This is a genomic window from Pseudomonas viridiflava (assembly GCF_003702045.1).
GTDB classification, from domain to species: Bacteria; Pseudomonadota; Gammaproteobacteria; order Pseudomonadales; family Pseudomonadaceae; genus Aquipseudomonas; species Aquipseudomonas viridiflava_C.
The window spans coordinates 57,672-113,984 of the sequence record NZ_RBTP01000003.1; the positions used below are offsets into that span (position 1 = coordinate 57,672).

General features: G+C 59.1%; 59 protein-coding genes (1 of these 59 cut by a window edge). 20 read left to right on the forward strand and 39 right to left on the reverse strand.

The features are described from left to right. The 7 genes from ALP40_RS00735 to rplM all read right to left on the reverse strand — a co-directional run. Positions 1-230 carry the 5' portion of a ClpXP protease specificity-enhancing factor gene (locus ALP40_RS00735; RefSeq protein WP_122206412.1) on the reverse strand. The gene continues 187 nt to the left of window position 1, outside the view, so only the first 230 of its 417 coding nucleotides appear in the window; it begins with the start codon at positions 228-230; its stop codon lies beyond the left edge, outside the window. 17 nt (positions 231-247) lie between these two features. Then, positions 248-865, reverse strand: coding sequence for a glutathione S-transferase N-terminal domain-containing protein (locus tag ALP40_RS00740; RefSeq protein ID WP_122206413.1), 618 nt, complete (start codon positions 863-865; stop codon positions 248-250). Between the two features lie 222 nt (positions 866-1,087). Continuing rightward, positions 1,088-1,867 (reverse strand): cytochrome c1, encoded by a 780-nt coding sequence (locus ALP40_RS00745; RefSeq protein ID WP_122206414.1) that lies wholly within the window; start codon positions 1,865-1,867, stop codon positions 1,088-1,090. Next, a complete protein-coding gene (locus tag ALP40_RS00750; protein ID WP_122206415.1) occupies positions 1,867-3,078 on the reverse strand; it encodes a cytochrome bc complex cytochrome b subunit in 1,212 nt (403 codons plus the stop codon). The genes ALP40_RS00745 and ALP40_RS00750 overlap by 1 nt, the downstream gene beginning before the upstream one ends. After that, positions 3,079-3,672, reverse strand: a complete 594-nt coding sequence (gene petA / locus ALP40_RS00755; protein ID WP_122206416.1) for a ubiquinol-cytochrome c reductase iron-sulfur subunit — start codon at positions 3,670-3,672, stop codon at positions 3,079-3,081. A 240-nt stretch (positions 3,673-3,912) separates the two neighbouring features. Next, positions 3,913-4,305 (reverse strand): 30S ribosomal protein S9, encoded by a 393-nt coding sequence (gene rpsI / locus ALP40_RS00760; protein ID WP_024687149.1) that lies wholly within the window; start codon positions 4,303-4,305, stop codon positions 3,913-3,915. A 14-nt stretch (positions 4,306-4,319) separates the two neighbouring features. Further along, positions 4,320-4,748 carry a 50S ribosomal protein L13 gene (gene rplM, locus ALP40_RS00765; protein WP_004881525.1) on the reverse strand — a complete coding sequence of 143 codons (429 nt, stop codon included), beginning with the start codon at positions 4,746-4,748 and terminating at the stop codon, positions 4,320-4,322. Between the two features lie 492 nt (positions 4,749-5,240). Here rplM and ALP40_RS00770 point away from each other — a divergent pair, with 492 nt between their 5' ends. Continuing rightward, on the forward strand, positions 5,241-6,137 hold the full coding sequence (locus ALP40_RS00770; RefSeq protein ID WP_181114265.1) for a GlxA family transcriptional regulator: 897 nt from the start codon (positions 5,241-5,243) through the stop codon (positions 6,135-6,137). Positions 6,138-6,212: 75 nt separating this feature from the next. On the opposite strand, the gene zapE is transcribed toward ALP40_RS00770, so the two are convergent. The 3 genes from zapE to ALP40_RS00785 all read right to left on the reverse strand — a co-directional run bounded on the left by zapE (position 6,213) and on the right by ALP40_RS00785 (position 9,375). Further along, positions 6,213-7,307, reverse strand: coding sequence for a cell division protein ZapE (gene zapE / locus ALP40_RS00775; protein ID WP_122206418.1), 1,095 nt, complete (start codon positions 7,305-7,307; stop codon positions 6,213-6,215). A 61-nt stretch (positions 7,308-7,368) separates the two neighbouring features. Beyond that, positions 7,369-8,718 (reverse strand): tryptophan--tRNA ligase, encoded by a 1,350-nt coding sequence (locus ALP40_RS00780; protein WP_122206419.1) that lies wholly within the window; start codon positions 8,716-8,718, stop codon positions 7,369-7,371. Between the two features lie 27 nt (positions 8,719-8,745). Then, positions 8,746-9,375 carry an alpha/beta hydrolase gene (locus ALP40_RS00785; RefSeq protein ID WP_122206420.1) on the reverse strand — a complete coding sequence of 210 codons (630 nt, stop codon included), beginning with the start codon at positions 9,373-9,375 and terminating at the stop codon, positions 8,746-8,748. A gap of 144 nt (positions 9,376-9,519) precedes the next feature. Here ALP40_RS00785 and ALP40_RS00790 point away from each other — a divergent pair, with 144 nt between their 5' ends. Then, entirely contained in the window at positions 9,520-9,954 is a 435-nt protein-coding gene (locus ALP40_RS00790) for a YhcB family protein (protein ID WP_122206421.1), read from the forward strand. 150 nt (positions 9,955-10,104) lie between these two features. Here the strand turns inward: ALP40_RS00790 and cysN are convergent, their stop codons facing one another. From cysN to ALP40_RS00805, 3 genes are all read right to left on the reverse strand, one after another. Continuing rightward, the gene (cysN, locus tag ALP40_RS00795) at positions 10,105-12,003 is read right to left on the reverse strand and encodes a sulfate adenylyltransferase subunit CysN (RefSeq protein ID WP_122206422.1); all 1,899 of its coding nucleotides are present in this window, start codon (positions 12,001-12,003) and stop codon (positions 10,105-10,107) included. 12 nt (positions 12,004-12,015) lie between these two features. Then, complete coding sequence (gene cysD / locus ALP40_RS00800) at positions 12,016-12,933, reverse strand: sulfate adenylyltransferase subunit CysD (protein ID WP_004881532.1); 918 nt, start codon at positions 12,931-12,933, stop codon at positions 12,016-12,018. A gap of 151 nt (positions 12,934-13,084) precedes the next feature. Further along, the gene (locus ALP40_RS00805; protein ID WP_122206423.1) at positions 13,085-13,843 is read right to left on the reverse strand and encodes a Nif3-like dinuclear metal center hexameric protein; all 759 of its coding nucleotides are present in this window, start codon (positions 13,841-13,843) and stop codon (positions 13,085-13,087) included. 110 nt (positions 13,844-13,953) lie between these two features. Here ALP40_RS00805 and algW point away from each other — a divergent pair, with 110 nt between their 5' ends. Then, positions 13,954-15,114 carry a Do family serine endopeptidase AlgW gene (algW, locus tag ALP40_RS00810; RefSeq protein ID WP_122206424.1) on the forward strand — a complete coding sequence of 387 codons (1,161 nt, stop codon included), beginning with the start codon at positions 13,954-13,956 and terminating at the stop codon, positions 15,112-15,114. 123 nt (positions 15,115-15,237) lie between these two features. Here algW and hisC read toward each other — a convergent pair whose 3' ends face one another. From hisC to ALP40_RS00860, 10 genes are all read right to left on the reverse strand, one after another. Beyond that, entirely contained in the window at positions 15,238-16,290 is a 1,053-nt protein-coding gene (hisC, locus tag ALP40_RS00815; protein ID WP_122206425.1) for a histidinol-phosphate transaminase, read from the reverse strand. Next, entirely contained in the window at positions 16,290-17,636 is a 1,347-nt protein-coding gene (gene hisD, locus ALP40_RS00820; protein ID WP_122206426.1) for a histidinol dehydrogenase, read from the reverse strand. The genes hisC and hisD overlap by 1 nt, the downstream gene beginning before the upstream one ends. A gap of 124 nt (positions 17,637-17,760) precedes the next feature. After that, the gene (hisG, locus tag ALP40_RS00825; RefSeq protein WP_004881537.1) at positions 17,761-18,396 is read right to left on the reverse strand and encodes an ATP phosphoribosyltransferase; all 636 of its coding nucleotides are present in this window, start codon (positions 18,394-18,396) and stop codon (positions 17,761-17,763) included. 156 nt (positions 18,397-18,552) lie between these two features. After that, entirely contained in the window at positions 18,553-19,818 is a 1,266-nt protein-coding gene (murA, locus tag ALP40_RS00830) for a UDP-N-acetylglucosamine 1-carboxyvinyltransferase (RefSeq protein WP_122206427.1), read from the reverse strand. A gap of 22 nt (positions 19,819-19,840) precedes the next feature. Next, complete coding sequence (locus ALP40_RS00835) at positions 19,841-20,080, reverse strand: BolA family protein (RefSeq protein WP_099226326.1); 240 nt, start codon at positions 20,078-20,080, stop codon at positions 19,841-19,843. 113 nt (positions 20,081-20,193) lie between these two features. Beyond that, complete coding sequence (locus ALP40_RS00840; protein WP_122206428.1) at positions 20,194-20,499, reverse strand: lipid asymmetry maintenance protein MlaB; 306 nt, start codon at positions 20,497-20,499, stop codon at positions 20,194-20,196. Further along, positions 20,496-21,149, reverse strand: coding sequence for a phospholipid-binding protein MlaC (locus ALP40_RS00845; protein ID WP_122206429.1), 654 nt, complete (start codon positions 21,147-21,149; stop codon positions 20,496-20,498). The genes ALP40_RS00840 and ALP40_RS00845 overlap by 4 nt, the downstream gene beginning before the upstream one ends. Positions 21,150-21,159: 10 nt before the next feature. Next, positions 21,160-21,627 (reverse strand): outer membrane lipid asymmetry maintenance protein MlaD, encoded by a 468-nt coding sequence (mlaD, locus tag ALP40_RS00850; protein ID WP_122206430.1) that lies wholly within the window; start codon positions 21,625-21,627, stop codon positions 21,160-21,162. Beyond that, positions 21,627-22,424 (reverse strand): lipid asymmetry maintenance ABC transporter permease subunit MlaE, encoded by a 798-nt coding sequence (mlaE, locus tag ALP40_RS00855; protein WP_122206431.1) that lies wholly within the window; start codon positions 22,422-22,424, stop codon positions 21,627-21,629. Before mlaE ends, mlaD begins: the two co-directional genes overlap by 1 nt. Further along, complete coding sequence (locus tag ALP40_RS00860) at positions 22,424-23,233, reverse strand: ATP-binding cassette domain-containing protein (RefSeq protein ID WP_122206432.1); 810 nt, start codon at positions 23,231-23,233, stop codon at positions 22,424-22,426. The genes mlaE and ALP40_RS00860 overlap by 1 nt, the downstream gene beginning before the upstream one ends. 331 nt (positions 23,234-23,564) lie before the next feature. Between ALP40_RS00860 and ALP40_RS00865 the strand changes: the two genes are divergently transcribed. The 10 genes from ALP40_RS00865 (at position 23,565) to ALP40_RS00910 (ending at position 30,619) form a co-directional block, all read left to right on the forward strand. Next, on the forward strand, positions 23,565-24,539 hold the full coding sequence (locus tag ALP40_RS00865; protein WP_122206433.1) for a KpsF/GutQ family sugar-phosphate isomerase: 975 nt from the start codon (positions 23,565-23,567) through the stop codon (positions 24,537-24,539). Further along, positions 24,539-25,078 carry an HAD family hydrolase gene (locus tag ALP40_RS00870; RefSeq protein ID WP_122206434.1) on the forward strand — a complete coding sequence of 180 codons (540 nt, stop codon included), beginning with the start codon at positions 24,539-24,541 and terminating at the stop codon, positions 25,076-25,078. The genes ALP40_RS00865 and ALP40_RS00870 overlap by 1 nt, the downstream gene beginning before the upstream one ends. 9 nt (positions 25,079-25,087) lie before the next feature. Further along, complete coding sequence (gene lptC / locus ALP40_RS00875) at positions 25,088-25,660, forward strand: LPS export ABC transporter periplasmic protein LptC (RefSeq protein WP_122206435.1); 573 nt, start codon at positions 25,088-25,090, stop codon at positions 25,658-25,660. Then, positions 25,647-26,195, forward strand: coding sequence for a lipopolysaccharide transport periplasmic protein LptA (gene lptA / locus ALP40_RS00880; RefSeq protein ID WP_122206436.1), 549 nt, complete (start codon positions 25,647-25,649; stop codon positions 26,193-26,195). Before lptC ends, lptA begins: the two co-directional genes overlap by 14 nt. Continuing rightward, positions 26,195-26,920, forward strand: coding sequence for an LPS export ABC transporter ATP-binding protein (gene lptB / locus ALP40_RS00885; RefSeq protein ID WP_122206437.1), 726 nt, complete (start codon positions 26,195-26,197; stop codon positions 26,918-26,920). The genes lptA and lptB overlap by 1 nt, the downstream gene beginning before the upstream one ends. A gap of 195 nt (positions 26,921-27,115) precedes the next feature. Beyond that, positions 27,116-28,609, forward strand: a complete 1,494-nt coding sequence (locus ALP40_RS00890; protein ID WP_122206438.1) for an RNA polymerase factor sigma-54 — start codon at positions 27,116-27,118, stop codon at positions 28,607-28,609. A gap of 75 nt (positions 28,610-28,684) precedes the next feature. Next, positions 28,685-28,993 (forward strand): ribosome hibernation-promoting factor, HPF/YfiA family, encoded by a 309-nt coding sequence (gene hpf, locus ALP40_RS00895; RefSeq protein WP_004881551.1) that lies wholly within the window; start codon positions 28,685-28,687, stop codon positions 28,991-28,993. Between the two features lie 12 nt (positions 28,994-29,005). Further along, entirely contained in the window at positions 29,006-29,470 is a 465-nt protein-coding gene (gene ptsN / locus ALP40_RS00900) for a PTS IIA-like nitrogen regulatory protein PtsN (protein ID WP_122206439.1), read from the forward strand. A gap of 2 nt (positions 29,471-29,472) precedes the next feature. Beyond that, entirely contained in the window at positions 29,473-30,330 is an 858-nt protein-coding gene (gene rapZ, locus ALP40_RS00905) for an RNase adapter RapZ (RefSeq protein WP_122206440.1), read from the forward strand. 16 nt (positions 30,331-30,346) lie between these two features. Continuing rightward, entirely contained in the window at positions 30,347-30,619 is a 273-nt protein-coding gene (locus ALP40_RS00910) for an HPr family phosphocarrier protein (RefSeq protein WP_122206441.1), read from the forward strand. A gap of 26 nt (positions 30,620-30,645) precedes the next feature. Here ALP40_RS00910 and ALP40_RS00915 read toward each other — a convergent pair whose 3' ends face one another. The 6 genes from ALP40_RS00915 to pmbA form a co-directional block, all read right to left on the reverse strand. Then, positions 30,646-31,533 (reverse strand): ZIP family metal transporter, encoded by an 888-nt coding sequence (locus ALP40_RS00915; RefSeq protein ID WP_122206442.1) that lies wholly within the window; start codon positions 31,531-31,533, stop codon positions 30,646-30,648. Between the two features lie 28 nt (positions 31,534-31,561). Continuing rightward, positions 31,562-32,173, reverse strand: a complete 612-nt coding sequence (locus ALP40_RS00920; RefSeq protein WP_122206443.1) for a superoxide dismutase — start codon at positions 32,171-32,173, stop codon at positions 31,562-31,564. 1 nt (position 32,174) lies between these two features. Beyond that, entirely contained in the window at positions 32,175-32,636 is a 462-nt protein-coding gene (locus tag ALP40_RS00925) for a tetratricopeptide repeat protein (protein WP_122206444.1), read from the reverse strand. 32 nt (positions 32,637-32,668) lie between these two features. Beyond that, entirely contained in the window at positions 32,669-34,045 is a 1,377-nt protein-coding gene (locus tag ALP40_RS00930; RefSeq protein ID WP_122206445.1) for a lyase family protein, read from the reverse strand. Further along, entirely contained in the window at positions 34,038-34,433 is a 396-nt protein-coding gene (locus tag ALP40_RS00935) for a FagA protein (protein WP_122206446.1), read from the reverse strand. The genes ALP40_RS00930 and ALP40_RS00935 overlap by 8 nt, the downstream gene beginning before the upstream one ends. 330 nt (positions 34,434-34,763) lie before the next feature. Further along, a complete protein-coding gene (gene pmbA / locus ALP40_RS00940) occupies positions 34,764-36,110 on the reverse strand; it encodes a metalloprotease PmbA (RefSeq protein WP_122206447.1) in 1,347 nt (448 codons plus the stop codon). A 107-nt stretch (positions 36,111-36,217) separates the two neighbouring features. On the opposite strand from pmbA, the gene yjgA reads away from it, so the two are divergent. After that, the gene (gene yjgA / locus ALP40_RS00945; RefSeq protein ID WP_122206448.1) at positions 36,218-36,739 is read left to right on the forward strand and encodes a ribosome biogenesis factor YjgA; all 522 of its coding nucleotides are present in this window, start codon (positions 36,218-36,220) and stop codon (positions 36,737-36,739) included. Between the two features lie 42 nt (positions 36,740-36,781). Here the strand turns inward: yjgA and tldD are convergent, their stop codons facing one another. The 8 genes from tldD to mreB form a co-directional block, all read right to left on the reverse strand. Continuing rightward, on the reverse strand, positions 36,782-38,221 hold the full coding sequence (gene tldD, locus ALP40_RS00950) for a metalloprotease TldD (protein WP_122206449.1): 1,440 nt from the start codon (positions 38,219-38,221) through the stop codon (positions 36,782-36,784). A 2-nt stretch (positions 38,222-38,223) separates the two neighbouring features. After that, positions 38,224-39,069, reverse strand: coding sequence for a carbon-nitrogen hydrolase family protein (locus tag ALP40_RS00955; protein ID WP_122206450.1), 846 nt, complete (start codon positions 39,067-39,069; stop codon positions 38,224-38,226). A 48-nt stretch (positions 39,070-39,117) separates the two neighbouring features. Beyond that, positions 39,118-42,933, reverse strand: a complete 3,816-nt coding sequence (locus tag ALP40_RS00960; RefSeq protein ID WP_122206451.1) for a YhdP family protein — start codon at positions 42,931-42,933, stop codon at positions 39,118-39,120. Positions 42,934-43,098: 165 nt separating this feature from the next. Next, positions 43,099-44,556 (reverse strand): ribonuclease G, encoded by a 1,458-nt coding sequence (gene rng / locus ALP40_RS00965; RefSeq protein ID WP_122206452.1) that lies wholly within the window; start codon positions 44,554-44,556, stop codon positions 43,099-43,101. Next, on the reverse strand, positions 44,553-45,155 hold the full coding sequence (locus ALP40_RS00970; protein WP_122206453.1) for a nucleoside triphosphate pyrophosphatase: 603 nt from the start codon (positions 45,153-45,155) through the stop codon (positions 44,553-44,555). Before ALP40_RS00970 ends, rng begins: the two co-directional genes overlap by 4 nt. A gap of 61 nt (positions 45,156-45,216) precedes the next feature. Beyond that, a complete protein-coding gene (mreD, locus tag ALP40_RS00975; protein ID WP_122206454.1) occupies positions 45,217-45,708 on the reverse strand; it encodes a rod shape-determining protein MreD in 492 nt (163 codons plus the stop codon). Then, positions 45,701-46,813, reverse strand: a complete 1,113-nt coding sequence (mreC, locus tag ALP40_RS00980) for a rod shape-determining protein MreC (protein ID WP_122206501.1) — start codon at positions 46,811-46,813, stop codon at positions 45,701-45,703. The genes mreD and mreC overlap by 8 nt, the downstream gene beginning before the upstream one ends. A 178-nt stretch (positions 46,814-46,991) precedes the next feature. Then, positions 46,992-48,029 (reverse strand): rod shape-determining protein MreB, encoded by a 1,038-nt coding sequence (gene mreB / locus ALP40_RS00985; protein ID WP_122206455.1) that lies wholly within the window; start codon positions 48,027-48,029, stop codon positions 46,992-46,994. A gap of 206 nt (positions 48,030-48,235) precedes the next feature. Between mreB and gatC the strand changes: the two genes are divergently transcribed. The 6 genes from gatC to ALP40_RS01015 all read left to right on the forward strand — a co-directional run bounded on the left by gatC (position 48,236) and on the right by ALP40_RS01015 (position 53,588). Next, positions 48,236-48,523, forward strand: a complete 288-nt coding sequence (gatC, locus tag ALP40_RS00990) for an Asp-tRNA(Asn)/Glu-tRNA(Gln) amidotransferase subunit GatC (RefSeq protein WP_122206456.1) — start codon at positions 48,236-48,238, stop codon at positions 48,521-48,523. Positions 48,524-48,537: 14 nt separating this feature from the next. Continuing rightward, complete coding sequence (gatA, locus tag ALP40_RS00995) at positions 48,538-49,989, forward strand: Asp-tRNA(Asn)/Glu-tRNA(Gln) amidotransferase subunit GatA (RefSeq protein ID WP_122206457.1); 1,452 nt, start codon at positions 48,538-48,540, stop codon at positions 49,987-49,989. 10 nt (positions 49,990-49,999) lie between these two features. Then, positions 50,000-51,445 (forward strand): Asp-tRNA(Asn)/Glu-tRNA(Gln) amidotransferase subunit GatB, encoded by a 1,446-nt coding sequence (gene gatB, locus ALP40_RS01000; RefSeq protein ID WP_122206458.1) that lies wholly within the window; start codon positions 50,000-50,002, stop codon positions 51,443-51,445. A gap of 245 nt (positions 51,446-51,690) precedes the next feature. Then, entirely contained in the window at positions 51,691-52,062 is a 372-nt protein-coding gene (locus tag ALP40_RS01005; RefSeq protein ID WP_122206459.1) for a septal ring lytic transglycosylase RlpA family protein, read from the forward strand. Positions 52,063-52,115: 53 nt separating this feature from the next. After that, a complete protein-coding gene (locus ALP40_RS01010; RefSeq protein ID WP_122206460.1) occupies positions 52,116-53,147 on the forward strand; it encodes a calcium/sodium antiporter in 1,032 nt (343 codons plus the stop codon). 39 nt (positions 53,148-53,186) lie between these two features. Further along, positions 53,187-53,588 (forward strand): carboxymuconolactone decarboxylase family protein, encoded by a 402-nt coding sequence (locus tag ALP40_RS01015; protein WP_122206461.1) that lies wholly within the window; start codon positions 53,187-53,189, stop codon positions 53,586-53,588. Here ALP40_RS01015 and ALP40_RS01020 read toward each other — a convergent pair. Together ALP40_RS01020 and ALP40_RS01025 are read right to left on the reverse strand one after the other, a co-directional pair. Next, a complete protein-coding gene (locus tag ALP40_RS01020) occupies positions 53,585-54,526 on the reverse strand; it encodes an AEC family transporter (protein WP_122206462.1) in 942 nt (313 codons plus the stop codon). The two genes, ALP40_RS01015 and ALP40_RS01020, sit on opposite strands and share 4 nt — an antisense overlap. A gap of 105 nt (positions 54,527-54,631) precedes the next feature. Further along, a complete protein-coding gene (locus tag ALP40_RS01025; RefSeq protein ID WP_122206463.1) occupies positions 54,632-56,206 on the reverse strand; it encodes an alkaline phosphatase in 1,575 nt (524 codons plus the stop codon). Positions 56,207-56,313: the final 107 nt, after the last annotated feature.

Sequence of the window (56,313 nt, forward strand, 5' to 3'; positions counted from 1 at the left end):
GTATGCGGCACACCGCCGAAGCGGCCTTCAAAACTGACTGCTTCGTTGTCCATGTGCAGGTGACGCACTGCACTTGGCGAAACGTTCAGGACAATCTGTCCATCGTTGGCAAACCCCTGAGGGACCTGCACGGACGGGTACTCCGCATTGACCAGCACATGCGGGGTGCAATCGTTATCGACGATCCACTCATAAAGAGCACGAACCAGATAAGGGCGACTGGAGTTCATCAACGGCTCCTTAAGCCTTAGCGCATTTCACGTTCGGCAGCAGACAGACTTGCCTGAAAAGCCTCACGCGCAAATTGGCGCTCCATGTAATCAAGCAGCGGCTTGGCAGGCCGCGGCAATTCGATACCCAGAATCGGCAGACGCCAGAGTATGGGCAGTAGACAGCAATCGACAAGACTTTGCTCGTCACTCAGAAAAAAAGCTTTTTCCGCAAACAACGGCGAAACGCCAGTCAGGCTTTCACGCAATTCCTTGCGCGCTTGCACGCGGGCCGCCTCCTTGCTACGTGTATCCAGAATCAGATCCACCAGTGCGCACCAGTCCCGCTGTATCCGATGGATCAACAAACGACTGTTGGCACGCGCTACCGGATAGACAGGCAACAAGGGCGGATGCGGATAGCGCTCGTCCAGATACTCCATCACGACCGTGGACTCGTATAACGCCAGGTCGCGGTCGACCAGCGTCGGGACGCTGCCGTACGGGTTCACTTCAATCAGTTGCGGCGGAAGACGTCCCGCGACAACATCAATGATCTCAGCGCTGACACTTTTCTCGGCGAGCACGATGCGCACACGATGGGAATAGTGGTCGGCGGGGTCGGAGTAACAGGCCAACCGGTTGGTCACGCCCATGGCGATCCTCCTCGCTTGTTAAAAATGATCGGACAGACAAACGATGCACCCAAGGGGCGCCTCAGCAGCGAGCGCGACGGGGCAGGCGTTCGCTGCGGGCGACACGATAGCTCATTTACGCCCACTAAATTCTGTAATCTTGCGCCGCTAAGCTGTTCGCCGCGCATTTGACCGACATGGCGGCCGCAATGGCGCATTTTTGTAATGCTGGCATGACAACGCCTAATGAACGTCCTTCCAATATTCGCGCTTGAGCAGGTAGACAAAGATCAGCAGGAAAGCCAGGTACAGCAATACATAGGTGCCGATGCGCTGATGACGTAGCTTGACCGGATTGGCGGAATAGTCGAGGAACGTCACCAGATTCCTGATTTTTTCATCGAACTGCTCAGGGGTCAGGCTGCCTGAGCGGGGGACGATGGTCAGTTGATCGCACGCCTCGCGAGTGAGCGGCGTTCCGGTTAACGGATCGAAACGCTTCTTGCCGCCCTCCTCGACCTGCACCTGCTTGCAGCCGAGCACCTGACGCCCTTGCAAGCTTACGAGCACATTCGGCATGCCTACATTGGGGAAGACCTTGTTATTAACGCCCCAGGGCCTCGACGGATCCTCGTAGAATGAACGCAGGTAGCCATAGAGCCAATCGTTACCCCGCACCCGCGCCACGAGGGTCAGGTCAGGCGGCGCAGTGCCAAACCAGGCTTTTGCGTCCGCAGGGCGCATACCGGTCTCCATGTGATCCCCGATCTTGGCGCCCGTAAATACCAGCTTTTCAAGCATCACATCGTGGGGGATCCCAAGGTCATCGGCTACGCGTTCGTAACGCTGATACTTGGCGCTGTGACAGCCCATGCAGTAATTGACGAATGTGCGCGCACCGTCCTGCAACGCAGCCTTGTCGGAAACGTCGATATCCACACGCTCAAGCGATGATCCGCCCTCTGCCCCGAACACGAGCGTCGGCAGCGCCACGAGCATCAACACAGTTAGAAGCTTTCTCATCACCCCGTCACTCTCTCCGGAACCGGCCGCGTGCGTTCCAGCCGGGTATAGAACGGCATCAGCAGGAAATACGCGAAGTACAGACAGGCACCTATCCTCGCCACTACCGTACCGCCCGGCGTTGGAGGCTGAACACCCAGGTAGCCGAGCGTCACGAATGACACGCAGAACAGAATCAGCGCCACCCGACTGATCCAGCCCTTGTAACGCATGGACCTGACCGGGCTGCGATCCAGCCACGGCAGCACGAACAACACCGCGATGGCCGCGCCCATCGCCATGACACCCATCAGCTTGTCCGGCACCGCGCGCAAGATTGCGTAGAACGGCGTGAAGTACCAGACAGGCGCAATGTGCTCGGGCGTCTTGAACGGGTTGGCTGGCTCAAAATTCGGCTTTTCCAGAAAGTAGCCGCCCATCTCGGGGAAAAAGAACACGACGGTGCAAAAAACGAACAGAAACACCACAACCCCCACCAGATCCTTGAGGGTGAAGTACGGATGGAAAGGAATGCCATCCAGAGGCTTGCCGTTTTCATCCTTATGTTTCTTGATATCAATGCCGTCAGGATTGTTCGAGCCCACCTCATGCAGCGCGAGAATATGCAGCACCACCAACCCGAGAATTACGATGGGCAACGCCACTACATGCAGGGCAAAGAAGCGGTTAAGCGTGATGCCGGATACCAGGTAATCGCCACGAATCCACTGAGTCAGGTCTTCGCCGATCACAGGAATCGCCCCGAATAGCGAGATGATGACCTGCGCCCCCCAATAGGACATTTGCCCCCAGGGCAGCAGATAACCCATGAACGCTTCCGCCATCAAACTCAGGTAGATCAACATGCCGAAGATCCAGACCAGCTCCCGCGGCTTTTGGTAAGACCCGTAGAGCAAGCCGCGAAACATGTGCATATACACCACGATGAAGAAGGCTGAAGCGCCTGTCGAATGCAGCAGCCGCAGGATGGCCCCGTACTCGACGTCGCGCATGATGTATTCGATCGAAGCGAACGCACCTTCTGCCGTCGGCGTGTAACTCATCGTCAGCCAGATGCCGGTCAATATCTGATTGACCAGTACCAGCAGGGCCAACGAGCCAAAGAAGTAGAGAAAATTGAAATTGCGCGGGACGTAATATTTGCTGAGGTGGTCTTCCCACATGCGTGTGGCGGGAAAGCGTGCATCTATCCAGTCCATCAGCCTGCCCATCTATGCACCCTCCTGATCGACGCCAATGACAATGACCGTGTCCGACTCGTAGGAATACGGAGGTACAGGCAGATTCAGCGGGGCAGGTTGCGATGCATATACCCGACCGGCCAGATCGTAATGAGAGCCGTGACAAGGACAGAAATAGCCGCCCACCCAATCTTTTCCAAGGTCGGCGGGAGCCACTTCAGGACGAAAGGTCGGTGAACAACCCAGGTGCGTACAGATACCGACCAGCAGCACGATATCCGGTTTGATCGAGCGCAGCGCCCGATCCACATAGCCTGGCTGAACGGAGGCCCTGGATTCAGGGTCGGACAGCTTCCCGGTCAGCCTGGAAAGCTTGTCGAGAATCTCCGGACCACGCCTGAGAATGAACACCGGCTGACCGCGCCACTCGGCGACCATCTGCTGACCCGGCTCGATCTTGCCGATATTGACCTTGACCGGCGCACCCGCCGCCCTGGCCTTGGCACTGGGCGACCACGACCCTACGAATGGGACAGCCGCCCCCACCGCGCCCGCCGCAGCGACCACAGACGTTGCCGTCACCAGAAAGCGACGCCGGCCAGCATTCACGCCGTCATTGCTCATCCCCGCCTTCTCCCATCAGCTATCGTCCTGCCGAATCAGACGCTCGCCTGATAAAAATTAGCCGTTAAAAGGGCTCTCGGAGGGTAAATAATCCCCCTTGACGCCACATGGTCAATCATCAGTGAAGCTCTTGTAAACCGTGCCTTACAGCCGCGCCTTACCCTGCAAAAAAACTGACGCCCATAAAAAAACGCCCAACTCGATAAACGAGGTGGGCGTTCTTTTTGAACGAAGTGCGAATTAACGCTTCGAGTACTGCGGACGCTTACGCGCTTTACGCAGACCGACTTTCTTACGTTCAACTTCACGAGCATCGCGAGTCACGAAGCCTGCTTTACGCAGCGCGCCACGCAGAGTTTCGTCGTACTGCATCAGGGCGCGAGTGATACCGTGGCGGATTGCGCCAGCTTGACCACTTACACCGCCACCGATAACGGTGACATAGATGTCGAACTTTTCAACTGTCTCGGTCAGTTCCAGCGGCTGACGAACTACCATGCGGGCAGTTTCGCGACCGAAGAACGAGTCCAGAGTGCGGTTGTTGATCGAGATGTTACCAGTGCCCGGACGCAGGAAAACGCGTGCGGTTGCGGTCTTGCGACGGCCAGTGCCGTAATTTTGAGTCGCCGACATAATGAACTATTCCGTTAAAACTTCAGTTCTTGGGGCTGCTGAGCAGTATGAGGGTGTACAGCGCCCGCATAGACTTTCAGCTTACGATACATGTCGCGACCCAACGGGTTCTTAGGCAGCATGCCTTTAACCGCGGTCTCGATCACGCGCTCAGGAGCTTTGTCGATCAGCTTTTCGAAGTTGATCGACTTGATCCCGCCCGGAAAACCGGAGTGTGAGTAGTAGATCTTGTCGGTAGTCTTGGCACCGGTAACGCGGATCTGCTCGGCATTGATGACGACGATGTAGTCGCCGGTATCAACGTGCGGAGTGTATTCCGGCTTGTGCTTGCCACGCAGACGGCTCGCGATTTCGGTGGCCAGACGACCCAGGGTCTGACCAGCAGCGTCGACGACGAACCAGTCGCGCTTAACTGTTTCCGGTTTAGCAGTAAAAGTTTTCATTCTTTATAGCCTCAGGGGCCGCCCTGAAAATGAGACGGCGGATCTTACTGAATAGTGCGTACTTTGACAAGTCAAAGGCAGCCGGAAACAGACGCTATCGGGGGCTCGGGTCAGCGCGTCCGTTATACGGCAAGATTCTTCGGCAGACGGCGCATCACTTCCACTGCAAAGAGCTGGCGGATTATACAGGCTCGAAAAATAACCTCAACCGGATTTTTCGTTCACGTTCTGTTTATTGCCCCCGACCGCTGCGATGGAGGATATTTGCGTCCGCAATTGCAGCGTCTCAAGGGGCGCAACCCTGACAGCGGCGACGCCTGACTGGACATGCCCGAGAAAAAATAAGACGATCCAGCCGTTGATTGACCATTTACCCATATAAGAATAAAGATTATGCCAACCCAACATTCCGCCCCGCTGCGGCGCGTCAGCATTCTGGCCACCGATAAAGTCTTCGCATCGACCCTGATGCAGGCCAAGGATTTTTTCCATCTGGCCAGCCTCAGGTACAGCAAGCAGCTGGGGCACGGTCTGATCCCCGCTTTCGAAATACGCCTGGTCAGCCCGGACGGACAGCCGGTCGGCAGCTTCAGCGACGTCACCCTGCCGGTAGACGGTGGTCTGTGTCAGAGCGACATCATCGTGATTCCAGCTTTCTGGGACGACTTCGACGCCCTCTGCCAACGCTATCCACAGGTCCTGCCGTGGCTGCGCGAACAGCACGCACAAGGCGCAGTTCTGTGCGCAGAGGCCACGGGCGTGTTCTGGCTGGCCGAGGCAGGACTGCTCGACGGCAAGGAGGCAACCACCTACTGGCGATTCTTTAACCAGTTTGCCGAACGCTACCCGAACGTGTTGCTCAATCATGAAAAACACCTGACCGACGCCGACAACCTTTATTGCGCAGGCGGCACGACGTCTGCCTGCGATCTGTACATTTACCTGATCGAACGGTTTTGCGGGGCGAACGTCGCACAGGGCGTAGCCCGCGACATCCTTTATGAGGTGCGTCGCACCTACTCGCCGGGACGGATCGGCTTTGGCGGACAAAAGCTGCATCAGGACGTGATCATCCTGCAGATCCAGCACTGGCTGGAGGAGCACTTTGCGGACAAATTCCGCTTTGAAGACGTCGCCCGGGAACACGGTATGAGCATTCGCAATTTCATGCGCCGCTTTCAGACTGCAACCGGCGACAAGCCGCTGCATTACCTGCAACGGCTACGCATCGAAACCGCCAAGGGGCTGCTCTCCGGCTCGCGAAAAAGCATCAAGACCATCAGTTACGAGGTCGGTTACGACGACGCCAGTTTCTTTGCACGCCTGTTTCGCCAGCACACCGAGCTTTCGCCGAACCAGTATCGCCAGCAGTTTCAGCAGGCCGCCTGACCGGTTCAAACAGACCGTACGCAAAACGAAAAAGGCCTGCAATGCAGGCCTTTTTCAATTTCATTTAATGCGCCATCAGGGCTTGTGCGCCCGCGATAGAAACTCGTGGGACTGCATTTCCAACAGACGGCTCAGGGTGCGCTGGAATTCGAACATCAGTCGGCCGCCGGTGTACAAATCCTTCAACTCGACTTCTGCCGAGATGATCAGCTTGACGTTGCGATCATAGAATTCATCGACCATGTTGATGAAGCGACGAGCGATGTCGTCCGTCGAAACATCCATCTGCTCGACACCGCTGAGCAGCACGGCGTGGAAAATCTTGCCCAGTTCGATGTAATCGTTCTGGCTGCGCGGGCCGTCGCACAGTTCGCGGAAATCGAACCATGCCACATCGTCGCAGGTGCGTAGAGCGCGAATCTCGCGATTCTCGATCGTCAGCACATCGTTTTCGATGGTCTCGGCACACTCTGGCGTCAGCGCCTTGAAGCTCTTGCGCATGCTGTCTTGCGCCGCCTCATTGAGCGGGAAGTGGAACAGCTCGGCCTGCTCAAGGTGACGCAGGCGATAATCGACGCCACTGTCGACGTTGACGATGTCGGTGTTCTGCTTGATCAGCGCAATGGCTGGCAGGAAGCGGGCCCGTTGCAGACCATCTTTGTACAAACCGTCCGGAACGATGTTCGACGTGGCGACCAGGGTCACGCCGTTCTTGAACAGCTCCTCCATCAACGTGCCGAGAATCATCGCATCCGTAATGTCGGAAACGAAAAACTCGTCGAAGCAGATCACACGGGCCTCATCGGAAAAACGCTTGGCGATGATCGTCAGCGGGTTTTTCTCGCCCTTGAGGGTTTTCATCTCTTCGTGCACGCGCTTCATGAAGCGGTGGAAGTGAGTACGCACCTTGTCCTTGAATGGTAGGGCGTCGAAGAAGGTATCCACCAGATAGGTCTTGCCGCGCCCTACTCCGCCCCAGAAATAGAGGCCTTTGACCAGGGTCGGTTCTTTCTTGCCAAACAGCTTGCCGAACAGGCCGGGCTTGCTGTCATGAGAGGCGACCAAATCGTCGTACAGGCGCTGCAAATGACGCACAGCATTCTCCTGCGCGGCATCGTGGAAAAAGTCCGGGCGCTTCAGATCAGCTTGATATCGTTCTAGGGGCGTCATATTCGTTAGCAAGGCAACAAAAACGGGTCGTCACTGTAACGACGACCCCGGGGAATGGCAATCAGTCCTGCTGGGGAGCAAGTGCCGACTTGAGGGTTTCGATGGCGCTATCGCGCGCTTGCTCGTCTGCGAACACCGGGCTGTCAGCAACGCACGCGCCATCCAGCCAGAGGGTGAAACGGTCGACTTCGGTACGCAGATCGAGTTCGCCGCCTTGCTGCAACTGCTTGCTGACAGCGCCTGCTGCCTTGCCGTCGGCGAAGGTACGCGATAACAGCAACTGTTCACCGTCGGCCGCCAGCAGACGGAAGCGGAAGCTACCGTCGTCTTCACGGAAGCTGACGAAGCGCGCACCCTTGGCGGCTTTTTTCTTGCCCGTATCAGCACCCTGCACCACGGCGCGGAATGAGCGCAGACCAACCGCTTCACGCAGCTCACCCAGGAACGGCGTGGCGACGCGACGGGCCTTCTCGGCACCGCTCAGCAGAATGTCTTCAAGATCGGCCGGACGCTCGATCAGGCTCAAATACGTGTCACGCTTCTCGGCCAACTCGGCGTCCAGCAACGTGAACAGACGATTCTTTGCTTCACCCCAACCCAAGCCATCAAGCAGCTCGCCGCGGAACCCGGCGCATTGCTCGGCGGTGGCGAATGCCTGATACAGCGTGAACAGATGGGAGGTGTCCGGGTCTTTCGCTTCACCCGGCGCTCGCGAGTCGGTGACGATGCGCGAAATGGCATCCTTCATCTCTTTCGCGCTGCTGAACAACGGAATGGTGTTGTCGTAGCTCTTGGACATCTTGCGACCGTCCAGGCCCGGCAAGGTCGCCACGCTCTCTTCGATCAGCGCCTCGGGCATGACAAAGAACTCCTTGCCCTTGCCGAACAGGTGGTTGAAGCGCTGACCAATATCACGCGCCATTTCGACGTGTTGAATCTGGTCGCGCCCCACCGGAACCTGGTGCGCGTTGAACATCAGAATATCCGCTGCCATCAGCACCGGATAGCTGTACAGGCCCATCGTGATGCCGGAATCCGGGTCCTCGCCCCCTTCGACGTTCTTGTCCACCGACGCCTTGTAGGCATGCGCACGATTGAGCAGGCCCTTGGCGGCCACGCAGGTCAGAAGCCAGGTCAGCTCGGGAATCTCGGGAATATCGGACTGGCGATAGAAGGTCACGCGATCGACGTCCAGACCGGCGGCAAGCCAGGTCGCGGCGATTTCCAGACGCGAGCGCTGAATGCGCAGCGGGTCATCGCATTTGATCAGGGCGTGGTAATCGGCCAGAAAATAGAACGAATCGAAACCGCTCTGACGGCTGGCGACGATAGCCGGGCGAATCGCGCCCGCGTAGTTGCCCAGATGGGGGGTGCCGGTGGTCGTGATACCGGTCAGGATACGAGTGGTCATGGCAGGTCGCTTATCTATGGGCTGCAATCAATTGGAGAGGCGCGGCAGGATCAATTCTTTGAGATCGGTCAGCTTGCCGTGAAAAAAGTGTCCGCATTCTGCCACTTTCAGCAGCTCATGGGGACGTTGCAGCGCAGCCGACCAGGCGTAGACCGTTTCCGGGTCGATCACTTCATCGGTTTCCGGCTGAATCACCGTCAGCGGACAGTTTTGCGGCAGCACACGCTGATCGGTCAACCTCGACGCAGCGGCGGCCACCAAAAACAGATGCTTCAGCGTTTCGCCTTGCGCTTCAAGCCGGCCACCCAGGTTTGCAGCGACGTAGCCGCCGAAGGAGAAGCCGAACAGCGTCATGGGCAGATCGGGGTGTTTTTCACGCAGCCACGTCGCTGCGGCCTGCGCGTCGTCGATCTCCCCAGGTCCTGCCACCGACGTACCGGCACTGGCACCGACTCCGCGATAATTGAAACGCAGGGTGATCAAACCTTCGTCCCGTGCGGTACGCTGCAACGTAGAGACGACTTTATTGAGCATCGTTCCGCCCTGGATCGGGTTAGGATGACAGATCAGTGCGACGCCTCTGGCATCGGATACGTCCTGATACAGTGCTTCGAGCTGGCCCTCGGGGCCATCAATGAACAGTGGGGTTTCGCGCATGAGCAAAAAGAACTCCGTGACCCCAAAATGGGTCGACTCGTCTAGCTGATTGTCTGTGGCTGGCATATCAACGACACGTCGCGGGTATACAGCGCAGGTTCGAGCCGTTAACGTAAAGCAAAGCCGTTTATAGAGGAAGGACTCGTGGAACACTCGCTCTTAGTTTGGTTGTTGCCGACTCTCGCCCTGGTTGCCGGTGTCGTCATTGGCTTCCTGGTCGCACGTCTGCTGCCCAACACCGTTCCGAATAGCACCCAGCGCCAGCTGGATGATATTCAGGAACGTTTCGATACCTATCAGAACGAGGTGGTCACTCACTTCAACAGTACGGCTAACCTGGTCCAGAAGCTTTCGCAAAGCTACAACGATGTACAGGAGCACCTTGCCGAGGGTGCCAATCGTCTGACCCTTGACGAACTGACTCGCCAACGTCTGCTGGCCGCACTGCACCCGGAGGCCAACCAGACTCCCCGCGACCGTCTGACACCGCCACGCGACACCGAAGCCCCGAAGGATTACGCGCCCAAATCGCCTAACTCACCGGGCATGCTGGATGAGCATTACGGCTTGAAGAAGTAATACGCCGTCAGTCACACCAGAAGCCCGCCGCTGAGGCCATCAGCAGCGGGCTTTTTTATGGGCCCCGAATGAGTGCTTTAGCGGCAGACTCCAGGCCCCACAAACAAAAAACCCGCCATCATTGGCGGGTTTTCTGTAACAGGCTGAAACTCAGATCGCGCCGCGGCTGCGCAACATATCCAACACCTGCTTCACGCCCTCGTCAACGGTCAGCGTCTGGGTGTCGATCACCAGATCCGCATCCAGAGGCACGTCATACGGGAAGGACTCGCCCGGAATGTTGTCACCATCGGCCGCGTACAGGCCCTGCGGATCGCGCTCACGGCACACTGCAGGAGACGCCTGGACGTAGACCGTCACGAGACGATCTTTGCCGATCAGCGCTTTCACACGCTCGCGTCCTTCGGCATCCGGTGCCACGAAGGCCGCCAGGGTCAACAGGCCGGCCTCGTTGAACTGACGCGCCACGTGGGCGGCACGGCTCCAGTTCTCGGTACGACCGGCACGGTTCTGCGGCAGACCTTTGTTCAGGTCCTGACGCAGGTTCTGGCCATCCAGCACGTATACAGCGCGCCCCATGTCGAACAGCTTGCGCTCGACGGCATAAGCCAATGTGCTTTTGCCCGCGCCCGACAAGCCGCTGAACAGCACGGTGGCTGGCTGCTGGCCGAAGCGCTGCGCACGCTCCTGAGTGGTCACGTGCGCCGACTCGCCATGATGCGTCGAGCCACCGACGTTGACCGGCTTGGCGATGATCATGCCCGCCGCCACAGTGCCGTTGGTCAAGCGATCAATGACGATGAACGCGCCTGTCGTACGGTTGCTGTCGTAGCCATCCAGCGCAATTGGCGCATCGAGGCTGATCTTGACGCGGCCGATCTCGTTCAGTTGCAGCGAGCTGGCAGGCCCTTCGACCAGCGTGTTCACATCAACGCGGTGAGTGATGCTGGCAATCGAGCCAGGCACGTAGCTGGTGGCGCGCTTGATGTCGTATTTCTTGCCCGGCAGCATCGGCTCTTCAGCCATCCACACCAGCATGGCGTCGAACGCGTCGCTGACTTGCGGCACGTTGTCGGCATGCACCAGCAGGTCGCCACGGGAGATGTCGATCTCGTCTTCCATCGTCAGCGTCACGGCCTGGCCTGGGCCTGCCTGTTCCAGCTCGCCCTCAAAGGTGACGATCGACTTCACGCGACTGCTCTTGCCTGACGGCAGCACGACGATCTCATCGCCCTTGTGCACGATGCCGCTGGCCAGAGTACCGGCAAAACCACGGAAATTGAGGTTGGGACGATTGACGTACTGCACCGGGAAACGCAGGTCGGTGTAGTTGCGGTCACTGGCGATCTCGACGGTTTCGAGAATTTCCATCAGCGACTGACCGGTGTACCACGGCGAACGCTCGCTGCGGTTAACCACATTGTCGCCCTTGAGCGCCGACATCGGCACAAAGGCCATCGTGGTCGGTTTGAACGCAATGCCTTCGGCAAACTTCAGATAATCGGCCTTGATCGACTCGAACACACCCTCATCGAAACCGTTGAGGTCCATCTTGTTGATGGCGACGACGATGTGTTTGATGCCCAGCAGGGACGCGATGTAGCTGTGGCGACGGGTCTGGGTCTGCACGCCGTAACGCGCATCCACCAGAATGATCGCCAGGTCGCACGTCGATGCGCCGGTGGCCATGTTGCGGGTGTACTGCTCGTGGCCCGGTGTATCGGCAATGATGAACTTGCGTTTGGCCGTGGAGAAATAGCGGTACGCGACGTCAATGGTGATGCCCTGCTCGCGCTCGGCCTGCAGACCGTCCACCAGCAGCGCCAGGTCGACATCGTCGCCTGTGGTGCCGGACTTCTTGGAATCACGCGTGATGGCTTCCAGGTGATCTTCGTAGATCATTTTGGAATCGTGCAGCAGACGGCCGATCAGCGTGCTTTTGCCGTCGTCGACATTGCCACAGGTAAGAAAGCGCAGCATTTCCTTGCGTTCGTGCTGGCCCAGATAAGCGAGGATGTCCTCGCTGATCAAATCAGATTGATGCGACATGTGACACCCCTCTTAGAAATAACCCTGACGTTTCTTTTCTTCCATCGAGCCTGCGCCATCATGGTCGATGACCCGGCCCTGACGTTCGGAAGTTCGCGTCAGCAGCATTTCCTGAATGATGTCAGTCAGGCTGGTGGCTTCGGACTCGACAGCGCCGGTCAACGGGTAGCAGCCGAGCGTGCGGAAGCGCACTTTCTTTTTGACGATGCGCGCCTTTTCCTCATCGGTGAGGTGTTCAAGGATGCGATCGTCGTCGATCATGATCAGCGTGCCGTTCTTTTCGATCACGTCACGCTCGGCCGCGAAATACAGCGGCACGATCGGGATACCTTCCAGGTAGATGTACTGCCAGATGTCCAGCTCGGTCCAGTTGGACAGCGGGAACACGCGAATCGACTCGCCCTTGTTGACGTTGCCGTTGTACACGTTCCACAGCTCGGGACGCTGGTTCTTCGGGTCCCAGCGGTGCTTGCTGTCGCGGAAGGAATACACGCGCTCTTTCGCACGGGACTTTTCTTCGTCACGGCGTGCTCCACCGAAGGCTGCGTCGAAACCATGCTTGTCCAGCGCCTGCTTGAGGCCCTCCGTCTTCATGATATCGGTGTGCTTGGCACTGCCGTGGGTGAACGGGTTGATGCCCTGCGCCACACCATCGGGGTTGATGTGAGTGATCAGGTCCAGGCCCATCTCCTCGACCATCTTGTCGCGGAAGCGATACATCTCCTGGAATTTCCAGCGCGTATCGACGTGCATGACCGGAAACGGCAGCTTGCCTGGAAAGAAAGCCTTGCGCGCCAGATGGAGCATCACGGCCGAATCCTTGCCGATCGAGTACAGCATCACCGGGTTATCGAACTCGGCGGCGACCTCGCGGATGATGTGGATGCTTTCCGCCTCCAGCTGTTTCAGATGCGTCAGTTTATCAACCATGGTTACTCACGGATTGCGTTCGTTGGACCGGGAAAACCCGGGGCGGCCTGCGGGCCGTATTCGAGCCGCGCACTTTATCATGCGTGATATTGCTAATCAGCGCGGCGGCTAGATCGAAACGATCTATGCATATGCCCCGCCGTTTGAACGATCAGATCGGGTTTGGGCAGTCGATGAACAGGTGTTCGACCGCAAAGCGTCGTGCCAGGTAATCCCCCAGCGCCTGAACGCCGTAACGCTCGGTGGCGTGGTGCCCGGCGGCGATGAAGCTGATGTCGTTTTCCCGCGCACTGTGAAAGGTCTGCTCCGACGCCTCGCCGCTCAGGAACAGATCGACGCCCTCAAGCACCGCCTGGTCGATGTAACCCTGACCGCCTCCCGTACACCAGCCGACACGACGAATCATCTGGCTGCCTTCGATCAGCAACGGTTCGCGACCCAGCGCCTCCTGCACGCGACGGGCGAAATCACGCGCAGTCACGGCTTCGGACAAGGAACCGACCAGACCGATCACTTTGGGGTTTTCCGGATCGAGTGGCCCCTCCACGGTGATGTCCAACTGACGCGCCAATTGCACGTTGTTGCCCACATCGGGGTGTACATCGAGCGGCAAGTGATAGGCCAGCAGGCTGATGTCGTGCTTGAGCAACGTTTTCAGACGGCGCTGCTTCATGCCCACGACACAGGGGTTCTCGCCCTTCCAGAAATAACCGTGATGCACAAGAATCAGGTCAGCCTGCGCTTCGACCGCAGCATCCAGCAATGCCTGACTTGCCGTCACGCCGCTGACGATCCGCATCACTTGCGGACGCCCCTCGACCTGCAGGCCGTTGGGGCAGTAATCCTGAATACGAGCGCTGTTCAGATAGCGGTCGGCTTCTTCGACCAGGGTGCTCAAGGCAACAGCCATAAAAGACTCCTAAATATGCAGTTCAGAGCTGCTTTGTACTCGTATAATGCCCGCCATTATGGCGCACCCGTGGCAAAAATTTCTGCGCCGAAACCATCAGGACTTGTTCAATGCTCAAGGCACTGCGCTTTTTCGGCTGGCCACTGCTAGTCGGTGTGCTTATCGCCATGCTGATCATCCAGCGTTATCCACAATGGGTCGGATTGCCCAGCCTGGATGTCAATCTGCAACAGGCGCCGCAGACCACCAACATCATTCAGGGCCCTACCTCTTACGCAGACGCCGTCAGTGCGGCCGCGCCGGCGGTGGTAAACCTCTATACCACCAAGATGGTGAACAAGGGCGCCAACCCGCTGTTCGAAGATCCACAATTTCGTCGGTTTTTTGGGGACAACACGCCCAAGCAGAAGCGCATGGAATCCAGCCTGGGCTCTGGCGTGATCATGAGCCCGGAAGGCTATCTGCTGACCAATAACCACGTGACGATTGGCGCAGACCAGATTGTCGTGGCGCTCAAGGACGGACGTGAAACCATCGCCCGCGTGATCGGCAACGACCCGGAAACCGATCTGGCGGTCCTCAAGATCGATCTGAAAAACCTGCCGTCCATCACCATTGCGCGCTCGGACGGCATTCGCATCGGCGACGTGGCACTGGCCATCGGCAACCCATTCGGGGTCGGCCAAACCGTGACAATGGGCATCATCAGCGCCACCGGCCGTAATCAGTTGGGCCTCAACACTTACGAAGACTTCATTCAGACCGACGCGGCCATCAACCCAGGCAACTCGGGCGGCGCGTTGGTGGATGCCAGCGGCAATCTCACAGGCATCAACACTGCGATCTTTTCCAAATCCGGTGGCTCGCAAGGCATCGGCTTTGCCATTCCGACCAAGCTGGCGATGGACGTGATGAAGTCCATCATCGAACACGGTCAGGTCATTCGTGGATGGCTGGGTATCGAGGTGCAACCGCTGACTCAGGAACTGGCCGAGTCGTTTGGCTTGAAAGACCGTCCGGGCATCGTGGTCGCCGGTATCTTCCGCGACGGACCGGCGCAGAAGGCCGGCTTGCAGTTGGGTGACGTAATTCTGAGCATCAATGGTGAACCGGCTGGCGATGGCCGCCGCTCGATGAATCAGGTGGCGCGCACCAAACCCAAGGACAAGATCGCGATCGACGTGATGCGTAACGGCAAGGAATTGCGACTCAGCGCCGAAGTCGGTCTGCGCCCGCCTCCTGCTCCGACGCCTGCGGCGAATCCTGAGTAATTCACTGGCTAAACCGGACGCCCTGTGGGAGCGAGCTTGCTCGCGAGCAAGCTCACTCCCACAGCGTATAACGTCGGCAAGCTGCCGCTGTTTTATCCGTAACGCTTACGCGTCACAGCGGCCTCAGATATCGCTCAGCCCTTCCAGCAATGCTTGATGCTGCTCCGGCGTACCAATGCTGATGCGCAGGAACTGGGCGATGCGCTGCTGTTTGAAGTGACGCACGATCACGCCTTGCTCGCGCAGTTTTGCAGCCAGTCCGGCAGCGTCATGCTGCGGGTGGCGGACAAAGATGAAGTTCGCGGCAGAAGGCAAGACCTCAAAGCCTTTGGCCTGCAACTGCTCAACCAGCGCTTCACGGCTTTCGATGACCTTGTTGCGCGTCAGCTCGAAGTGCTCACGATCATCGAACGCTGCCGCGCCGCCCACATTGGCCATGCGATCCAGCGGGTAGGAATTGAAACTGTTCTTGACCCGCTCCAGCGCCTCGATGAGGTCAGGGTGCCCGACCGCCAGGCCGACCCGCAGGCCCGCCAGCGAACGCGACTTGGACAGGGTCTGCGTTACCAGCAGGTTCGGATAGCGATTGATCAGCGTGATCGCCGTCTCGCCGCCGAAGTCGATATACGCCTCATCCACGACCACCACCGAATCCGGGCTGGCCTTGATGATCTGCTCGACAGCATCCAGCGCCAACAGGCAGCCAGTCGGCGCGTTCGGATTAGGGAAAATGATTCCGGCATTCGGACGCGCATAATCCTCGGCACGAATCTGGAACTGCTCGTTCAGCGCTACCGTTTCGTAATCAATGCCGTACAGACCGCAGTAGACCGGGTAGAAGCTGTAGCTGATGTCCGGAAACAGCAGCGGCGCATCGTGCTTGAACAGCCCGTAGAAGATATGCGCCAGCACCTCATCTGAACCGTTGCCCAAAAACACCTGATTGGTTTCGACGCTGTAGTAGTTGGCCACCGCCTGCTTGAGCAGGTCACTGTTGGGGTCAGGGTACAGACGCAAATCGTCGGTGAGCGCGGCACGCATGGCCTCAAGCGCCTTGGGCGACGGGCCGTACGGGTTTTCATTGGTGTTGAGCTTGACCAGCCGGGTCAGTTTCGGCTGCTCGCCCGGCACGTAGGGCACCAGGTCGCGAACGAAGGGACTCCAGAACTTACTCATTACTTGCCTTCCTCTGTGCCGCCAGCTTTCCAGCTTGGGTCGGTGATTCGGTATTCGGCGCTGCGAGCGTGGCCGCTCAGCGATTCGCCACGGGCCAGCACGGAAGCGGTCTTGCCCAACTCTGAAGCCCCTTGCGGCGAGCAATAGATGATCGAAGAACGCTTCTGGAAATCGTAAACGCCCAGCGGCGACGAGAAACGCGCCGTGCCGGAGGTCGGCAGTACGTGGTTGGGACCTGCGCAGTAATCGCCAAGAGCCTCGGAGGTGTGGCGCCCCATGAAGATCGCACCCGCGTGGCGAATGTGCGGCAGCCAGGCTTCAGGTTCGGCCACCGACAGCTCCAGGTGTTCAGGGGCAATACGGTTGGCGACGTCAATCGCCTGTGCCATGTCGGCCACCTTGATCAGCGCACCACGGCCGTTGATGGACGTTTCGACGATGGCCGCACGCTCCATTGTGGGCAGCAAACGGGTGATACTCGCCGCCACCTTGTCGAGGAATTCGGCATCCGGGCTGACCAGAATCGCCTGCGCGTCTTCGTCGTGCTCGGCCTGGGAAAACAGATCCATCGCGATCCAGTCAGGATCGGTCTGACCGTCGCACACCACCAGAATCTCGGACGGCCCGGCGATCATGTCGATCCCGACCTGCCCGAATACATGGCGCTTGGCTGTCGCCACATAGATATTGCCCGGCCCGACGACCTTGTCGACCTTGGGCACGCTTTCAGTGCCATAGGCCAGTGCCGCAACCGCCTGCGCGCCGCCGATGGTGAACACACGGTCGACGCCAGCAATGCAGGCCGCCGCCAGGACCAGTTCGTTGATTTCGCCACGCGGCGTGGGCACAACCATGACCACTTCGGTCACGCCCGCCACCTTGGCAGGAATGGCATTCATCAGTACCGAGGACGGGTATGACGCCTTGCCGCCCGGCACATACAGACCCGCGCGATCCAGCGGCGTGACCTTCTGGCCCAGCACCGTGCCATCGGCTTCGGTATAGCTCCAGGAATCCTGCTTCTGCTTTTCGTGGTAGCTGCGCACACGCTCGGCAGCCTTCTCGAGTGCCTGGCGCTGGACCGGCGTAATGCGGGTCAACGCCAGTTCGAGACGCTCGCGAGGCAGAATCAGATCAGCCATCGAGGTGACTTGCAGGCCGTCGAAACGCTCGGTGAATTCAACCAGCGCCGCGTCGCCCCGCTCACGTACCGCCTTGATGATGTCGAGTACACGCTGATTGACCGAGTCGTCAGACACACTTTCCCAGCTCAGCAGATGATCCAGATGTCGGGCGAAATCCGGATCGGCAGCATCGAGTCGACGAATGGCGGTGGAAGTGGTCATGGCGAGGGCCTCAATAATTGGCGGATGCTCAGGAGCCTAAAGCTACCAAGCTATCCGCGCAGGCACCTGAGAAATTTGGCTATGACACGGATAGCTGGACGCAACTCAACGTTGCGTGGTCGGGTCAGCCGCGGTGTCGCGACTCCACTGCTTTGCGCAGGGTGTCGATGAGCGCCTGAATGCGCGCGTGCTGCATTTTCATGGAAGCCTTGTTGACCACCAGACGTGAGCTGATAGTGGCAATCAGTTCTTGCGGCTCAAGACCGTTGGCACGCAAGGTGTTGCCCGTATCGACCACGTCGATGATCTTGTCCGCCAGGCCGATCAGCGGAGCGAGTTCCATCGAGCCATACAGCTTGATGATGTCGACCTGACGACCCTGCTCGGCGTAATAACGCTTGGCGACGTTCACAAACTTGGTGGCCACGCGCAGACGGCCCTTGGGCTCGACAGCGCCGATGGCACCGGCGGTCATCAGCTTGCACTTGGCAATCTGCAGATCGAGCGGCTCGTACAGGCCCTGGCCGGTGTATTCCATCAGCACATCCTTGCCCGCAACACCCAGATCGGCTGCGCCATGCTCGACGTAGGTTGGCACGTCAGTGGCGCGCACGATCAGCAGACGTACGTCAGGCTGGGTCGTGGGGATGATGAGCTTGCGGCTCTTGTCCGGATTCTCGGTCGGCACGATGCCCGCTTCAGCGAGAAGCGGCAGGGTGTCGTCAAGGATGCGGCCCTTGGACAGTGCGATGGTCAACATGGGAAACGTAAGTCCTTATCAGGAAACTTTTGGCATGACGCAAACGGCGCATGACAACCCTCAGACATGGGAAGCCTGAGGTGGAACGAATCAGAAAATCACACCTGCTGTCGAACGGCAACCCTGGCGCACGAAAGGCGCCAGGGTCACGTACAACTAGCCCGGAACGCGACGGATCTTGGCGCCCAGCATTTGCAGTTTTTCTTCGATGCACTCATACCCACGGTCTATGTGGTAAATGCGGTCGATCAGCGTATCGCCTTCGGCTACCAGCGCCGAAATCACCAGGCTGGCCGACGCACGCAGGTCGGTCGCCATTACAGGCGCGCCCTTGAGGGCTGGCATGCCGGTCACGATGGCCGTGTTACCTTCGACCTGGATATGTGCGCCCATACGGTGCATTTCGTACACGTGCATGAAGCGGTTTTCGAAGATGGTTTCGATCACTGCACCCGTGCCTTCGGCAATCGCGTTGAGCGAAATGAACTGCGCCTGCATGTCGGTCGGGAACGCCGGGTATGGCGCGGTCCGCACATTGACGGCCTTGGGCCGCTTGCCGTGCATGTTCAGCTCGATCCAGTCGTTGCCGGTGGTGATTTCAGCACCTGCTTCCTGAAGCTTGAGCAGAACGGCTTCCAGGATGGTTGGATCGGTGTCCTTGACCTTCACACGGCCGCCGGTCACGGCGGCTGCAACCAGATACGTACCGGTTTCGATACGGTCAGGCATGACCTTGTAGGTCGCAGAGCCCAGACGCTTCACGCCATCGATGGTGATGGTGTCGGTGCCTGCGCCTTGGATTTTTGCACCCATTGCGATCAGGAAGTTGGCCAGATCGACCACTTCAGGCTCGCGCGCCGCGTTCTGCAGCACGCTGCGACCGTTTGCCAGGCTCGCGGCCATCATGATGTTTTCGGTACCGGTCACACTGACGGTGTCGAAGAAGAAGTTGGCACCGCGCAGGCCGCCCTCAGGCGCCTTGGCCTTGATGTAGCCGCCTTCGACGTCGATGATCGCGCCCATCGCCTCAAGACCGCGGATGTGCAGATCGACTGGACGCGAACCGATGGCGCAACCGCCAGGCAGTGCAACTTCCGCTTCGCCGAAACGCGCAACCATCGGGCCGAGTACGAGAATCGACGCACGCATGGTCTTGACCAGCTCGTACGGCGCGACCAGGGTCTTGATGGTGCGAGGATCGATTTCCACACTGAGCTTTTCATCGATCACAGGCTCGATGCCCATGCGACCGAACAACTCGATCATGGTGGTGATGTCGTGCAGGTGCGGCAGGTTCTGGACGGTAACCGGCCCATCGGCCAGCAGCGTTGCAGCCAGGATCGGCAAGGCAGCGTTCTTTGCCCCGGAAATGCGGATTTCGCCATCAAGACGAATGCCACCGGTAATAATCAATTTATCCATTAGAATCTCGACACCAATTGGCTCAGGTGCGCTCGGCCCAGGCAGCGCGGCTGAAAAATTTCATCGTCACCGCGTGGATACTGCCATCGGCAATCCAAGGGTTCAGGTGGGCATAAATCTGTTGCTGCCGCTTGACGGGGCTCAGACTGGCCATCTCGTCGCTGATCACGTTCAGCTGGAAGTTGCAGCCTTCGCCTTCGACTTCCACGTTGATTTCGGGCAGCTTTCCTTCAAGGAAGGCTTTAACTTCTAGGGCCTGCATGCTTAACCTCGATCGGCGCTGAACGCGCGCGGGTCGGCCATGATACAAAAAAGCCCATGCTATGCGAACCCCGATGATGGGGTGCCGGACAGAGGGCTTTTCCGTTTGACCTATTAATGAATGTCCAGAAGCTCGTTCAGACCTGAAACCTGGGCAATTTTACGCATATCTTCAGGTAGCGACCGGACCTGGATCGACTTGCCGGCTTCGCTTGCATCACGCATGAAGGCCAGCAGTAGGGCCAGGCCCACACTGCTGGATTTCTCGACACCCGAACAATCGAGCGTCAACGTGTCCAGATCGCCGGACCGGATCAGGGCCGCGCCCTGCTTGCGCAGTTGCGGCCCGGAGCGGTAGTCCAGAACACCGACCAGTTTCAACTCACCAGGCCCGACCAGGCGGACAGCCGTCTCACTCATTGCGCGGGCTTCTGTGCAGCTTCGTCGGTGGTTTCCTTGGCCTTGGCCACTTCGCCGGCCCAGCCATCGATGGTTTTGTCCAGATCGTTGCCATTACGCTGCATGGCGTCCGCGAACTGATCACGGAACAGCTTGCCGATGTTGATGCCATTGATGATGACATTACGCACTTTCCACTCACCACTGACTTTCTCAAGGGTGTAGGAAACCGGGTAAACCGCGCCATTGTTACCTTTGACCTGCATGTCTACGCTGGTCCGGTCGGCACCCTCTTCCTTGGCAGGCGAGACGGTAATGCCCTGGTTGTTGTACTCCAGCAGCGCGTTACCGTAGAACTGCATCAGGCTGCGCTTGAAGTTTTCCTGGAAACGCTGCATCTGCGCAGGGCTGGCCTTGCGCGAATACTTGACGGTCATGATGCTGCGAGAGATGCCATCGGCATCCACCACCGGCCCGACGATTCGGTTGAGTGCATCGTAGAACGCGCCTGGATTGGCCTTGTACTGCTCTTTATTGGCAGCCAGATCGCTCAGCAATTCCTTGGTGGTACGATCCACCAGGTCATGGGCAGACGTGGCAGGCGCAGCATTGGCCCACATAGGCAAAGCGGCCAGTAATACCAGAAGGCCACGGCGCAGAATCGAGATCATTTATAGCTCCTCATTTAGCGTCTTTACTTACGGTATTGAGCAGGAATTTCCCGATCAGATCTTCAAGAACCAGTGATGACTGCGTGTCGTGGATGGTCGACCCATCCTTGAGCAGCGCTTCATCGCCACCTACGCTCAAACCAATGTATTTCTCACCCAGCAAGCCCGCCGTCAGGATCGACGCCGTGGAATCGGCCGGAAGGTTGTCCACCTTCTTCTGAATCTCAAGCGTGACGCGCCCGGTGAAGGTATCGCGATCCAGATCGATCGCCGTCACCCGGCCAACGGTCACACCCGCCATGCTCACCTTGGCTCTGACAGTCAAACCGGCGATATTGTCGAAGTAGGCGTAAAGTTTATAACTGTCATTGGTCGCACTGGTGCTAAGGCCACTGACTCGCAGGGCCAGCAGGAGCAGAGCCAGTATCCCGGCCAGCAGGAACAGGCCGACACCGGTTTCGATGGCGCGGTTTTGCATCAGAAATCTCCAAACATCAAGGCGGTCAAAATAAAGTCCAGGCCCAGCACTGCCAACGAGGCATATACAACGGTCTTGGTCGTTGCGCGACTGATCCCCTCGGAAGTGGGATCGCAGTCATAACCCTGGAAAACGGCAATCCATGTCACCACAAAAGCAAATACGACGCTTTTGATGACCCCATTGAGCACATCGTTCGTAAAGGACACGCTGTTTTGCATGTTCGACCAGAAAGAGCCGTCATAAACGCCCAACCAGTCGATCGCTACCCAGGATCCGCCCCAGATTCCGACCACGCTGAAAATCATCGCCAGGATCGGCAACGAAATGAAGCCTGCCCACAGACGTGGCGCAATGATGTACTTCAGCGGATCGACACCGATCATCTCCAGGCTGGACAACTGCTCGGTAGATTTCATGTTGCCGATTTCGGCGGTCAACGCGGAACCTGCACGGCCGGCGAACAGTAGAGCGGTCACGACCGGCCCCAGTTCGCGCAACAGTGTCAGTGCAACCATCTGCCCGACCGCCTGCTCCGAACCGTACTTGGTCAGGATGCTGAAACCTTGCAGTGCCAGCACCATGCCAATAAACGCACCTGAGACAACGATGATGACCAGGGACATCACGCCGACGGAATACAACTGCTTGACCAGCAACTGAAAGCTGCTGCCCGTACCGCCGCGCCCCAGCAAGGCATTAGCGAGAAATATCCCCGAACGCCCCAGAACGGTGACGATATCTATGGCCGCACGCCCAAGCAGGCGAACACGGTCCATCAGTGACTTCTTGCGCATCAGCGCTTCCCCAACAAGTCTTCGCGAAAATCCGGCGCCGGATAATGAAACGGCACAGGGCCATCGGGTTCGCCGGTCATGAATTGACGAATACGCGGATTGTCCGAAGACATCAGCTCTTGCGGCGTTCCTTGCCCCAGTACCTGGCCATCCCCAACGACATACAGGTAGTCGGCGATGCTCGCGGTTTCGGTCAGGTCGTGAGACACCACGATACTGGTAATGCCCAATGCATCGTTTAGCAGGCGGATCAGACGCACCAGAACACCCATCGCAATCGGGTCTTGCCCGACGAAAGGCTCGTCATACATGAGAATCTGAGGATCGAGAGCGATTGCCCGCGCCAACGCGACACGACGCTTCATGCCCCCCGACAGCTCGTCGGGCATCAGCTCGACTGCCCCGCGAAGCCCGACGGCCTGCAGCTTGAGCAGCACGATGTCACGGATCATTTCTTCAGGCAGCTCAGTATGAACGCGCAGCGGGAAGGCCACGTTTTCGAATACGTCCAGGTCGGTGAACAGCGCGCCGCTCTGGAACAGGACGCCCATCTGCTTGCGTGCGTCGAACAGATCGCTGCGCGACAGCTCGGGCAGATTTTGACCGTTGACCCACACTTGACCTTCGCTGGGGCGCAACTGCGCGCCCATCAGACGCAGCAAGGTAGTCTTGCCGCAGCCGGATGGCCCCATGATCCCGGTGACTTTGCCCCGAGGAATACGAATATCGACATTATTGAAAATGCTGCGCGCACCGCGTCTGAAGGAAACCCCTTTCAACTCGACTGCGTAAGCGTCATCAGGACTCATCTAAACTCCTAGCGATACAGCCTCCCTCCTCAGCCGCCGAGTCCCAAGGGAAGACAAGCTGTTCAGGCGGGCCGAACAAGCCGCGAACTATACCATCGCAGCAACGCGCCACCCAAGAAGAGAACCAGCTGGTTCAGATATTCACCGGATAACCTTATAAGAGCCCCCTAGTACGGGGGGTACCTCTCGCAGCACGACCTCCGCTGCCCCACTACAGACCCTCGAATGCGTAGGAAATTCGTTTATAAACAACACAACGACGATCAGACGTGAGGGAATCGCACATTACCGCTATAATCGCCGCCTTTCAGCCGTCCGACCTTTTCAAGACATGAACCAATCCAGCGACCTGATCCAATCCGCGCAACGCACCATTCGTCTCGAGATAGAAGCCATCGAAGGCTTGCTGAGCCGTCTCGATGGGGATTTCATGCGTGCATGCGAAATGATCTTGGGCAGCAAAGGACGGGTTGTCGTGGTCGGTATGGGCAAGTCCGGGCATGTCGGCAATAAAATCGCCGCGACGCTGGCGAGCACCGGCACCACCTCTTTTTTCGTACACCCGGCTGAAGCCAGCCACGGCGACATGGGCATGATTACCCGGGATGACATCATCCTGGCGCTTTCCAATTCCGGCACGACCAACGAAATCGTTACGCTGCTGCCATTGATCAAGCGCCTTGGCATTCGCATGATCAGCCTGACCGGCAATCCGGAATCGACGCTGGCCAAGGCTGCGGACGTGAATCTGAACGTGCATGTTGAACACGAGGCCTGCCCGCTGAACCTGGCACCCACCTCATCGACTACTGCAACGCTGGTCATGGGCGATGCCCTGGCGGTCGCCCTGCTCGAAGCCCGAGGCTTCACTGCCGAAGACTTTGCCTTTTCCCATCCGGGCGGAGCACTGGGTCGGCGGCTGCTGCTCAAGGTAGAGCACGTGATGCACGCCGGTGAAGCGCTACCTACGGTTCAGCGTGGCACACTGTTGCGCGATGCCTTGCTGGAAATGACTCGTAAAGGCTTAGGCATGACAGCGGTGCTGGAAACCGACGGCAAACTGGCCGGGATCTTCACCGACGGCGACTTGCGTCGCACGCTCGACCGCCCTGTCGATATTCGTGAAACGACCATCGATGACGTCATGACGATTCATGGCAAGACTGCCCATGCCGATATGCTGGCTGCCGAAGCCCTGAAAATCATGGAAGACTTCAAGATCGGCGCGCTCATCGTCGTTGATCAGGACGACCGCCCGATAGGGGCTTTCAATCTGCAGGATCTCCTGCGCGCAGGAGTGATGTAATGCAGACTCAAGCCACGAACGGCGATCTCATGAAGCGAGGCAAGCCGATCAAGCTGGCCGTTTTCGACGTCGACGGCGTACTCACCGACGGTCGGCTTTACTTCCTCGAAGACGGCAGCGAATTCAAGACATTCAACACGCTCGACGGCCAAGGCATCAAAATGCTGATAGCCTCCGGGGTAACCACCGCCATTATCAGCGGTCGAAAGACTCCGATCGTCGAGCGCCGAGCTAAGAATCTGGGCATCGAGCATCTCTATCAGGGGCGAGAAGACAAGTTGGTGGTGCTGGATCAATTGTTGGCAGAACTGAATTTGAGTTACGAACAGGTCGCCTATCTAGGCGATGATCTGCCAGACTTGCCGGTTATCCGTCGCGTCGGCCTGGGCATGGCGGTTGCCAACGCTGCAACCTTTGTTCGCCAGCATGCCCACGGGATTACCCAGGCGCGCGGCGGCGAAGGTGCCGCCCGCGAATTCTGCGAACTGATTTTGAGTGCGCAAGGCAACCTTGAAGCGGCTCAATCCGCCTATTTATAGAAGCCATTTATGTTCAGTAAAAAAATTCGGAAGTTCCTGATTTTCGGCGTTCTGGGCCTCCTTCTTGCTGCCGTCGGCTACTGGAACGTCAGCCCTGAAAGTTTCATGGATCAACCGCTCAGCTCCGTGGACGAAAACGCCATCGACTATTACGCGGTTAATACACACACCGTTCAGTACCTGCCGGACGGCAATGTTCAGTACGAGATGACCGCTGACAAGGTCGAGCATCTTAAAGAGACAGAAGTGTCCCTGCTGACCACGCCTGACCTGCAGATGTACCGTGGCACCGCCTTTCCCTGGCACGTACAGAGCAAACAGGGCGAAGTGTCGCCAAGCGGCGATCAGGTCGAACTGATCGACTCCGTGCGCGTGGCCCGGACCGACGAAAAGCAACGTACGACTATCATCACCAGTAGTCGCATGACCGTATTCCCACAGAAGCAATATGCGCAGACCGACCAAGACGTTAGAATCGACGCCGCGGGCGGTGTCACTACGGCCAAGGGAATGAAAGCGTATTTGAACGACAGCAGGATGGACCTGCTGTCCAACGTTAGAGGACAGTATGAGGCTCGTTAAAACTCTTCCTTTTTTGCTCGGCCTGGGCGCAGCACTGGGAAGCGCGAGCGCCTGGTCCCTGCCAACCGACCGCGATCAGCCGATCCACATCCAGTCCGACGATGCGCAGCTTGATGACAAGAAAGGCGTGGCCACCTACAAGGGCAACGTCATCATCACGCAAGGTTCGATGAAGATCACCGGCAACACAGTGACCATCACGCGTAACGCACAGGGTGAAGTCGACGTGTTCACCTCCGTCGGCAACCTGGCCTACTACGAGCAGAAGCCTGCGGTGGACAAGCCAATCGTGCAGGCCTATGCCGTCACGATCCAGTATTACGCGGGGCAGGACCGGATCGTTCTGATCGATAAGGCCAAGGTCATCAACGACGGCAACACGTCCGAAGGCGAGAAGATCGTCTACGACACCGTCAGGCAGGTCGTCAGCGCAGGTCGTGCCAATGGCGGCGCGAAGGTCACCTCCCCTCGTCCGCGGATCGACATGGTCATCCAGCCCAAGAAGAAAACCGATCAACCGCAGAAGGCCCAGTAATGGCGACGCTTAGAGCCCAGCATTTGGCTAAAAGCTACAAAAGCCGTCAGGTCGTGCGCGATGTGAGCATCTCCATCGACAGCGGCCAGATCGTCGGCTTGCTGGGCCCTAACGGCGCCGGCAAAACCACGTGCTTCTACATGATTGTCGGGCTGGTACAGGCCGATCAGGGGCGAGTGCTGATCGACGATCTGGACGTGAGCCACCAGCCGATGCACGGTCGTGCCCGCGCAGGTATCGGCTACCTGCCGCAGGAAGCTTCGATCTTTCGCAAGCTGTCGGTCGCCGACAACATCACGGCGATCCTCGAGACCCGCAAGGAACTCGACATGGCGGCGCGGCGCAAGGAGCTGGAGAGCCTGCTGCAGGAATTCCACATCACGCATATTCGCGACAACCTGGGCATGAGCCTCTCGGGCGGCGAACGGCGCCGTGTCGAGATTGCACGCGCCCTGGCGACTGCCCCCAAGTTCATCCTTCTGGATGAACCCTTTGCAGGCGTTGACCCGATTTCGGTCGGCGACATCAAGCAGATCATCCACCACCTCAAGGCCAAAGGCATTGGCGTGCTGATCACTGACCACAACGTCCGTGAAACGCTGGATATCTGTGAAACTGCCTACATCGTCAACGACGGGCAACTGATCGCAGAAGGTGACTCGCAAACCATTCTGGCAAACCAGTTGGTGAAAGAAGTCTATCTGGGTCACGAATTCCGCCTGTAGAACGCGTGCTTGCAATCGCCGCATCCGGCCTTTCAGGGCCACCCATATCGATGCGGCGTGTTGACAACGTTTTATTTCTAGTAACGCTCTAGGCAAACGCTCTGCTTTCAGGCATATAATTTGCTTAAGTTGGCGTTCAGGCGCCTGTAGTGGATGGCGCGTATGCGCCGGCGAATAAGGTGTTTAGCCCCTGCCATGAAACCATCGCTAGTCTTGAGAATGGGCCAGCAGCTGACGATGACACCGCAGCTGCAACAGGCAATCCGCTTACTTCAGCTATCCACACTGGACCTCCAGCAGGAGATTCAGGAGGCGCTGGAATCAAACCCCATGCTGGAGCGCCAGGAGGAAGGTGATGACTTCGACAACTCCGATCCTCTGGCCGACAACATCGAACAAAAGCCCAATCCCGATGTTCAGGAACCGACCTACCAGGAGTCTGCACCCACTGTAGACAACCTTGAGGAAGGCGAATGGAACGAGCGCATTCCCAATGAGTTGCCGGTCGATACCGCTTGGGAAGACATCTACCAGACCAGCGCCAGCAGCCTGCCCAGCAACGATGATGACGAATGGGACTTCACCACTCGCACCTCCGTCGGCGAAAGCCTGCAAAGCCATTTGCTCTGGCAGCTCAACGTCGCGCCGATGTCCGACAAGGACCGCCTGGTCGCCGTCACACTGATCGACTGCATCAACAACCAGGGTTATCTCGACGAAACCCTTGAAGAGATTCTCGAATCCTTTGATCCCGAGCTGGATATCGAGCTTGATGAGATCGAAGCTGTTCTGCATCGCATCCAGCAATTCGAACCGGCCGGCATCGGTGCTCGCACCCTCAGCGAGTGCCTGCTGCTGCAACTGCGCCAGCTACCGGCGAAAACGCCCTGGCTGAGTGAGGCACAGCGTCTGGTCACCGACTACATCGATCTGCTGGGAAGCCGCGATTACGGCCAACTGATGCGCCGCATGAAGATCAAGGAAGACGAGCTTCGTCAGATCATCGAACTGGTGCAGAGCCTCAACCCGCGTCCCGGCTCCCAGATCGAGTCCACCGAAGCCGAATACGTCGTTCCCGATGTGATCGTGCGCAAGGACAATGAACGCTGGCTGGTTGAGCTGAATCAGGAATCGGTACCACGTCTGCGCGTCAACCCGCAGTACGCAGGCTTCGTACGCCGCGCCGATACCAGCGCCGATAACACGTTCATGCGTAATCAATTGCAGGAGGCCCGCTGGTTCATCAAAAGCCTGCAAAGCCGCAATGAAACGCTGATGAAAGTGGCCACGCAGATCGTGGAACATCAACGCGGTTTTCTTGAGTACGGCGATGAAGCCATGAAACCGCTGGTGCTGCACGACATTGCCGAAGCGGTGGGCATGCATGAATCGACGATTTCTCGCGTGACGACGCAAAAGTTCATGCACACGCCCCGCGGTATTTACGAGCTGAAATACTTCTTTTCCAGCCACGTCAGTACGTCGGAAGGCGGCGAATGCTCCTCCACTGCAATTCGCGCAATCATCAAAAAACTGGTTGCGGCTGAAAATCAGAAAAAGCCGTTGAGTGATAGCAAGATCGCTGGTTTACTGGAGGCACAAGGCATTCAAGTAGCCCGTCGCACAGTCGCCAAGTACCGCGAATCTCTTGGGATTGCGCCCTCCAGCGAGCGCAAGCGATTGATGTGATGCAGGCCGAGCCACAGCGTTCCAGTGGCAGGCACCACGCCTGCCTCTTTATGCACTGGCAAAGGAGAAAACTGTATGCAAGTCAACATCAGTGGACATCAACTGGAAGTGACCAAGCCCCTTCGTGAATACGTTGAGCTCAAGCTCAAAAAGCTCGAGGGGCATTTTGACAAGATTACTAATGTGCAGGTCACGATGGCGGTCGAGAAGCTGAAACAGAAGATCGAAGCCACGCTGCATATCCACGGTGGAGAGGTAGTTGCCAATGCTGAACATGACGACATGTACGCGGCCATCGACCTGCTCACTGACAAGCTCGACAGACAATTGCTCAAGCATAAGGAAAAGCAGCAAAGCATCCTCAAAGGTGCAAACGCTCGCTAACGCTCATCACACATGATCCGAATTGAAAAAATCCTGACCCCCGGCCGTTCCGTCGTGAACATGCCGGGTGGCAGTAAAAAGCGTGCCCTCGAACACATTGCCAACCTGATTGGCCGTGAAGTACCGAGTATGGATTCGCAAACCGTGTTTGAAGCCCTGGTCGCCCGCGAAAAGCTGGGCTCCACCGGATTCGGCAATGGCATTGCCATCCCCCACTGCCGCCTCTCCACCTGTGGCGAGCCTGTCAGTGCGGTTATCCATCTTGACGCCCCTATCGACTTCGATGCCATCGATGGCGCCCCGGTAGACCTGCTGTTCGTGTTGCTGGTCCCGCAAGCCGCTACCGATGAACACCTTGAGCTGCTGCGCCAGATTGCCAGCATGCTGGACCGCGCCGACGTGCGCGACCGCCTACGCAGTGCCAAAAGCGGTGAAGCGCTTTATCAAGTGGTGCTGGACGTACAGAACGGCCATTGACCATGCGCATGATCATCGTGAGTGGCCGCTCCGGCTCGGGCAAAAGTACAGCGCTCGATGTACTGGAAGACAGCGGGTTCTATTGCGTCGACAACCTGCCCGCAGGCCTGCTGCCGGAGCTCGCCGAACGCGCGTTGATCAATACCGAATTGGCGGAACCCTTGCTGGCAGTGTCCATCGACGCTCGCAATCTGCCCAGTCACTTGACCCGCTTCCCCGCAATGCTCGATGAAGTGCGCTCGCGCAATATCCAGTGCGATGTGCTGTATCTGGATGCCGACGAAGCGACGCTGCTCAAGCGTTTCTCAGAAACACGACGTCGCCATCCACTGAGCACTTCCGATCGTTCACTGGCCGAAGCGATACGCGACGAAAGCACCCTGCTCGGTCCGATCATCGATCTGGCCGACCTGAAGATCAATACGACTCACCTCAATCTGTATCAATTACGCGATACGCTCAAGTTGCGCTTGTTGAACAAGCCTGAGCCGGGCACAGCGTTCCTGATCGAGTCCTTTGGCTTCAAGCGTGGCATGCCGGTCGATGCAGACCTGGTGTTTGATGTGCGCTGCCTGCCCAATCCGTACTGGAAACCTGAATTGCGCGACCACTCGGGTCTTGAGCAACCGGTCATCGAGTACCTGGCAGCACAGGCCGACGTGGAAGAAATGTTTCAGGACATCTTCTCCTACCTCAACAAGTGGCTGCCTCGATTTGCGGCCAGCAATCGTTCCTACGTGACCATCGCCATAGGCTGCACAGGCGGACATCACCGGTCTGTCTACCTGACAGAGCGACTGGGTCAGGTTTTGCAACAATCACTCAAGAACGTTCAGGTTCGCCACCGCGACCTCAGCTGAAAGGATCTTTTCTGCGATGCCCGCTCGTCAAATCACCATCATCAACAAACTGGGCCTGCACGCCCGCGCAGCCGCCAAGTTCGTTGGGGTCGCCGGCAAGTTTCCCTGTCAGATCCGGGTCGGTCGTTCGCCTGAGAGCATGGTCGACGGCAAGAGCATCATGGCGGTTATGATGCTGGCCGCAGGCAAAGGCACCGAGATCCATCTGATGACCGAAGGCGAAGGTGAGCAGGACGCACTGGATGGCCTGGTCGAACTGATCAACAACAAGTTCGACGAAGGCGAATAAGCGACGCGGTTGTTCCTGCGCTGGTCTTAAACCAGCGCCGTATCCATCACCATCATCAGACAGAACCCTGCAATCAGGCCCAGGCTGGCAATCTTGTTGTGACCGTTCAAGCGTGACTCCGGAATGATCTCGTGAGTGACCACCAGTAGCATGGCACCGGCCGCAAGGGCCAGACCGAACGGCAGCAAAGGCTCTGCAATCGCAACCAGCCAGGCCCCGAGCAATGCGAACACAGGTTCGACCAGCCCGGACGCAGCCCCGATCAGGAACGCCTTGATCCGCGACATCCCCGCCCCCGCCAGTACCATAGCGATCACCAGCCCTTCGGGGACGTCCTGTAAGGCAATACCGATGGCCAGGCTGTCGGCCTCCGACAAACCGCCGCCTGCCGACACCCCGATCGCCATGCCTTCCGGGATGTTATGCGCGACAATGGCAATCACGAACAGCCAGATGCGCGGAGCAATCGCGGGATAATCCTGGGCACCGTTGGGTTGCGCTCCCTGAGAAACACTGTAATCCACCGCGAACAGTCCCAGGGCACCCATCACGATGCCCAGACTGATCAAGCCGCCAGCGCCCCACGGCGTCAGCCCAAGGCCCTCGGCAGCGGCGAGGCCCGGCACGATCAGCGAGAACGCCGTCGCTGCCAGCATTACCCCGGCACCGAACCCCAGCAAACCGTCCGACACCATAACCGGCATCTTGCGGATCACCAGAACAGGGACAGCGCCCAGCGCCGTACCCAGCGCACAGATCGCGCCACCCTCCAGAGCACGCAACAGGCGCGGCTCAAGGTTCAGCCAGGCAAGCCCCTGAGCCACCAATAACGCCATACCCGCCAGAAGCAGCACGGTCCCTACTGCCAGACGAAACAACCGAACACTGCTGATCGCGAGTATTTCAGAACGCATAAACGGCCTTAAATCGTGTTATCAGGGATCAGGCCACTGCGGCTTGATAACGCCGGGACACTTCGTCCCAATTGACCACGTTGTAAAACGCGTTGATGTATTCGGGACGACGGTTCTGGTAGCGCAAGTAGTAAGCGTGCTCCCACACGTCCAGGCCGAGAATCGGTGTATTGCCATTCATCAGCGGGCTGTCCTGGTTACCGCTGCTTTCCACCACCAGCTTCTTGTCTGGCGTAACGCTCAGCCAGGCCCAGCCGCTGCCGAAACGCGTCAACGCGGCTTTGGTGAAGGCCTCCTTGAAGCTGTCGAAGCCGCCCAGGTGTTCGTCGATGGCTTGAGCGACCGATCCTTTTGGCAAACCGCCACCGCCGGGCACCATGACGTCCCAGAACAGCGAATGGTTGGCATGACCGCCGCCCTGATTGATCACGGCCGCACGCAGGTTCTCAGGCAACTGCTTGACGCTGGCGACCAGCTTTTCGATGGGCCACTCGGCGTATTCAGTGCCGTCCACCGCAGCGTTCAGGTTGTTGATATAAGTCTGATGATGCTTGGTGTAATGGATCTCCATCGTTTGCGCATCAATGTGCGGTTCGAGGGCATCGTAGGCGTAAGGCAGTTCGGGTAGCGTAAAGGGCATATCAATGTGCTCCGTAGAAAAGGCCGGGGGCGGCCGCTGAATCACGCTGCAACGAGGAACGTGTATGTTCGCCGCTGCTGTTCAGGAGACCATGAGTGCGGGGGTATTCGCCGTGTTCACTGATGAAGCCCAGCAACTCGATGTAGGTTTTGCTGCTGTGCCGCAAGGCAGCCTGACGCAGGGCCGGTGACAGACGCTGGTTTTGCATGGTCTGCAACAGGTGCTGATGGATCGCGCACAAGTATTCGGCGCTCTCCTCCGGCTGACCGAGGCTCAGGTGCAGATCGGCCAGATTGTGGTGAGAGATCACACACGCCGCGACAGCCTCGTCTGCATCTGCCCAGCGTTCGAACAAGACCTGCGCCAGCGCCAACGCCTGAAGGTACAGCTCACGGGCTTCGACCCAGTCGCCGAGATTGAAACAGCGATTGGCCTGTTCAATGGTGCGTTTCCAATGCTGCATGACATACCTCCAGGTGCGTTGGCCGGACGGAATCAAATACCGCCAGCGGTGAGTTTTTCGGGGTTGAGCAACGCGTCCAGCTGGCTGCGTTGCAGGTCGGTGTGTTCCAGCGCGACATCAATCACCGGACGACCTTCCTGATAGGCTTTCTTGGCGATTTCGGCCGCTTTCTGGTAACCAATGATCGGGTTAAGCGCCGTGACCAGAATCGGATTACGCGACAACGCTTCCTTGAGCCTGGCTTCGTTGACCTTGAAGCTGGCAATCGCCTTGTCGGCCAGCAGACGGCTGGCGTTGGCGAGCAACTCGAGGCTGCTGAGCAGGTTCTGAGCAATGATCGGCAGCATCACGTTCAGCTCGAAGTTGCCGGACTGACCCGCCACTGTGATCGTGGTGTCATTGCCGATCACTTGCGCAGCAACCATCGCAGTGGCTTCCGGGATGACCGGGTTAACCTTGCCCGGCATGATCGAAGACCCCGGCTGCAAGGCTTCAAGCTCGATCTCGCCGAGCCCTGCCAAGGGGCCGGAGTTCATCCAGCGCAGGTCATTGGCGATCTTCATCAGCGAAACGGCGGTGGCCTTGAGCTGACCGGAAACAGCCACCGCCGTATCTTGGGAGCCGATCAGCGCAAACAGGTCCTTGCCTTGGGTGAAGGTGACGCCACTCAAGGCATTGAGGTGCGCGCTGAAGCGAGCGGCAAACTCGGGATGCGCGTTGATACCCGTGCCAACCGCCGTGCCACCCTGGGCCAGTGACTGGAGGCTAGGTTGCAGCCCCTGCAAATGCTCGATGTTGGCGCGAATCTGCTGTGACCAGCCGTTCAATACCTGGCTCATGCGCACCGGCATGGCGTCCATCAGGTGCGTGCGGCCGGTCTTGACGAAGGCGTGAACCTGAACCGCCTTGTGTTCGGTCACCTGCACCAGATGATTCAGGGCCGGCAGCAACTGCTCATGCAACGCGAGCGCGGCGCTGACGTGAATCGTCGTTGGAATGATGTCATTGCTGCTTTGTCCACAATTGACGTGATCGTTGGGGTTGACCGGCTCGCCCAGAATGCGACTGGCGAGCGTTGCGATCACCTCGTTTGCGTTCATGTTGGTGCTCGTGCCAGATCCGGTCTGAAAAATATCCACCGGAAAGTGAGCCATGAAATCGCTGCTCAGTAACTGCCCGACTGCGCCGACAATTGCCCTGCTTTGCCCTTCAGTGATTTGCTCCAGCTCAAGATTCGCATGCGCCGCCGAGGCTTTGGCCAGCAACAGCGCACGCACGAACTGCCGGGGCATACGCTGGTGGCTGATCGGAAAGTTATCCACCGCACGCTGAGTCTGCGCGCCATACAGCGCTTCGGCCGGCACCTGAAGCGGGCCCATGCTGTCGCGTTCGATACGGGTATTACTCATCGCAATGTCCTTGCACCAGTTCAGAGGGAGAAATCGAGGGTTGCAGCACGCAGGAGGCCAGTAGGTGAACACAGGCTTCCCAGCGCTGACGGCGGGCAGGCGTGGAGGCAAGCGCCTCGACATCGCGCAGCGGACGCCAGGCCTGATCCAGACACAGGCAGCGCCAGTGCCAAGGCAGCACGGTGTCGCGAGCAGTGTCCATCAGCAGACGAAAGGAGGTTTCGGCGATCATGGCGTGAGGCGTTGCAGTGAAGCGCGCCAGATAGCGCCCTTCGGCGAGATAATGCTCGATCAGCCGTGGCTCGTCAGGCTCGAGCGCGCAGCGAATCCGCAGGCTCAACCCACGCCAGTTTTCCAGATAAGGCAGCTCGTGCAGCACAGATCCCATGACCGCACCTCATTGTGAAATGAGATTCATTATTGAATGAGATCAAGAATCAAAACAAGTGCGGATTTGGATCGAGGGGACAGGTGGAGATAATGAGGAGAAAAGAATCTGTGCATCAGATCTGACAGAACGTAGAGCATCCAGAGCTAAACACCAATGCCCCGTGCTCATCGTTATACACAAGTCTTGCTGCAATCACGGATTGTGGAAGGCGGCTTGCTGGCGATGCTTTTTCAGCAGCGACCTATCGCTGACTGAACTGACGCCATCGCCGGCAAGCCGCCTCCCACGGGGCATGCATTCAGTCGAATACTTTTGTCTTGACCCGTTTTAGCTACCCGCAACCGTCATGTGCTCGATCAGGACCGAGCCGGTGCGGATATTGCTGCGCAGTTCCAGGTCGCTGCCAACGGCGACGATCTGCTTGAACATATCGCGCATGTTGCCCGCGATGGTCACTTCTTGAACGGGAAACTGGATCTCGCCGTTCTCGACCCAGAAACCCGCTGCACCGCGTGAGTAGTCGCCGGTGACCATGTTCAAGCCGCTGCCCATCAGTTCGGTGACCAACAGGCCACGCCCCATGCGCCGGATCAGCGCGTCCTGATCTTCGGTGCCATGCGTCACGAACAGGTTATGCACGCCGCCTGCGTTGGCGGTGCTTGGCATGCCGAGTTTCCGGCCCGAGTAGGTGCTGAGCACGTAGGACACCAGGTCGCCGTTCTCGACGAAGGGCTTGGCATACGTGGCCAGACCATCACTGTCGAACGCCGAGCTGCCCATCGCACGCATCAGGTGCGGACGTTCGTCGATGGTCATCCACTCAGGAAACAGACGTTGCCCCAGCGAGTCCTGAAGAAATGACGACTTGCGATACAGCGTGCCGCCGGAAATAGCCCCCAGAAAGCTGCCGAACAGCCCACCAGCCAGTTCTGCGGAAAACAGCACTGGCACTTCACAGGTGGGAACCGGACGCGCGCCCAGACGGCTCGCAGCACGCTGCGCCGCCTTGCGACCGATGCTTTCGGCATCTGCCAGCAATTGGCCTTGGCGGTTCACGTCGTACCAGTAATCGCGTTGCATCTGGCCTTCGCCTTCAGCGATCATCACGCAACTGAGGCTGTGCCGAGTCGACGCATAACCGCCAATGAATCCGTTGCTGTTGCCGTACACGCGGCAGCCTTGATGGGTATTGAGCGTGGTGCCATCGGCGTTCTTGATCCGACTGTCGGCGTCAAAGGCGGCGGCCTCGCACAGCAGAGCCTTTTCGATGGACTGCTCGGGTGTGATGTCCCAGGCATGGTAGAGGTCGAAATCCATCGTTTCTTTGGCCATCAACGCGGCATCTGCAAGGCCGGAACTCTCGTCCTCGGAGGTGTGCTCGGCAATTGCCAGCGCAGCGGCAACGGTTTCACGAATCGCATCAGCGCCGGTGGCCGAGGTGCTGGCCGAGCCTTTGCGCTGCCCGACATAGAGCGTGATACCGAAACCCTGATCGCGATTGAATTCGACCGTTTCGACTTCGCGCTGACGCACTGAGGTCGATAACCCCTGCTCCAGCGAGACCGCGACTTCGCAAGCACTGGCGCCCTGACGCCTGGCTTCGGCGATGATCTGCTCGACCTGTTCTTGCAGTTCGGGCAAGGCCTGTGGGCCGACGCTTTGGGTTGCACTCATGACTTTCTCCATCAAATTCTGCTTTCGGCACAGGCCGAATACCGACCGGGCCGGACAAGCGGCCCCCGACTGGTTATCATGGCGGCGTTTCTTTGCGGACTGCCCCCATGGTTGATTCTTACGACGACTCCCTCGACGGGGAGAAAAGCAAAACCCAGGTCAAACGAGAGCTGCATGCTCTGGTTGATCTCGGCGAGCGACTGACGACACTCAAAGCCGATGTGCTGGCCAAACTGCCGTTGACCGATGCGCTGCGCAAGGCCTTGGCTGAAGCGCCCAAGCACACGGCCAACATTGCGCGAAAGCGGCACATCCTGTTCATCGGCAAGCTGATGCGCGATCAGGACCAGGAAGCCATTCTGGTTTTGCTGGACCAACTCGATGCCTCCACTCGCCAATACAACGAACGTTTTCACGGCCTTGAGCGCTGGCGTGACCGCTTGATCGCGGGTGATGACAGCGATCTGGAAAAATTCGTTGCCGAATACCCGGACGCCGACCGCCAGCAACTGCGCTCCCTGATCCGTCAGGCGCAACACGAAGTTGCACGCAACAAACCGCCGGCCACCAGCCGCAAAATCTTTAAATACATTCGTGAGCTGGACGAAATTCAACGCGGTCTGCGTTGATATCGACCGCGGGACTGGCCAGCGGCCAGTCCCGACTCACGTTCAGTTACCTGTACCGCCAACCGTGATCGCGTCTATCTTCAGCGTAGGCTGACCCACGCCGACCGGCACTGACTGGCCGTCTTTGCCACACGTACCGACGCCGCTGTCCAGCGACAGGTCGTTGCCCACCATCGACACCTTGCTCATCGCTTCCGGCCCGTTGCCGATCAAGGTTGCGCCTTTGACGGGTGCGGTGATCTTGCCGTCTTCGATCAGGTACGCCTCACTGGTCGAGAACACGAACTTGCCGCTGGTGATGTCAACCTGACCGCCGCCCAGGTTGGCGCAGTAGATGCCGCGCTTCACCGACGCGATGATTTCCTGTGGGTCGCTCTGACCGCCGAGCATGTAAGTGTTGGTCATGCGTGGCATCGGCAGATGCGCATAGGATTCGCGACGCCCGTTGCCGGTCCTCGCCACGCCCATCAGACGGGCGTTCAACTTATCCTGCATGTAGCCCTTGAGCACGCCGTTCTCGATCAGGGTGGTGCATTCGGTCGGGGTGCCTTCGTCATCGACACTCAGCGATCCACGGCGACCGGCCAACGTGCCGTCGTCGACGATGGTGCACAGCTTGGAAGCCACCATTTCACCCATCCGGCCGCTGTAGGCCGAGCTGCCCTTGCGGTTGAAGTCGCCTTCCAGCCCGTGACCGACCGCTTCATGCAGCAGAACGCCCGACCAGCCGGAGCCCAGCACGACCGACAAGGTGCCTGCCGGTGCAGGAATGGCTTCAAGATTGACCAGCGCCTGACGCAACGCTTCGCGGGCATAGCCCATTGCGCGATCATCGGTCAGGAAATAGCGGTAGTCGGTACGCCCACCGCCGCCATGACCGCCGCGTTCGCGACGGCCGTTCTGCTCGACGATCACGCTGACGTTGAAACGTACCAGCGGACGCACATCGGCGGCCAGGCTGCCATCGGCAGCGGCGACCAGAATGCGCTCCCAGACGCCAGCCATGCTCACCGAAACCTGCTGAATACGCGGATCCAGGGCACGGGTTGCCACATCGATACGCTTGAGCAGCTCGACCTTTTCGGCACGGGTCAGCACTTCCAGCGGGTTGTCCGGGCCATAAAGCTGAGCCACGTCCTGAGACGTGAACGCCTGAACACGACCATTCTGTCCGGCACGGGAAATCGAACGTGCGGCACGTGCGGCGGTGAGCAGCGCTTCTTCGGTGATCGCATTGCTGTAGGCAAAACCGGTTTTCTCACCGGACTGGGCACGCACGCCAACGCCTTGGTCAAGGTTGAAACTGCCTTCCTTGACGATGCCGTCTTCAAGCGACCAGGACTCGGAGATCATCCCTTGGAAATACAGATCAGCGGCATCGATACCCGGACCTGCCAGTTCGCCCAGCACCGATTGCAGGCTGTCGAGGCTCAGGCCGCCGGGTGCCAGAAGGTGTTCACTGACTGAGGACACGTCACTCATATTCACTCCGAAGCAGGCCGCAAAGCGTCCTGCGAAAAAAAGCGCCGGTGACTGGACACCGGCATCCGCGCCCGTATGGACGCCTGTTCTTCACTGTCACGTGTGGCCAGCAGCACGGCTTCGCCCTGCGCTTGCTGAGCCAGGACACGGCCCCAAGGGTCGACGATGGCCGCATGCCCGTATGTCTCGCGAGGCCCCGGATGCACCCCGCCTTGTGCTGCCGCCAGCAGGTAACACTGGGTTTCAATGGCGCGCGCCCGGATCAGAATCTCCCAATGAGCAGCGCCCGTCACGGCGGTAAACGCCGAGGGTGCGGTAATCAGCTCGGCACCGGCTTCACGTAGCGCGGTATACAGCTCCGGGAAACGCAGGTCGTAGCAGACGCTCAGCCCGAGCCGTCCGACCGGGGTGTCGGCCACCACGATGTTGTTTCCATGAGCATAGTCATCCGATTCGCGGTAGCGACCTCTATTGTCCGCAACGTCCACGTCGAACAGGTGCAGCTTGTCGTAGCGCGCCACCTGCTCGCCGTGTTCATCGATCAGCAGTGAACAGGCCGTTACCTTGCTCTGAGGCTGATCGTTAGGCGGGAGGGGTAGTGTTCCGGCGACTATCCATAACTTGAGGTCGCGAGCGGCAAGTTTCAACCACGGCAGGATCAATCCCTGGCCTGACGCTTCGGCGCGACCGATATCGGCAGCGTCCCGGCGCCCTATCGCGGCGAAGTTTTCCGGCAGTACCGCAAGCCGGGCACCGCCCTCGGCGGCCTGTTCCAGCAATGCTCGGGCACAGGTCAGGTTAGCCGCAATATCGCTTTGGCTGACCATCTGAATCACGGCAAAAGACATGGTGACCCTCTTTTGAACGGAGTGGGCACCACTGTACTCCATGACGCGTTATTGAGGCTTTTCAAAAGGCTTGTCGAAGGTGATCTTGGGCTCTTTCCACGGACCTTCAACCTTGTATTGCACGCTGGCAAACCGCGCAACCCGGTCACCCAGCAGCTTGTCCACCAGGAACAGCGCACCGCCGATGGCTGGCGCGCCCACGATCAGAGCGGCAATCGGCAGGTTGTTGGTGACCGGCAAGGTCACCAACAACTTGGCGTCGACCCGGTCCTTGACCATGTCCAGCGTGCCATTGAGTTCAAGGTTGCTGGACGGCCCGGTCAACGTGATCGGGTTGCGCGTGACGTAGACGCCTTCACTCGCCACCAACAGCCCCTTGACCCGGTCATAGCTGAGCCCCTTGCCCAGCAGGTCAGAGAAGTCCAGGCGCAGACGGCGGCCGATAGAATTGAAGTTCAGCAAACCGAACACTCGCAGTGCTTGCGCCCCGCCCTCGACTTCGACGAACTGACCGTTGCGCAAGGTGGCATCCAGGCTGCCGGAATAACGCTTGAGCCCCACCCAGGCCGGCGAACCCGGCCAGCGACCATCGAAATTCAGTTCGAAGCTTTCACTGGTCACGGTCGGCGCAAAGCTCCAGGCTTTCAGCACATCGGCGAGATTCTTGCCGCCCAGTTGGCCCTTGAACCAACTGCTGCTAGCCCCCGGAGCGCCCTCCCACACACCCTCGCCTTCCAGCAGGATGCCTTTGAGGCCCAGGCTCATGTCCGACATGCGGATACCGGTTGCCGTCGGCCGAATCTTCAGCGCCCAGGCACCCAGCAGTTGATCGCCCTGGAACAGCTGAGAAATCTTCACGTCCAACGCAGGAATCTTGCTGGGATCGACGTCAGCCAGCGGGTCTGGCGGGTTTTCGATGACCACCGCCTTGGTGTCGGCCGCCGGTAAGCGCACGTACAGCATGTTGATACCGATGGGGGCCGACTTGGCGTCAGGCAGCGTCGCCGTGCCCTTGACCAGCGCACTGTCCAGCGACAGCGCCCAGGCTGCAGCCGTGCGCTGCAACTGAACACGAACATCGTTGAGCGTGGTGCCCATCGCCGTCAGCTTGCCGATCTGCACGTCAACACTGTTGAGCAGTTGTTTGGCGTTACCGCCGGGATCGCCGCCAGAGTATCGATCAATGATCGCCTGCCAGGGTGCGATGTCGAGTTCGGCCATGCTGCCGCTGACCCGCAGCCCTTTGGCATCCGGCACGATGGCGCCACCCTGGCCGAGAAACAGCTCACCCCGACCGTCGGCAAATTTTCCATCAGGCGCTGCGAACGCCAGATTGGCGATGTCGCCATAGGCCGCGCCAAAACGCCGCTCAGCGCCTTGCAGCGTCATCCGGAACTCACTGGCGCGCTCCTGCTCCGCCGTCTTGCCAAACGGTGCAGGCAAGTCGATCGCGACGCCCTTCAACGGAGACGTGATCAGCATGGGGCTGCTTTTGTCGTCCAGCGTCAATTGCAACTGAAACGGCAGGTCGCCGGACACAGGCAACGCCTGCTTCACGTCGAGCCAATCGGTAAGTTTTTTGACGGTGATCTGCCCGTTGGCCACGATACGGGTCACATTCGCTCCCGGCTTGCCTTCGGCAGCGATCTCTGCTGTGACAGGCCGGTCGAATGCCTGGGCGCGAATGCCTTTGCCGCCGAGGCCTTTGTCGCTGTCGAAGCGAAAGTCGCCCCGGAGTTTTGTCAGATCCAGTGCAGGGTCGGTCAGTTTCAGACGCGCATCACGTGTGCTGAAGTCCACCACGACCTTCGGCTCGACGCCTTTGGCCAGAGGAATATCCAGTTTCAGCTTGCCTTCCAGCGGCCCCTCGCCCTGCCATCCGGCAAAGGTTTTGCCAGTGCCGATCGGTGCTTCCTGAAGAATCTTCAGGCCATCGGCCACGGTGCCGGAAACGTTGCCGTCCACCAACAGATGGCTGTCCTTGCCGGACTCGACATGAGGAATATTGACCAGCACGTTGCTGACCTGGGTATTTAGAATCTGACCTTTGCTGGCCTTGACCCGCACGCCACTGTTCTCGACGTACACCTTGCCATCAACGCCGGTCAGCGAAGGCCATCCCGGCTGGAACGCGAGCGTTGCATTGCTCACGTCGAAAAACAGGCTGATGACCCGCGCGGTGTCCGGCGCGTTCTTGTTCAACGAGCCCTGATACTGGAAAAACCCTTGCTTGACCGCGCCGCTGACAATCGCGGTGCGCAACCAACGATCCAGCTCGGGGCTCAACACCGCAGGCAGGTACTTGCTGGTGTAACGACCGTCGCCGTCAACCATGCCGACCCGCAGGTCCATGTAGTCTTCCTGATCGTGATTGAGGTGAATACGGATCTTGAAGTCGGCTGCGATCTTGCCCTCATCGCCCAACACTTTGATGTAAGGCGCGATCAGGGTGAACGCTTGATCATCCAGTTTCCAGGTCAACCGAGCGTTGGCTTTCTGGTAGCGCCAAGGCTTGGCGAAAATGGGGTCCAGGTGCAACATGAAATCGCGGGTGTCCAGACGCAGCTCGCCCTGTCCGAGATCGCCGCTGATCGCGCCACTGACATTGCCTGCCGCCGGCGCACCGCGATAGGCATTGAAACCGACATTATCCAGGTTGGCCGCAAAGCCAAGACGCTTGTCACCCGTGGCCTGCGGCCGGTAATCGATCAATACGTTACGCAGCCCGCCTTTGACTTTGAGGCCATCGACCACCGCCATCGCCTTTTCCGGCAAGGGGGCCAGCGAGTCGATCAAGGGCGTCAGCGGCGTCAGATCCAGACGGTCGGCCTGCACATGCCACAGCTCTTCGCTGTCGGGCGTTGCTGCTGTCTGGCTTAGCTGCATGCGGCTTTCCCAGCGGGTGCTGCCCAGGCTCATGGCCAGCGAATCCAGCTTCAGGTCAAAGCCGTTGTGAGTCCGTTCAAGCCAGGCGTTGAGCGCCAGATCATCGACGGTCGCCGGCTTGCGTGCGGCGTAGACGCCTTTGATCTGTGGCGCATGAAGCCGAGCAGCGGCACTGGCCACCGAACCCTTGCTCCAGCTCAGCCAGAACTCGCCACCGGCCTTGAGCGTAGAGACAGTCCACTCACGGGTCAGGCTTTTAGGCAACCATTTGGCCCAGTCACTCTGGGGCAGGCTGGCGTACAGATCGGCCTCGCCCTCTTTCCAGCGACTGGCCTGGATACGGGTGCGCAGGTTCATCGCCACTGGCTGGCCGTCAGGCAGGGTCAGGCGGGCATCAAGGCGTTGGTGATAGCTGCCCGTGGCAAGGCTGAGGTTGACGTACGTCAGGGTCAGCGGAGATTCGTTAAAGGGTTGCAGGGTGACCTGACTGCTGAGCAGCGAGAGACGCGAAACCCTCTGCAACTGCGTCAGGATTTTCTCGGGATCGACCGGGCTGTCATTGTTGACCGGCAAGCCAGGCACCGTCCATTTACCGTCCTGATCCTGCTTGAGAATGATTTGCAGCCCATCGACTTCCAGATGCGCGAGCCGCACATCACGTGCCAGCAAGCTTTCCCACAGATCAGGCACAACCCTGACACTGTCCAGACGCAAGGCGCTGCTGCCCTCACCGACCATGACGTCGTGCGCCAGCACCACCGGCGCGAACCCGCTCCAGTTTCCTTCCAGACTGCCAATACTCACAGGGATCCCCAAGGCGCTACTGGCCCGGGTTTCAACATCGACGCGGTATTCGGCGACCATAGGCGTCAGCTGACGCCCGAGGCTGACGTAGAGCGCAGCCAGCACTAACAGCAGCGCACACAGGCTCAGGCCCCAGCGCGTGGCGGTCGCAACGAAGCGGGGAAGACGCTGCATATCAGCGCGCCCTCCACGACAGGCGAGCAGCAGATGTCCGACTCATGAAGGCAGGAGGGATCAGGTACAGGTTTTGCTCATTCGCCACGCATCATTCTCGATATAAGGGTAAACCTGCCAGAACCCCGCCGGGCGCATGTTGCAATCAGGTGAACGGTGACAATCTCAGAGCAGTACGACGTCGTATTGTTCCTGCGAGTACATGGTTTCTACCTGAAAACGAATGGTGCGACCAATGAAGCTCTCAAGCTCCGCCACATTACCCGATTCTTCATCGAGCAATCGGTCCACCACGCGCTGGTTCGCCAGCACCCGATACCCCACGGCCTGGTAGGCCCGGGCTTCGCGCAGGATTTCGCGGAAAATCTCGTAGCACACGGTTTCCGGCGTCTTCAGCTTGCCACGGCCCTGGCAGCAGTGGCACGGCTCGCACAGCACTTGCTCAAGACTTTCGCGGGTGCGCTTTCGCGTCATCTGTACCAATCCCAGCTCAGTGATGCCGATGATGTTGGTCTTGGCGTGATCGCGCTCCAGCTGTTTTTCCAGCGTGCGCAGCACCTGACGCTGATGCTCTGCGTCTTCCATGTCGATGAAATCGATAATGATGATGCCGCCCAGGTTACGCAGGCGCAGTTGCCTGGCGATGGCGGTTGCCGCCTCCAGATTGGTCTTGAAGATGGTTTCTTCCAGGTTGCGGTGTCCCACGAACGCGCCAGTGTTGACGTCGATGGTGCTCATCGCTTCGGCCGGATCGACCACCAGATAGCCGCCCGACTTGAGCGGCACCTTGCGTTCCAGCGCTTTCTGAATCTCGTCTTCGACGCCATACAGGTCGAAAATTGGCCGCTCGCCGGGATAGTGCTCAAGCCGGTCGGCGATTTCGGGCATCAGCTCCGCAACGAACTGAGTGGTCCTCTGGAAGGTTTCTCGCGAATCGATGCGGATCTTCTCGATCCGCGGGCTGACCAGATCACGCAGCGTACGCAAGGCAAGGCCCAGGTCTTCGTAGATGACGGTGGGCGGGCTGACGGTTTTGATCTGCTCGCCGATCTGGTCCCACAGCCTGCGCAGGTAGCGAATGTCCATGAGGATTTCGTCGGCACCCGCGCCCTCGGCGGCGGTGCGCAGAATGAAACCGCCAGCTTCCTTGATGCCTTCCAGTGCCACGCAATCGCTGACGACCTTCTTCAGGCGCTCGCGCTCGGCTTCGTCTTCGATTTTCAGTGAAATGCCGACATGCGCCGTACGCGGCATGTAGACCAGGTAGCGGGAGGGAATCGACAGCTGCGTGGTCAACCGTGCGCCCTTGCTGCCAATCGGGTCCTTGGTGACCTGCACCACCAGACTCTGCCCGTCATGCACCAGCGACGCAATGCTCTCGACCGCTGGCCCTTCACGCATGGAGATTTCCGATGCATGAATGAACGCAGCGCGGTCCAGACCGATGTCAATGAAGGCGGCTTGCATGCCGGGCAGCACGCGCACGACCTTGCCTTTGTAGATATTGCCCACGATGCCCCGGCGCTGGGTCCGCTCGACGTGGACCTCTTGCAGCACACCGTTTTCCACTACCGCCACCCGCGATTCCATCGGGGTGATGTTGATCAGAATCTCTTCACTCATGGCTCGTTACCTTCCAGGTATTGCCAACAGGGTATGCCGAAACCGGAGAGCACTTCAGCGGTTTCGCACAGAGGCAGACCAACCACTCCAGAATAGCTGCCTTGCAGGTCTGCGACGAAGATTGCTGCCAGACCCTGGATGGCGTAACCGCCAGCCTTGTCCTGCGGCTCGCCGCTGGCCCAATAGGCACGGGCTTCGTGTGGTTGAATCGGACGAAAACGTACGCGGCTGGTGACGACGCGGGTTTCACTGCGCTGATGATCGACCAGCGCAATGGCGGTCAGCACCTCATGTTCTTTTCCAGACAGCGCGGCCAGCATGCCCAAGGCATCGGCTTCGTCTACCGGCTTGCCCAAAATCCGGCCGTCGAGCACCACAGCGGTGTCGGCCCCCATTACGCACACCGGCTGATCGGACGGCAGCAGCGCAAGTCCGGCACGCGCTTTACCCAGCGCGAGACGTTCGACGTAAGCGGCAGGCGATTCGGATGAGAGAGGAGTTTCGTCGATTTGCGCACTCAGTACTGTGAAGGGAACACCGATCTGAGCAAGCAGTTCACGGCGGCGCGGTGAGCCAGAGGCCAGATAAAGCGAGGGCATAAGGACATCTCCGAGTCGGTGACGTTGAGCGCACGCCTAAGGCGTCGCGCTCACGTTGCGCTTAATTGATTTTCAAACGTTTGCGCAATCCACGCATGCCGTAACTGACCCAGGGCCACAACAGGGCACTGACCAGCGCAGGCAGAACCAGCGCCAGGGTTGGTTGACGATTGCCGGTCAAGGCGCTGAGCCACAGCTGTGCCAATTGCGCCAGGCCGAACACCACCAGCAGCACCAGGCATTGCTGCCACATGGGGAACATCCGCAAACGCTGCTGCAACGACATCACCAGAAACGTGATGAGGGTCAGGATGAGCGCATTCTGGCCAAGCAACGTGCCATACAGCACATCTTCCATAAGACCCAGGATCCACGCCGTGGCCATGCCGTATTTGTGAGGCAAGGCCAGTACCCAAAAGGTCAGCAGCAAGGCCAGCCACAGTGGACGGAAGATTTCCATGAACTGCGGCAACGGCGAAATACTTAACAACAGTCCGACGGCAAAGGTCAGCCAGACGACCCAGCCATTGCGTCCGGAAACATGACTAACCATCGATACGCTCCCGAGTGCTGGTGGGTGTGGAAGCCGGGGGCTGTGAGGCGGCAGGACGCGAGGCAGGCCTCGCAGCCGGAGTTGCAGGCGCGGCAGCAGGTGGCGCGCTTTGTGTCGCCGGTTTGTGCACCGTGGTGCTGCCCGGAAAAATCGGACCAATCGGCTGCGGCCACATCGGGAATGCAGGTGTCGGTGGTGGCAGAGTCGGAATCGAAGCGGGCTCAAGCCCCTTGTCGAATGACTCCTGCGCCTGAGCGGCATCGGCGGCACGCTCTTCCGGTGTGCGGCTGTCGGAGAACACCAGCAACAGGTTACGACTGCGATTCAAGGCGGCCGTCGGCACGGCTCGCACGATAGCGAACGGCTGGCCGGAATCGTGAATCACTTCCTTGACCGTCGCCACCGGATAACCGGCCGGGAAGCGCTGCCCCAAGCCGGAACTGACCAACAGGTCGCCTTCCTTGATGTCGGCGGTGTCGGCAACATGACGCAATTCCAGACGCTCCGGGTTGCCCGTACCGCTGGCAATGGCGCGCAGGCCGTTACGGTTGACCTGAACAGGAATGCTGTGGGTTGTGTCAGTCAGCAGCAGCACGCGAGAGGTATAAGGCATCAACTCCACCACCTGCCCCATCAGGCCACGCGCATCGAGCACGGGCTGACCCAGAACAACGCCGTCACGCTCGCCCTTGTTGATGATGATGCGATGGGTAAAGGGATTCGGGTCCATGCCGATCAGCTCGGCGACCTCGACCTTCTCGTTGACCAGTGCAGAGGAGTTCAACAACTCGCGCAGGCGCACGTTCTGCTCGGTCAGTGCCGCCAGCTTTTGCAGGCGACCTTGCAGGAGCAGGGCTTCGGTCTTGAGTTTTTCGTTTTCGGCGATCAGTTCGGTGCGGCTGCCGAACTGGCTGGCAACCCCCTGATAGAGACGCTGCGGCAGGTCGACGATCCAGTAGGACTGCATCAAGACCAGCGACATCTGACTGCGCACGGGCTTGAGGACCGTGAAGCGTGCGTCAACCACCATCAACGCTACAGACAACACAGCCAGCACCAGTAGACGTACGCCCAGCGACGGGCCTTTTGCGAAAAGCGGTTTAATAGGCCGCTCCTCCCGGGCATGCAATCGACGGATCAAGCTTCAATTGGCTGTTATTCATGCGGTATGGAACCGGCCTGGACAGATGAAAGAAATAGGCACTGTGTTCGCAAGGCTCACGCATACAGGTAGCACAAGTGCTACCCGTATACAAAAGCCCCATGAACGACGCCCCGGCGAATTACTCGCTGGAGAGCAGATCCATCGTGTGCTTATCCATCATTTCCAGCGCACGGCCACCGCCACGCGCCACGCAGGTCAGCGGGTCTTCGGCCACGATGACCGGCAGGCCGGTTTCCTGAGCCAGCAGCTTGTCTAGATCGCGCAGCAGGGCGCCGCCGCCCGTCAGTACCAGACCGCGCTCGGCGATGTCCGAAGCCAGCTCCGGTGGCGATTGTTCCAGGGCGCTTTTCACGGCCTGAACGATGGTCGCCAGCGACTCTTGCAGCGCTTCAAGCACTTCGTTGGAATTCAGCGTGAAGGCACGTGGAACGCCTTCGGCCAGGTTACGGCCGCGCACGTCGACTTCACGTACTTCACCGCCCGGAAAGGCAGTACCGATTTCCTGCTTGATGCGCTCGGCCGTGGATTCGCCGATCAGGCTGCCGTAGTTACGACGCACGTAAGTGATGATCGCTTCGTCGAAGCGGTCGCCGCCAACACGTACGGATTCGGCGTAGACCACTCCGTTCAAGGAGATCAGCGCGATTTCAGTGGTACCGCCGCCGATGTCGACAACCATCGAGCCACGGGCCTCTTCAACCGGCAGGCCGGCACCGATGGCCGCAGCCATAGGTTCTTCGATCAGGAATACTTCACGTGCACCGGCACCCAGGGCCGACTCGCGGATGGCGCGGCGTTCAACCTGGGTGGATTTGCACGGAACACAGATCAGCACACGAGGGCTGGGCTGCAGAAAGCTGTTTTCGTGGACTTTGTTGATGAAGTACTGAAGCATCTTCTCGCAGACGCTGAAGTCGGCGATAACGCCGTCCTTCATGGGGCGGATGGCCGCGATGTTGCCCGGAGTACGGCCCAGCATGCGCTTGGCTTCTGTACCGACGGCCACGACGCTCTTCTGATTGCCGTGAGTACGAATGGCAACGACAGAGGGCTCATTCAGAACGATACCGCGCTCACGCACGTAAATAAGGGTGTTGGCAGTGCCCAGGTCGATGGATAGATCACTGGAAAACATGCCACGCAGTTTCTTGAACATGGGAAAGGGACCCTAGGGAACGCGTGGGTAAAAAAGTGCGGCAAACTCTAACAACGACAGGGATTTTGGGCAAGGAGCCAATATGTTAAATTGGCGCTTTTATAAACACGACCCTCGACGTTAGCGGCTTGTGACCGCAAAAACACGAGAGTGTTCCGTATTCGACGACAAAGCAAATTCGCTAGCATTCCACTGGAGATACCCTCATGGCGCTTGAACGCTGCGACGTGGAAAAGATCGCTCATCTGGCTCGACTGGGCCTTAATGACGCCGATATCCCACGTACCACCGAAGCCCTCAACAGCATTCTGGGGCTGGTCGATCAGATGCAGGCGGTCGACACGACTGGCATCGAACCCCTCGCCCACCCGCTGGAAGCCACTCAGCGCCTGCGTGAAGACGCCGTTACCGAACGAAATCGTCGCGACACTTACCAAGCCATCGCACCCGCCGTCCAGGATGGACTTTATCTGGTTCCGAAAGTCATCGAGTAAGGGAAAGAGCCTGCATGCATCAAATGACTCTGGCCGAGATCGCCCGCGGACTCGCCGAAAAGAAATTTTCTTCTGAAGAACTGACCCGTGTCCTGCTGTCGCGCATCGCGCAGCTCGACCCTCAGCTCAACAGCTTCATCAGCCTGACCGAAGACCTGGCCATCACCCAGGCCCAGGCCACAGATGCGCGCCGCGCCGCCGGTGAGAATGGCGCCCTGCTCGGCGCCCCGCTGGCTCACAAGGACCTGTTCTGCACACAAGGCATCCGCACCAGCTGCGGCTCCCTGATGCTCGACAATTTCAAGGCACCGTACGACGCCACCGTGGTTTCCCGCCTGGCTTCGGCCGGCACGGTAACGCTGGGCAAGACCAACATGGACGAATTCGCGATGGGCTCGGCCAACGAGTCGAGCCACTACGGCGCCGTGAAGAACCCGTGGAACCTTGAGTGCGTGCCTGGCGGCTCGTCCGGTGGTTCGGCTGCGGCTGTCGCTGCACGCCTGCTTCCAGCCGCGACCGGCACCGACACCGGTGGCTCGATTCGCCAGCCCGCCGCGCTGACCAACCTGACCGGTCTCAAGCCGACCTACGGTCGCGTGTCGCGCTGGGGCATGATCGCCTACGCCTCCAGCCTCGATCAGGCAGGTCCGATGGCCCGCACCGCAGAAGACTGCGCCCTGCTGCTGCAAGGCATGGCCGGCTTCGACCCGCAGGATTCCACCAGCATCGACGAGCCAGTCCCGAACTACTCGGCGAATCTCAATGCGTCCATCAAGGGCCTGCGCATCGGCCTGCCGAAAGAATATTTCAGTGCAGGTCTCGACCCGCGCATTGCGCAATTGGTCCATGACAGCGTCAAGGAGCTGGAAAAGCTCGGCGCCATCGTCAAGGAAATCAGCCTGCCGAACCTGCAGCACGGTATCCCGGCCTATTACGTCATCGCACCGGCAGAGGCATCGTCCAACCTGTCGCGCTTCGACGGTGTGCGTTTCGGCTATCGCTGCGAAAACCCGAAAGACCTGACCGACCTGTACAAGCGCTCGCGCGCCGAAGGCTTTGGCCCGGAAGTGCAGCGTCGCATTATGGTCGGTGCTTACGCCTTGTCGGCAGGCTATTACGATGCCTACTACCTGCAAGCACAGAAGATTCGTCGCCTGATCAAGAACGACTTCATGAGCGCATTTGCCGAAGTCGACGTAATCCTCGGCCCGACCACGCCGAACCCGGCCTGGAAAATCGGCGCCAAGACCAACGACCCGATTGCCGAGTACCTGGAAGACTTCTACACCATCACCGCCAACCTCGCGGGCCTGCCAGGCCTGTCGATGCCAGCGGGCTTCGTCGAAGGTCTGCCGGTGGGCGTGCAACTGCTCGCACCGTATTTCCAGGAAGGCCGTCTGCTCAATGTCGCGCACCAGTATCAGCAGGTCACCGACTGGCACACTCGCGCACCTGAAGGCTTCTGAGGAGAAACACATGCAATGGGAAGTCGTCATCGGGCTGGAGATTCACACCCAGCTTTCGACCCAATCGAAGATTTTTTCCGGCAGCGCCACGACGTTCGGTTCCGAGCCTAATACCCAGGCCAGCCTTGTCGACCTGGGCATGCCGGGCGTACTGCCGGTCCTGAACAAGGAAGCCGTGCGCATGGCCGTCAAGTTCGGCCTGGCGGTGGATGCTGAAATCGGTCAGCACAACGTATTCGCCCGCAAGAACTACTTCTACCCTGACCTGCCCAAGGGCTACCAGATCAGCCAGATGGAATTGCCGATCGTGGGCAAGGGCCACCTGGACATCACGCTGGAAGACGGCACCGTCAAGCGCATCGGTATCACCCGCGCGCACCTGGAAGAAGACGCAGGCAAAAGCCTGCACGAAGATTTCCAGGGCATGACCGGCATTGACCTGAACCGCGCAGGCACCCCGCTGCTGGAGATCGTTTCCGAGCCGGACATGCGCAGCGCCAAGGAGGCCGTGGCTTACGTCAAGGCGATTCACGCCATCGTGCGTTACCTGGGTATCTGCGACGGCAACATGGCCGAAGGTTCGCTGCGTTGCGACTGCAACGTGTCGATCCGCCCCAAGGGCCAGGTCGAGTTCGGTACGCGTTGCGAGATCAAGAACGTCAACTCGTTCCGCTTCATCGAGAAGGCAATCAACAGCGAGATTCAGCGCCAGATCGACCTGATCGAAGACGGTGGCAAGGTCATCCAGCAAACCCGCCTGTACGACCCGAACACCAACGAAACCCGCGCCATGCGCAGCAAGGAGGAAGCCAACGACTACCGTTACTTCCCCGATCCAGATTTGTTGCCGGTGATCATCGAGGACTCGTTCCTGGAAGAAACCCGTGCCACCCTGCCGGAATTGCCGCCGCAGAAACGTGAACGCTTCCAGAGCCAGTTCGGCCTGTCGACTTACGACGCCAGCGTCCTGGCTTCCAGCCGTGAGCAGGCCGACTACTTCGAGCAGGTGGTCAGTATCAGTGGCGACGCCAAGCTGGCCGCCAACTGGGTCATGGTCGAGTTGGGCAGCCTGTTGAACAAGCAGGGGCTGGAAATCGAAGAGTCGCCGGTCAGCGCCGAGCAATTGGGCGGCATGCTCAAGCGCATCACCGACAACACCATCTCCGGCAAGATCGCCAAGATGGTCTTCGAGGCGATGGCCAATGGCGAAGGCAGTGCCGACGAAGTCATCGAAAAGCGCGGTCTGAAGCAGGTGACGGACAGCGGAGCCATTGAGTCGATGCTCGACGATATGCTCGCCGCCAACGCCGAACAGGTCGAACAGTACCGCGCCGCAGACGAAGCGAAACGCGGCAAGATGTTCGGCTTCTTCGTCGGTCAGGCCATGAAAGCGTCCAAAGGCAAAGCCAACCCGCAGCAGGTGAACGAACTGCTCAAGGCCAAGCTGGAAGGTTGAGGTATTGATCGTGCCAACGCTCCGCGCTATAGCCAGGACGTTGGATACACATGAATGTGCTGGCTGTTCGTAGATCACGTGGGAGCGAGCTTGCTCGCGAAGGCTTTGGTTCAAACGCCCGTCTTCTGGCGGGTGTACTTGCCCGTTCGCGAGCAAGCTCGCTCCCACGGGGTTTGCGTTTTATTCAGCATTTTCTTGAACAACGATCAGCGTACGACTTTCCACAGGCACTCAGGACCCGACCCATGCGCCGACTTCTCTCAGCCTGCAGCCTGCTGACGTTGCTGGCTGGCTGCTCCAGCAACAGCCTCATCGACCCTCACGGTTACGATGAAACCGGGCGCGCCTCCTACTACGGGGCTCAGCATCACGGTAACCGCACTGCCAGTGGCGAACCCTTCAACCAGAACGCGTTGACCGCCGCTCACCGCCGCCTGCCATTCGGCACGCGCGTCAAGGTCACCAATCTCGACAACGACAACTCTGTCGTCGTGCGCATCAACGATCGCGGCCCTCACACCCGAGGCCGATTGATCGATGTCTCTCGCAAGGCAGCCGAACAACTGGGTATGCTGCGCAGCGGCACCGCCCCCGTACGCATTCAGGCCCTCGACTAAGGACGCCCGCAATTCTCCAGCTATCGACACTGCCCGCCCCTGCCCTGATCCAGATGGTCTTCGGCCTTCTTTTGCTGCTGATCGGCGCTGAGCTGTCGGTTCGATCTGCCGTCCACCTCGCGGCCCTGTTCAAGGTCAGGCCGCTCATCATGGGCCTGACCGTGGTCGCGATGGGCACCAGCGCGCCACAAATGGCGGTCAGCCTGCAGGCGGCGTTCTCGGACAGCACCGACATCGCCGTGGGAAGCGTCATTGGCGGCAACATCTTCAACGTGCTGGTGATTCTGGGGCTGTGCGCCCTGGTGATTCCTCTGCGTGTAGCGCGTCAGGTATTGCGGGTCGACATCCCGTTGATGATCGGCGCTTGCCTGCTGGTGATCGGGCTTTCGTTGACCGGTGGGTTCTCCCGATTCGATGGCGTGGTGCTGCTGGCCGGCCTGCTGATCTGCCTGTTCATCATCGTTCGTCAGGGCGGCCATGCGCCTCGCCACGGCCTTGCCGCCGCCACAGAAAAGCCACGCGCCCTGTTACGCATCACCTTGCTCGCCGGTGGCTTGCTGCTGCTGACATCGGGCGGGCATCTGCTGGTCGATGCGTCAGTCGTGATCGCCATCAACCTGGGGCTGTCCGAGCGCATCATTGGCCTGACGGTGATTGCCGTTGGCACCTCGCTGCCGGCCTTGATGACCTCGCTCATTGCAGCCCTGCGCGGAGAGCGTGACATCGCGGTGGGCAATGTGATCGGCAGCAACCTGTTCAATCTGCTGGGCGTACTGGGGCTGACAGCGCTGGTCGCACCGGTGCCGCTGACCATCTCGCCCAACGCGCTGGTCTTCGACCTGCCCATCATGCTCGGCGTCGCGGTGCTTTGCGTACCGCTGTTCTATTCAGGCTACCGGATAGACCGCATCGAAGGTCTGTTCCTGCTGTCGCTGTACCTGACCTACGGTTTGCATATCGTCTCGATCAGCACCGGCATGCTGCTGGCGGAACGACTTGAAGGCATGATGCTCAGGTTCATTGTGCCGCTGCTTGGCGCTATCGTAGCGTTTGGCACCGTTCGCGCATGGCGACGGCAACACTGACCCTCTCACACCCGACCATACCGCCGCAGGGAAAATGCCATGACAGACAAAACGATCAGCGATGGCGAACAGATCCGCCGTCAGGTGATGGGCGACGCCTATGTCGACCGCGCACTGGGTAACGCCACCGATTTCAGCCAACCGCTCCAGGACTTCGTCAACGAGCATGCATGGGGCAGCGTCTGGAGCCGAGAAGGCTTGCCGCTGAAAACCCGCAGCCTCATCACCCTGGCGACCCTCACCGCCCTCAAATGCTCGCAAGAACTCAAGGGGCATGTGCGCGGTGCGTTGAATAACGGCTGCACGGTTGAAGAGATTCGCGAAGCGCTGCTGCATTGCGCCGTGTACGCCGGCGTGCCAGCGGCGATAGAGGCCTTTCGCGCCGCACAGGAAGTGATCGACAGTTACGTAAAGCCGGACGAATCGGCCCAACAGCCTTAGATCCAGCCGCCCCACTGCAGGATAAATATCCCGATATTGGTCGTCACAGCGGCGGCCAGCGTGGTCAGCACGATGATCGCCGCTGCCAGCTCGTAGTTGCCATTGGCGGTGCGCGCCATGATGTAACTGGCCGCCGCAGTCGGGCTGCCGAAATACAGAAACAGAATGCCCAGCTCAGCGCCGCGAAAGCCCACCAGCCAGGCCGCAAAGGTACACAGCACCGGAAGCCAGACCATCTTCATCACGCTGGCACTGACCGCAAGCTTGCCGCTTTTACGCAGCGAGGCCAGCGACAGGGTGCCGCCGATGCAGATCAGTGCCAGCGGCAGAGTCATTTGCGCCAGATAGCTGCCGGACGTCTCCAGCCACTTCGGCAAACCGATGCTGAAATAGGCGAACGGTGAGGCGACGAGAACGCTGATGATCAGCGGGTTGGCCAGGACGCTCTTGAACACGCTCCACGGGTCGGACTTGATCACCGGGCTGTAGACCGCCAACACCACGGTCGACAGCGTGTTGTAGAAGACGATGACCAGCGCGGCGAGAATCGCCCCCAGTGAAATGCCGTATGAGCCATACATACTGGCAGCCAGCGCCAGACCGATCACCCCGTTATTGCCGCGAAACGCGCCCTGAACGTAGACCCCCCGGTCTTCACGCGGGCAGCGCCAGATCGCCCAACACCAGGTGAATGCAAAACTCACCAGCGTAGCAATGCCGAAAAAGATCAGCAGTTTGGGTTGCAGGGCCGCGCGCAAATCGGCATGGATGATGCCCAGAAACAGCAGCGCAGGCATCGTAACGTTGAACACCAGCCCCGACGCCGCCACGATGAAGCCGTCATTGATCGCGCCGATGCGCTTGAGGAACACGCCAAGAAACAGCATGGCGAACACCGGGGCGGTGATGTTCAGGGTTTCAAGAAAGATAGCCAGCATGCAACGCACCCGGTCCCGTCGATAGGTGGCTAATGATAAGCCACCCATACCGGGTGTGTTGCAAGGATTTTCTGAAAACGGCAGACCACCTGCCCCTTAAACGCGTCAAGCGATACGACTGACCTCCGACACGGGCTGCAATTTGCGCTCGAACACCGATACGCCATCCAGGTCGCGCAGGTTCACGGTCATCTCGCCGCTCTGGCCGTCAATGTTCACTTCTCCAAAAAACTGGAAGCCGGCGAACGGTGAGGTGTTCTGCGCAGGCGGCGCCTTCTGAAACACCAGCTCCGGACCAAACGTCTTGTCCAGGGTGTTGGGCCCGAAACTGCCTGCGTTCAAAGGCCCTGCGACGAACTCCCAGAAGGGGTCGAAATCCTGAAACACCGCCCGATCAGGCTGGTAGTGATGCGCGGCGCAGTAATGCACATCTGCCGTGAGCCACACGCAGTCGCGAACCTTCTGTGCCCGCAGGTACGCCAGCAGCTCGGCGATTTCAAGCTCACGCCCCAAGGCAGGGCCATCGTTGCCGTTGGCAATCGCTTCCCAGCGCGCAACGCCGGGGCTGACTTCGCCATCCGGCACGCCCAGGCCAATAGGCATGTCGGCGGCAATGATTTTCCACTGCGCGCCAGACGCCTTGAGTTCACGTTTGAGCCAGTCGAGTTGTTCACGCCCCATGAACGCAGTGGTGGGTCCGGGCTTGTCGGCCAGATTGGCGTCGTTGCCGTCGCGATAACTGCGCATGTCGAGAACGAACACATCCAGCATCGGGCCATAGGGAATCTTGCGGTAAATGCGCCCACCGTTTTCGGCTTGCTGCAAGCGCAGCGGCGCGTACTCAAGATAAGCCTGACGTGCGCGAGAAGACAGCAACTGGATGTCCTTGACCTTGTAGCGGTCGTCAAGTTGCTTGCTCGGCGACCAGTTGTTGGTCACTTCGTGATCGTCCCATTGCCAGATCTGCGGCACCTCGGCGTTGAAGCGGCGCATGTTTTCGTCCATTAGGTTATAGCGATAGTTACCGCGGTATTCGTCCAGTGTCTCGGCCACTTTGCTTTTCGCCTCGGTGGTCAGGTTGCGCCAGATGCGCCCATCCTCAACCGTGATCTGCTCAGGCACTGGGCCGTCGGCGTAAATGGTGTCGCCGCTGTGGATAAAGAAGTCAGGCAGGCGCAGGCGCATGGCTTCGTAAATACGCATACCACCCACGTCCGGGTTGATGCCAAAGCCTTGACCAACGGTGTCGCCACTCCACACGAAGCGGATAGTGCGGCGCTGTTGCGGCATGCTGCGCAAGTGACCGAACCAGGGCTCGCTGGCAACGCCACTCTGAGCATCCTCGAACGATACGCGATAGAAAATCGTCTGGTCGACCGGCAGGCCTGTCAGCTCGACGCGGGCGGTGAAATCGGTGCGTTGATCAGCCAGCGCCGACACCACGCGCCGAGGCTGAGTGAACATGCTGCGTGTGTCCCACTCCACGATCATGCGCGACGGCCTGTCGCTTCGGCTCCACACCACGGCACGGTCACCCAGCACGTCGCCCGACTGCACGCCATCGGTCATCTTCGGACGATCCTGCACCGACGCAATGACCGCCGGCGCAAGCCCCGGCAACAACAACCCGGCCCCAACGGCCTGAATCACACGACGACGCTTGAGATCAAACTGGCTCACGGCTATCCCCTCGCAGACAGGCAAAAGAGCAACCTAGCAGGGGAATGTTGGGGGAGTGTGACAGTGGTGGCGGACTCAGGAAAATGACTTAAACCCAAGTGGGAGCG

Excerpts from the sequence above, each read along its gene's own strand:
- ALP40_RS00740 (WP_122206413.1), bottom strand. The coding sequence starts at position 865 with ATGGGCGTGACCAACCGGTTGGCCTGTTACTCCGACCCCGCCGACCAC.
- ALP40_RS00745 (WP_122206414.1), bottom strand. The coding sequence starts at position 1,867 with ATGAGAAAGCTTCTAACTGTGTTGATGCTCGTGGCGCTGCCGACGCTC.
- ALP40_RS00750 (WP_122206415.1), bottom strand. The coding sequence starts at position 3,078 with ATGGGCAGGCTGATGGACTGGATAGATGCACGCTTTCCCGCCACACGC.
- petA (WP_122206416.1), bottom strand. The coding sequence starts at position 3,672 with ATGAGCAATGACGGCGTGAATGCTGGCCGGCGTCGCTTTCTGGTGACG.
- rpsI (WP_024687149.1), bottom strand. The coding sequence starts at position 4,305 with ATGTCGGCGACTCAAAATTACGGCACTGGCCGTCGCAAGACCGCAACC.
- rplM (WP_004881525.1), bottom strand. The coding sequence starts at position 4,748 with ATGAAAACTTTTACTGCTAAACCGGAAACAGTTAAGCGCGACTGGTTC.
- zapE (WP_122206418.1), bottom strand. The coding sequence starts at position 7,307 with ATGACGCCCCTAGAACGATATCAAGCTGATCTGAAGCGCCCGGACTTT.
- ALP40_RS00780 (WP_122206419.1), bottom strand. The coding sequence starts at position 8,718 with ATGACCACTCGTATCCTGACCGGTATCACGACCACCGGCACCCCCCAT.
- ALP40_RS00785 (WP_122206420.1), bottom strand. The coding sequence starts at position 9,375 with ATGCGCGAAACCCCACTGTTCATTGATGGCCCCGAGGGCCAGCTCGAA.
- cysN (WP_122206422.1), bottom strand. The coding sequence starts at position 12,003 with ATGTCGCATCAATCTGATTTGATCAGCGAGGACATCCTCGCTTATCTG.
- cysD (WP_004881532.1), bottom strand. The coding sequence starts at position 12,933 with ATGGTTGATAAACTGACGCATCTGAAACAGCTGGAGGCGGAAAGCATC.
- ALP40_RS00805 (WP_122206423.1), bottom strand. The coding sequence starts at position 13,843 with ATGGCTGTTGCCTTGAGCACCCTGGTCGAAGAAGCCGACCGCTATCTG.
- algW (WP_122206424.1), top strand. The coding sequence starts at position 13,954 with ATGCTCAAGGCACTGCGCTTTTTCGGCTGGCCACTGCTAGTCGGTGTG.
- hisC (WP_122206425.1), bottom strand. The coding sequence starts at position 16,290 with ATGAGTAAGTTCTGGAGTCCCTTCGTTCGCGACCTGGTGCCCTACGTG.
- hisD (WP_122206426.1), bottom strand. The coding sequence starts at position 17,636 with ATGACCACTTCCACCGCCATTCGTCGACTCGATGCTGCCGATCCGGAT.
- hisG (WP_004881537.1), bottom strand. The coding sequence starts at position 18,396 with ATGTTGACCATCGCACTGTCCAAGGGCCGCATCCTTGACGACACCCTG.
- murA (WP_122206427.1), bottom strand. The coding sequence starts at position 19,818 with ATGGATAAATTGATTATTACCGGTGGCATTCGTCTTGATGGCGAAATC.
- ALP40_RS00835 (WP_099226326.1), bottom strand. The coding sequence starts at position 20,080 with ATGCAGGCCCTAGAAGTTAAAGCCTTCCTTGAAGGAAAGCTGCCCGAA.
- ALP40_RS00840 (WP_122206428.1), bottom strand. The coding sequence starts at position 20,499 with ATGAGTGAGACGGCTGTCCGCCTGGTCGGGCCTGGTGAGTTGAAACTG.
- ALP40_RS00845 (WP_122206429.1), bottom strand. The coding sequence starts at position 21,149 with ATGATCTCGATTCTGCGCCGTGGCCTTCTGGTATTACTGGCCGCTTTG.
- mlaD (WP_122206430.1), bottom strand. The coding sequence starts at position 21,627 with ATGCAAAACCGCGCCATCGAAACCGGTGTCGGCCTGTTCCTGCTGGCC.
- mlaE (WP_122206431.1), bottom strand. The coding sequence starts at position 22,424 with ATGCGCAAGAAGTCACTGATGGACCGTGTTCGCCTGCTTGGGCGTGCG.
- ALP40_RS00860 (WP_122206432.1), bottom strand. The coding sequence starts at position 23,233 with ATGAGTCCTGATGACGCTTACGCAGTCGAGTTGAAAGGGGTTTCCTTC.
- ALP40_RS00865 (WP_122206433.1), top strand. The coding sequence starts at position 23,565 with ATGAACCAATCCAGCGACCTGATCCAATCCGCGCAACGCACCATTCGT.
- ALP40_RS00870 (WP_122206434.1), top strand. The coding sequence starts at position 24,539 with ATGCAGACTCAAGCCACGAACGGCGATCTCATGAAGCGAGGCAAGCCG.
- lptC (WP_122206435.1), top strand. The coding sequence starts at position 25,088 with ATGTTCAGTAAAAAAATTCGGAAGTTCCTGATTTTCGGCGTTCTGGGC.
- lptA (WP_122206436.1), top strand. The coding sequence starts at position 25,647 with ATGAGGCTCGTTAAAACTCTTCCTTTTTTGCTCGGCCTGGGCGCAGCA.
- lptB (WP_122206437.1), top strand. The coding sequence starts at position 26,195 with ATGGCGACGCTTAGAGCCCAGCATTTGGCTAAAAGCTACAAAAGCCGT.
- ALP40_RS00890 (WP_122206438.1), top strand. The coding sequence starts at position 27,116 with ATGAAACCATCGCTAGTCTTGAGAATGGGCCAGCAGCTGACGATGACA.
- hpf (WP_004881551.1), top strand. The coding sequence starts at position 28,685 with ATGCAAGTCAACATCAGTGGACATCAACTGGAAGTGACCAAGCCCCTT.
- ptsN (WP_122206439.1), top strand. The coding sequence starts at position 29,006 with ATGATCCGAATTGAAAAAATCCTGACCCCCGGCCGTTCCGTCGTGAAC.
- rapZ (WP_122206440.1), top strand. The coding sequence starts at position 29,473 with ATGCGCATGATCATCGTGAGTGGCCGCTCCGGCTCGGGCAAAAGTACA.
- ALP40_RS00910 (WP_122206441.1), top strand. The coding sequence starts at position 30,347 with ATGCCCGCTCGTCAAATCACCATCATCAACAAACTGGGCCTGCACGCC.
- ALP40_RS00915 (WP_122206442.1), bottom strand. The coding sequence starts at position 31,533 with ATGCGTTCTGAAATACTCGCGATCAGCAGTGTTCGGTTGTTTCGTCTG.
- ALP40_RS00920 (WP_122206443.1), bottom strand. The coding sequence starts at position 32,173 with ATGCCCTTTACGCTACCCGAACTGCCTTACGCCTACGATGCCCTCGAA.
- ALP40_RS00925 (WP_122206444.1), bottom strand. The coding sequence starts at position 32,636 with ATGCAGCATTGGAAACGCACCATTGAACAGGCCAATCGCTGTTTCAAT.
- ALP40_RS00930 (WP_122206445.1), bottom strand. The coding sequence starts at position 34,045 with ATGAGTAATACCCGTATCGAACGCGACAGCATGGGCCCGCTTCAGGTG.
- ALP40_RS00935 (WP_122206446.1), bottom strand. The coding sequence starts at position 34,433 with ATGGGATCTGTGCTGCACGAGCTGCCTTATCTGGAAAACTGGCGTGGG.
- pmbA (WP_122206447.1), bottom strand. The coding sequence starts at position 36,110 with ATGAGTGCAACCCAAAGCGTCGGCCCACAGGCCTTGCCCGAACTGCAA.
- yjgA (WP_122206448.1), top strand. The coding sequence starts at position 36,218 with ATGGTTGATTCTTACGACGACTCCCTCGACGGGGAGAAAAGCAAAACC.
- tldD (WP_122206449.1), bottom strand. The coding sequence starts at position 38,221 with ATGAGTGACGTGTCCTCAGTCAGTGAACACCTTCTGGCACCCGGCGGC.
- ALP40_RS00955 (WP_122206450.1), bottom strand. The coding sequence starts at position 39,069 with ATGTCTTTTGCCGTGATTCAGATGGTCAGCCAAAGCGATATTGCGGCT.
- ALP40_RS00960 (WP_122206451.1), bottom strand. The coding sequence starts at position 42,933 with ATGCAGCGTCTTCCCCGCTTCGTTGCGACCGCCACGCGCTGGGGCCTG.
- rng (WP_122206452.1), bottom strand. The coding sequence starts at position 44,556 with ATGAGTGAAGAGATTCTGATCAACATCACCCCGATGGAATCGCGGGTG.
- ALP40_RS00970 (WP_122206453.1), bottom strand. The coding sequence starts at position 45,155 with ATGCCCTCGCTTTATCTGGCCTCTGGCTCACCGCGCCGCCGTGAACTG.
- mreD (WP_122206454.1), bottom strand. The coding sequence starts at position 45,708 with ATGGTTAGTCATGTTTCCGGACGCAATGGCTGGGTCGTCTGGCTGACC.
- mreB (WP_122206455.1), bottom strand. The coding sequence starts at position 48,029 with ATGTTCAAGAAACTGCGTGGCATGTTTTCCAGTGATCTATCCATCGAC.
- gatC (WP_122206456.1), top strand. The coding sequence starts at position 48,236 with ATGGCGCTTGAACGCTGCGACGTGGAAAAGATCGCTCATCTGGCTCGA.
- gatA (WP_122206457.1), top strand. The coding sequence starts at position 48,538 with ATGCATCAAATGACTCTGGCCGAGATCGCCCGCGGACTCGCCGAAAAG.
- gatB (WP_122206458.1), top strand. The coding sequence starts at position 50,000 with ATGCAATGGGAAGTCGTCATCGGGCTGGAGATTCACACCCAGCTTTCG.
- ALP40_RS01005 (WP_122206459.1), top strand. The coding sequence starts at position 51,691 with ATGCGCCGACTTCTCTCAGCCTGCAGCCTGCTGACGTTGCTGGCTGGC.
- ALP40_RS01010 (WP_122206460.1), top strand. The coding sequence starts at position 52,116 with ATGGTCTTCGGCCTTCTTTTGCTGCTGATCGGCGCTGAGCTGTCGGTT.
- ALP40_RS01015 (WP_122206461.1), top strand. The coding sequence starts at position 53,187 with ATGACAGACAAAACGATCAGCGATGGCGAACAGATCCGCCGTCAGGTG.
- ALP40_RS01020 (WP_122206462.1), bottom strand. The coding sequence starts at position 54,526 with ATGCTGGCTATCTTTCTTGAAACCCTGAACATCACCGCCCCGGTGTTC.